45 protein-coding genes and 1 pseudogene (1 of these 46 running past the window's edge) are annotated in these 57671 nt (G+C 57.8%); 26 read left to right on the top strand and 20 right to left on the bottom strand.

The features are described from left to right. The 5 genes in view from menD to menE are tightly spaced (at most 14 nt apart) and all read left to right on the top strand, a layout consistent with a single transcriptional unit that may run on beyond the window. A protein-coding gene (menD, locus tag FQK12_RS26025) for a 2-succinyl-5-enolpyruvyl-6-hydroxy-3-cyclohexene-1-carboxylic-acid synthase (RefSeq protein ID WP_014230241.1) crosses the window boundary here: on the top strand, window positions 1–1049 show its 3' portion. Its footprint begins 622 nt before the window's first position; the window shows 1049 of its 1671 coding nt (coding positions 623–1671); the start codon falls outside the window, past its left edge; its stop codon occupies window positions 1047–1049. Then, window positions 1046–1804: a 2-succinyl-6-hydroxy-2,4-cyclohexadiene-1-carboxylate synthase gene (gene menH / locus FQK12_RS26020; protein ID WP_014230240.1), complete on the top strand. Its 759-nt coding sequence runs from the start codon at window positions 1046–1048 to the stop codon at window positions 1802–1804. The genes menD and menH overlap by 4 nt, the downstream gene beginning before the upstream one ends. 14 nt (window positions 1805–1818) lie before the next feature. Continuing rightward, window positions 1819–2676 (top strand): 1,4-dihydroxy-2-naphthoyl-CoA synthase, encoded by an 858-nt coding sequence (gene menB / locus FQK12_RS26015; RefSeq protein WP_004123101.1) that lies wholly within the window; start codon window positions 1819–1821, stop codon window positions 2674–2676. Beyond that, complete coding sequence (gene menC, locus FQK12_RS26010) at window positions 2676–3641, top strand: o-succinylbenzoate synthase (protein WP_014230239.1); 966 nt, start codon at window positions 2676–2678, stop codon at window positions 3639–3641. The genes menB and menC overlap by 1 nt, the downstream gene beginning before the upstream one ends. Continuing rightward, window positions 3638–5029 carry an o-succinylbenzoate--CoA ligase gene (menE, locus tag FQK12_RS26005; RefSeq protein WP_014230238.1) on the top strand — a complete coding sequence of 464 codons (1392 nt, stop codon included), beginning with the start codon at window positions 3638–3640 and terminating at the stop codon, window positions 5027–5029. The genes menC and menE overlap by 4 nt, the downstream gene beginning before the upstream one ends. Here menE and FQK12_RS26000 read toward each other — a convergent pair. The 4 genes from FQK12_RS26000 to FQK12_RS25985 form a co-directional block, all read right to left on the bottom strand. Further along, window positions 5006–5629 carry a DUF2238 domain-containing protein gene (locus tag FQK12_RS26000; RefSeq protein WP_014230237.1) on the bottom strand — a complete coding sequence of 208 codons (624 nt, stop codon included), beginning with the start codon at window positions 5627–5629 and terminating at the stop codon, window positions 5006–5008. The genes menE and FQK12_RS26000 overlap by 24 nt on opposite strands. Before the next feature lie 105 nt (window positions 5630–5734). Continuing rightward, entirely contained in the window at window positions 5735–7255 is a 1521-nt protein-coding gene (locus FQK12_RS25995) for a tripartite tricarboxylate transporter permease (protein WP_014230236.1), read from the bottom strand. 11 nt (window positions 7256–7266) lie between these two features. After that, entirely contained in the window at window positions 7267–7698 is a 432-nt protein-coding gene (locus tag FQK12_RS25990) for a tripartite tricarboxylate transporter TctB family protein (protein WP_014230235.1), read from the bottom strand. A 15-nt stretch (window positions 7699–7713) separates the two neighbouring features. Next, a complete protein-coding gene (locus FQK12_RS25985; protein WP_171820362.1) occupies window positions 7714–8688 on the bottom strand; it encodes a Bug family tripartite tricarboxylate transporter substrate binding protein in 975 nt (324 codons plus the stop codon). A 140-nt stretch (window positions 8689–8828) separates the two neighbouring features. On the opposite strand from FQK12_RS25985, the gene tctD reads away from it, so the two are divergent. Both tctD and FQK12_RS25975 read left to right on the top strand, forming a co-directional pair. Continuing rightward, window positions 8829–9503 carry a transcriptional regulator TctD gene (tctD, locus tag FQK12_RS25980; protein WP_014230233.1) on the top strand — a complete coding sequence of 225 codons (675 nt, stop codon included), beginning with the start codon at window positions 8829–8831 and terminating at the stop codon, window positions 9501–9503. After that, a complete protein-coding gene (locus FQK12_RS25975; protein WP_014230232.1) occupies window positions 9490–10905 on the top strand; it encodes a sensor histidine kinase in 1416 nt (471 codons plus the stop codon). The genes tctD and FQK12_RS25975 overlap by 14 nt, the downstream gene beginning before the upstream one ends. Here the strand turns inward: FQK12_RS25975 and nudI are convergent. After that, window positions 10897–11322, bottom strand: a complete 426-nt coding sequence (nudI, locus tag FQK12_RS25970; protein WP_014230231.1) for a nucleoside triphosphatase NudI — start codon at window positions 11320–11322, stop codon at window positions 10897–10899. The two genes, FQK12_RS25975 and nudI, sit on opposite strands and share 9 nt — an antisense overlap. A gap of 137 nt (window positions 11323–11459) precedes the next feature. On the opposite strand from nudI, the gene FQK12_RS25965 reads away from it, so the two are divergent. Then, on the top strand, window positions 11460–12452 hold the full coding sequence (locus tag FQK12_RS25965; RefSeq protein ID WP_014230230.1) for an Rpn family recombination-promoting nuclease/putative transposase: 993 nt from the start codon (window positions 11460–11462) through the stop codon (window positions 12450–12452). A gap of 48 nt (window positions 12453–12500) precedes the next feature. Here the strand turns inward: FQK12_RS25965 and FQK12_RS25960 are convergent, their stop codons facing one another. Continuing rightward, the gene (locus FQK12_RS25960; RefSeq protein ID WP_014230229.1) at window positions 12501–13949 is read right to left on the bottom strand and encodes a catalase; all 1449 of its coding nucleotides are present in this window, start codon (window positions 13947–13949) and stop codon (window positions 12501–12503) included. Window positions 13950–14218: 269 nt separating this feature from the next. On the opposite strand from FQK12_RS25960, the gene FQK12_RS25955 reads away from it, so the two are divergent. From FQK12_RS25955 to yfaU, 6 genes are all read left to right on the top strand, one after another. Continuing rightward, the gene (locus FQK12_RS25955; RefSeq protein ID WP_004123076.1) at window positions 14219–14761 is read left to right on the top strand and encodes a YfaZ family outer membrane protein; all 543 of its coding nucleotides are present in this window, start codon (window positions 14219–14221) and stop codon (window positions 14759–14761) included. Window positions 14762–14857: 96 nt separating this feature from the next. Beyond that, window positions 14858–16054, top strand: a complete 1197-nt coding sequence (locus FQK12_RS25950) for a nicotinamide mononucleotide deamidase-related protein YfaY (protein ID WP_014230228.1) — start codon at window positions 14858–14860, stop codon at window positions 16052–16054. Window positions 16055–16258: 204 nt separating this feature from the next. Further along, a complete protein-coding gene (locus FQK12_RS25945) occupies window positions 16259–17041 on the top strand; it encodes an IclR family transcriptional regulator (RefSeq protein ID WP_004852774.1) in 783 nt (260 codons plus the stop codon). Between the two features lie 13 nt (window positions 17042–17054). After that, window positions 17055–18260 carry an L-rhamnonate dehydratase gene (gene rhmD, locus FQK12_RS25940; protein WP_014230227.1) on the top strand — a complete coding sequence of 402 codons (1206 nt, stop codon included), beginning with the start codon at window positions 17055–17057 and terminating at the stop codon, window positions 18258–18260. 52 nt (window positions 18261–18312) lie between these two features. Then, complete coding sequence (locus FQK12_RS25935; RefSeq protein WP_004852770.1) at window positions 18313–19602, top strand: MFS transporter; 1290 nt, start codon at window positions 18313–18315, stop codon at window positions 19600–19602. Window positions 19603–19616: 14 nt separating this feature from the next. Next, entirely contained in the window at window positions 19617–20420 is an 804-nt protein-coding gene (yfaU, locus tag FQK12_RS25930; RefSeq protein WP_014230226.1) for a 2-keto-3-deoxy-L-rhamnonate aldolase, read from the top strand. 22 nt (window positions 20421–20442) lie between these two features. Here yfaU and glpC read toward each other — a convergent pair whose 3' ends face one another. The 3 genes from glpC to glpA are packed head-to-tail and all read right to left on the bottom strand — an operon-like array spanning window position 20443 to window position 24489. Next, on the bottom strand, window positions 20443–21621 hold the full coding sequence (gene glpC / locus FQK12_RS25925; RefSeq protein ID WP_014230225.1) for an anaerobic glycerol-3-phosphate dehydrogenase subunit GlpC: 1179 nt from the start codon (window positions 21619–21621) through the stop codon (window positions 20443–20445). Continuing rightward, window positions 21618–22877 (bottom strand): glycerol-3-phosphate dehydrogenase subunit GlpB, encoded by a 1260-nt coding sequence (gene glpB / locus FQK12_RS25920; RefSeq protein ID WP_014230224.1) that lies wholly within the window; start codon window positions 22875–22877, stop codon window positions 21618–21620. The genes glpC and glpB overlap by 4 nt, the downstream gene beginning before the upstream one ends. Then, the gene (glpA, locus tag FQK12_RS25915) at window positions 22867–24489 is read right to left on the bottom strand and encodes an anaerobic glycerol-3-phosphate dehydrogenase subunit A (protein WP_014230223.1); all 1623 of its coding nucleotides are present in this window, start codon (window positions 24487–24489) and stop codon (window positions 22867–22869) included. The genes glpB and glpA overlap by 11 nt, the downstream gene beginning before the upstream one ends. Before the next feature lie 271 nt (window positions 24490–24760). On the opposite strand from glpA, the gene glpT reads away from it, so the two are divergent. Beyond that, window positions 24761–26107, top strand: coding sequence for a glycerol-3-phosphate transporter (gene glpT / locus FQK12_RS25910; RefSeq protein ID WP_014230222.1), 1347 nt, complete (start codon window positions 24761–24763; stop codon window positions 26105–26107). A 9-nt stretch (window positions 26108–26116) separates the two neighbouring features. After that, on the top strand, window positions 26117–27184 hold the full coding sequence (gene glpQ / locus FQK12_RS25905) for a glycerophosphodiester phosphodiesterase (RefSeq protein WP_014230221.1): 1068 nt from the start codon (window positions 26117–26119) through the stop codon (window positions 27182–27184). A gap of 4 nt (window positions 27185–27188) precedes the next feature. On the opposite strand, the gene FQK12_RS25900 is transcribed toward glpQ, so the two are convergent. From FQK12_RS25900 to ubiG, 6 genes are all read right to left on the bottom strand, one after another. Next, window positions 27189–28145 carry a LysR family transcriptional regulator gene (locus FQK12_RS25900; protein WP_014230220.1) on the bottom strand — a complete coding sequence of 319 codons (957 nt, stop codon included), beginning with the start codon at window positions 28143–28145 and terminating at the stop codon, window positions 27189–27191. A gap of 44 nt (window positions 28146–28189) precedes the next feature. Then, window positions 28190–29734 carry a GMC family oxidoreductase gene (locus FQK12_RS25895; RefSeq protein WP_014230219.1) on the bottom strand — a complete coding sequence of 515 codons (1545 nt, stop codon included), beginning with the start codon at window positions 29732–29734 and terminating at the stop codon, window positions 28190–28192. Between the two features lie 192 nt (window positions 29735–29926). Then, window positions 29927–30181 (bottom strand): class I ribonucleotide reductase maintenance protein YfaE, encoded by a 255-nt coding sequence (gene yfaE / locus FQK12_RS25890; protein ID WP_004104002.1) that lies wholly within the window; start codon window positions 30179–30181, stop codon window positions 29927–29929. After that, window positions 30181–31311: a class Ia ribonucleoside-diphosphate reductase subunit beta gene (nrdB, locus tag FQK12_RS25885; protein WP_004852757.1), complete on the bottom strand. Its 1131-nt coding sequence runs from the start codon at window positions 31309–31311 to the stop codon at window positions 30181–30183. Before nrdB ends, yfaE begins: the two co-directional genes overlap by 1 nt. A 103-nt stretch (window positions 31312–31414) precedes the next feature. Continuing rightward, a complete protein-coding gene (nrdA, locus tag FQK12_RS25880) occupies window positions 31415–33700 on the bottom strand; it encodes a class 1a ribonucleoside-diphosphate reductase subunit alpha (protein WP_014230218.1) in 2286 nt (761 codons plus the stop codon). 344 nt (window positions 33701–34044) lie between these two features. Beyond that, complete coding sequence (ubiG, locus tag FQK12_RS25875) at window positions 34045–34773, bottom strand: bifunctional 2-polyprenyl-6-hydroxyphenol methylase/3-demethylubiquinol 3-O-methyltransferase UbiG (protein ID WP_014230217.1); 729 nt, start codon at window positions 34771–34773, stop codon at window positions 34045–34047. 185 nt (window positions 34774–34958) lie between these two features. Between ubiG and gyrA the strand changes: the two genes are divergently transcribed. Both gyrA and rcsC read left to right on the top strand, forming a co-directional pair. Next, window positions 34959–37592: a DNA topoisomerase (ATP-hydrolyzing) subunit A gene (gyrA, locus tag FQK12_RS25870; RefSeq protein WP_004852752.1), complete on the top strand. Its 2634-nt coding sequence runs from the start codon at window positions 34959–34961 to the stop codon at window positions 37590–37592. A 130-nt stretch (window positions 37593–37722) separates the two neighbouring features. Then, complete coding sequence (gene rcsC / locus FQK12_RS25865) at window positions 37723–40569, top strand: two-component system sensor histidine kinase RcsC (RefSeq protein ID WP_014230216.1); 2847 nt, start codon at window positions 37723–37725, stop codon at window positions 40567–40569. A gap of 44 nt (window positions 40570–40613) precedes the next feature. Here rcsC and rcsB read toward each other — a convergent pair whose 3' ends face one another. Together rcsB and rcsD are read right to left on the bottom strand one after the other, a co-directional pair. Continuing rightward, window positions 40614–41264, bottom strand: a complete 651-nt coding sequence (rcsB, locus tag FQK12_RS25860; protein WP_004103995.1) for a response regulator transcription factor RcsB — start codon at window positions 41262–41264, stop codon at window positions 40614–40616. Between the two features lie 16 nt (window positions 41265–41280). After that, window positions 41281–43941 carry a phosphotransferase RcsD gene (rcsD, locus tag FQK12_RS25855; protein WP_014230215.1) on the bottom strand — a complete coding sequence of 887 codons (2661 nt, stop codon included), beginning with the start codon at window positions 43939–43941 and terminating at the stop codon, window positions 41281–41283. A 771-nt stretch (window positions 43942–44712) separates the two neighbouring features. Between rcsD and FQK12_RS25845 the strand changes: the two genes are divergently transcribed. The 6 genes from FQK12_RS25845 to mgtE all read left to right on the top strand — a co-directional run bounded on the left by FQK12_RS25845 (window position 44713) and on the right by mgtE (window position 52098). Then, window positions 44713–45831: a porin OmpC gene (locus FQK12_RS25845; protein ID WP_014230214.1), complete on the top strand. Its 1119-nt coding sequence runs from the start codon at window positions 44713–44715 to the stop codon at window positions 45829–45831. Between the two features lie 102 nt (window positions 45832–45933). Beyond that, window positions 45934–46986: an FAD:protein FMN transferase ApbE gene (gene apbE / locus FQK12_RS25840; RefSeq protein WP_014230213.1), complete on the top strand. Its 1053-nt coding sequence runs from the start codon at window positions 45934–45936 to the stop codon at window positions 46984–46986. Between the two features lie 72 nt (window positions 46987–47058). After that, window positions 47059–48123 (top strand): bifunctional DNA-binding transcriptional regulator/O6-methylguanine-DNA methyltransferase Ada, encoded by a 1065-nt coding sequence (ada, locus tag FQK12_RS25835; protein WP_014230212.1) that lies wholly within the window; start codon window positions 47059–47061, stop codon window positions 48121–48123. Next, window positions 48123–48773, top strand: coding sequence for a DNA oxidative demethylase AlkB (gene alkB, locus FQK12_RS25830; protein ID WP_014230211.1), 651 nt, complete (start codon window positions 48123–48125; stop codon window positions 48771–48773). The genes ada and alkB overlap by 1 nt, the downstream gene beginning before the upstream one ends. Before the next feature lie 76 nt (window positions 48774–48849). Continuing rightward, window positions 48850–50493: a multidrug ABC transporter permease/ATP-binding protein gene (locus tag FQK12_RS25825; RefSeq protein WP_014230210.1), complete on the top strand. Its 1644-nt coding sequence runs from the start codon at window positions 48850–48852 to the stop codon at window positions 50491–50493. A gap of 168 nt (window positions 50494–50661) precedes the next feature. After that, a complete protein-coding gene (gene mgtE / locus FQK12_RS25820; protein WP_014230209.1) occupies window positions 50662–52098 on the top strand; it encodes a magnesium transporter in 1437 nt (478 codons plus the stop codon). Here the strand turns inward: mgtE and FQK12_RS25815 are convergent. Further along, the gene (locus FQK12_RS25815) at window positions 52061–53308 is read right to left on the bottom strand and encodes a SulP family inorganic anion transporter (RefSeq protein ID WP_014230208.1); all 1248 of its coding nucleotides are present in this window, start codon (window positions 53306–53308) and stop codon (window positions 52061–52063) included. The two genes, mgtE and FQK12_RS25815, sit on opposite strands and share 38 nt — an antisense overlap. A gap of 279 nt (window positions 53309–53587) precedes the next feature. Here FQK12_RS25815 and mqo point away from each other — a divergent pair, with 279 nt between their 5' ends. Then, on the top strand, window positions 53588–55222 hold the full coding sequence (gene mqo / locus FQK12_RS25810) for a malate dehydrogenase (quinone) (protein WP_014230207.1): 1635 nt from the start codon (window positions 53588–53590) through the stop codon (window positions 55220–55222). A gap of 44 nt (window positions 55223–55266) precedes the next feature. Here mqo and eco read toward each other — a convergent pair whose 3' ends face one another. Both eco and FQK12_RS25800 read right to left on the bottom strand, forming a co-directional pair. After that, window positions 55267–55758: a serine protease inhibitor ecotin gene (gene eco / locus FQK12_RS25805; protein ID WP_014230206.1), complete on the bottom strand. Its 492-nt coding sequence runs from the start codon at window positions 55756–55758 to the stop codon at window positions 55267–55269. 202 nt (window positions 55759–55960) lie between these two features. Beyond that, window positions 55961–57067, bottom strand: coding sequence for an AI-2E family transporter (locus FQK12_RS25800; protein WP_009653963.1), 1107 nt, complete (start codon window positions 57065–57067; stop codon window positions 55961–55963). Between the two features lie 342 nt (window positions 57068–57409). Between FQK12_RS25800 and FQK12_RS27515 the strand changes: the two are divergent. Continuing rightward, window positions 57410–57671 (top strand): annotated as a pseudogene (locus FQK12_RS27515) (hypothetical protein); the annotation flags it as partial.

Raw genomic sequence — 57671 nt, 5'->3', positions numbered from 1 at the left:
GTGAAAAGCAGCGCGACTGGTTTTTCTGGCGGCAGAAACGCGGCGTGGTGGTCGCCGGACGGATGAGCGCGGAAGAGGGCGTCAAGGTGGCCGAGTGGGCGAAAACCCTCGGCTGGCCGCTGATTGGCGATGTGCTCTCGCAAACCGGGCAGCCGCTCCCCTGCGCCGACCTGTGGCTGGGCAACGGCAAGGCGGTCAGTGAACTGGCGCAGGCGCAAATCGTTGTTCAACTGGGCAGCAGCCTGACCAGCAAACGCGTTTTGCAGTGGCAGGCCACCTGCGAACCCGAAGAGTACTGGCTGGTGGATAATTTGCCGGGGCGACTGGATCCCGCCCAGCATCGCGGTCGCCGGCTGGTGTGCGCCATCGACCGCTGGCTTGAACAGCATCCGGCGGAAAAACGACAGCCGTGGCCCACCGTCATTCCCGAGCTTTCGCGCCAGGCATGGCAGGCGGCGGTCGCCAGCAGCGAGGATTTCGGCGAAGCCCAGCTGGCGCAGCGAATCCGGCGCTATCTGCCGGAACAGGGCCAGCTGTTTGTCGGCAACAGCCTGGTGGTGCGCTTAATTGACGCGCTGTCGCAGCTACCGGTAGGTTACCCGGTCTACAGCAATCGCGGGGCCAGCGGAATAGACGGCCTGCTGGCGACGGCGGCCGGGGTACAGCGCGCCAGCGCGCGTCCGACGCTGGCTATCGTCGGCGATCTTTCGGCGCTTTACGATCTCAACTCGCTGGCCCTGCTGCATCAGGCCTCCGCGCCGCTGGTGCTGATTGTCGTCAACAATAACGGCGGGCAGATTTTTTCCCTGCTGCCCACGCCGCAGGAGCAGCGCAGCCAGTTCTATCTGATGCCGCAGAATATCCATTTCGCGCACGCGGCGGCGATGTTCAATCTGACTTACCATCGCCCTGCGGACTGGAATGAGCTGGAGCAGGCGCTGGACGTTGCCTGGCGAGGACCCGGCGCGACGTTGATTGAACTGGCGGTTAATGAAACCGACGGTACGCAAACGCTTCAGCAGCTGCTGGCGCAGGTGAGTCAGCTATGACGCTGCACGCGGTGGCTGAAAGCGGCCTGCCGGGCTATCCCTGGCTGGTCTTTTTGCACGGTTTTGCCGGGGATAGTCATGAGTGGCGCACGGTGGGGCAGGCGTTTGGCGCGTATCCGCGTCTCTATATTGACCTGCCTGGCCACGGCGGATCGGCGCATATCGCCGTAAACCATTTTGCCGATGTCAGCGAGTTGATTAAGAATACGCTTAATAGTTACAACATACTTAAGTACTGGCTGGTGGGATACTCCCTCGGCGGACGGGTGGCGATGTTCTATGTCAGCCAGCCGCGCGAAGGGCTCTGCGGGCTGGTCGTCGAGGGGGGGCATCCGGGCCTGGGGGATGATAACCAGCGTAGGCTGCGCCGGCGCAGCGATGCCGCCTGGGCTGAACGCTTTCGCCGCGAGCCGCTGACCCAGGTCTTTGCCGACTGGTATCAGCAGCCGGTCTTCGCTTCCCTGGACGCAGCGCAGCGGGCGGCGCTGGTTGCGCTACGCAGCCGCAATAACGGCGGAGCGTTGGCGGCGATGCTGCAGGCCAGCTCGCTGGCGGAACAACCCGATCTGCGCGCGTCGTTACGGGCGCGCGATTTCCCTTTTCATTATCTTTGCGGAGAACGCGACGGCAAGTTTCGCGCCATCGCGGGTGAACTCTCCGCCACCGCGCACGTGATTAATCATGCCGGACACAACGCGCATCGGGAAAACCCCGATGCTGTCGTGGCTTGTCTGGCGCAGTTTTTAGCGAGTTAACCGAAGGACACTTTATGATCTCTCTTGATGAAGCCATGCTTTACGCCCCGATTGAATGGCAGGACTGCTCCGAAGGCTACACCGACATTCGTTACCAAAAATCGGCGGACGGGATTGCCAAAATTACTATCAACCGCCCGCAGGTACGCAACGCTTTCCGCCCGCTGACCGTCAAAGAGATGATTCAGGCGCTGGCGGATGCCCGCTATGACGACAATATTGGCGTCATCGTTCTGACCGGTGAAGGCGATAAAGCGTTTTGCGCCGGCGGCGATCAGAAAGTCCGCGGCGACTACGGCGGCTACCAGGATGATTCCGGCGTTCATCACCTCAACGTTCTCGATTTTCAGCGCCAGATCCGCACTTGCCCGAAACCGGTGGTGGCGATGGTGGCGGGGTACTCCATCGGCGGCGGCCACGTCCTGCATATGATGTGCGATCTGACTATCGCGGCGGAAAACGCCATCTTCGGCCAGACCGGCCCGAAAGTCGGCTCTTTCGACGGCGGCTGGGGCGCCTCCTATATGGCGCGCATCGTCGGGCAGAAAAAAGCCCGTGAGATCTGGTTCCTGTGCCGCCAGTACGACGCGCAGCAGGCGCTGGATATGGGGCTGGTGAATACGGTGGTGCCGCTGGCGGACCTGGAAAAAGAGACCGTGCGCTGGTGCCGGGAAATGCTGCAGAACAGCCCGATGGCGCTGCGCTGCCTGAAGGCGGCGCTGAACGCCGACTGCGACGGCCAGGCGGGACTGCAGGAGCTGGCGGGTAACGCCACCATGCTGTTTTACATGACCGAAGAGGGTCAGGAAGGGCGCAACGCTTTCAATCAGAAGCGCCAGCCGGACTTCAGCAAATTTAAACGGAATCCGTAATGCGGCAGGCGCAGGTCTACCGCTGGCAGCTACCGATGGACGCGGGAGTGGTGCTGCGTGAACGGCGGTTAAAAACCCGCGATGGTTTGCTTCTGCGCCTGCGCGACGGCGAGCGCGAAGGCTGGGGGGAAATATCTCCCCTGCCCGGATTCAGCCTGGAAACGCTGGATGAGGCGCAGGCTGCGCTGCTGGCGTGGGCGAGCGCCTGGCGCGATGGCGAAGAGGGCGCGTTGCCAACGCCGCCGTCGGCGGCTTTCGGGGCGAGCTGCGCACTGGCGGAACTGTGCGGCGAGCTGCCGCAGGCGGCGGACTATCGTGCGGCGCCGCTCTGCGCCGGCGATCCGGACGAGCTGTTCGCCAGGCTTTCGCTGATGCCCGGCGAAAAAGTCGCCAAGGTCAAAGTCGGCCTGTATGAGGCGGTGCGCGACGGCATGGTGGTCAACCTGCTGCTGGAGGCGATTCCCGATCTGACGCTACGCCTCGACGCTAATCGCGCCTGGACGCCGCTGAAAGCGCAGCAGTTTGCCAAATACGTGAATCCACACTATCGCAGCCGCATCGCCTTTCTCGAAGAACCCTGTAAAAACCGCGATGATTCGCGCGCTTTTGCCCAACAAACGGGTATCGCTATCGCCTGGGATGAGAGCCTGCGCGAGGCGGACTTTACCTTTTCCGCCGAGCCGGGGCTGCGGGCGGTGGTGATTAAACCGACGTTGACCGGCAGTCTGCAAAAAGTGCGGCAGCAGGTGGCGCAGGCGCATGCCCTGGGGCTGACGGCGGTCATCAGTTCCGCCATTGAGTCGAGCCTTGGCCTGACGCAGCTGGCGCGAATCGCCGCCTGGCTGACCCCGGACACGATCCCCGGTCTGGACACGCTGAGCCTGATGCGTGCCCAGCTGGTGCGCCGTTGGCCGGAAAGCGAGCTGCCGTGTCTGCACGTTGATGAGCTGGAGCCGCTGCTGTGACCTTTAGCGACTGGCCCTGGCGCCACTGGCGGCGGCTGCGAGAAGAGGCTCAGGCGCTGCGCCTGAACGAGCGGCGGCTAAGCTGGCGGGAACTGTGCGCGCAAATTGATGCGCTGGCGGGGGGATTCCACGCCCAGGGCGTTCGCGACGGCGATGGCGTGCTGCTTCGCGCTTACAACCAGCCCGATGCTCTGCTGGCGTGGCTGGCCCTCCTGCAGTGTGGCGCGCGCGTCCTGCCGCTGAATCCGCAGCTGCCTGCTCCTCTGTTGGCGGAACTGCTGCCGTCTCTGGGACTGCGCCACGCGCTGGTGCTAAACGGCGGCGACCTTCCGGTGGCGCTTAATCCATTAGCGTTGCGCGCCGGCGACGGCGTGCACGCGGTCGCCTGGCGAGAAGATCGTATCGCGTCCATGACACCAACCTCGGGGTCGACGGGACTACCGAAAGCGGCGGTGCACGCTTTTCGCGCCCATCTTGCCAGCGCAGAGGGCGTGCTGGCGATGATACCCTTTGCGCCGCAGGACGACTGGCTGCTGTCGCTACCGCTGTTTCACGTTTCCGGCCAGGGGATTCTCTGGCGCTGGTTGTTAGCTGGCGCAGGCCTGACGGTACGCGACAAGCAGCCGCTGGAACAGGCGTTACGCGGCTGTACCCATGCCTCTCTGGTGCCGACCCAGCTCTGGCGCCTGCTCAGCGGCGACGCCGAGGTGTCGTTGAAAGCGGTTCTGCTCGGCGGCGCGGCGATCCCGGTGGCGCTAACCGAGCAGGCCGGTAAGCGCGGTATTCGCTGCTGGTGCGGCTACGGCCTCACCGAGTTTGCCTCCACGGTATGCGCCAAGGAGGCGGACGGCCTGGCGGATGTCGGGCAGCCGCTGCCGGGGCGCGAAGTGCGGATTGTCGATGGTGAAGTGTGGCTGCGGTCGGACAGCATCGCCGCAGGCTACTGGCGCGATGGGCAAATTGTCCCCCTCGCTAATGCCGACGGCTGGTTCGCCACTCGCGATCGGGGCCGGCTGGAGCACGGCAGGCTGACTATCCTCGGACGAGTGGACAACCTCTTTTTTAGCGGCGGAGAAGGTATTCAGCCGGAAGAAGTGGAGCGGGTGATTGGCGCTCATCCGTGGATTACGCAAGTTTTCATCGTGCCGCAGGATGATGCGGAGTTTGGCCAGCGGCCGGTGGCGGTGGTGGAGTGCGGCGAGAATGACGACCCGTCCGCGCTGGCGGGCTGGTGCGCCGATAAGCTGGCGCGGTTTCAGCAGCCGGTGCGCTGGCTGCGGCTGCCTGAATCGCTGAAAACCGGCGGAATTAAAATTTCCCGCCGGGCGCTACGTGACTGGGTCAACCAGCAGGCGATGCCCGACTCAGACGCGCTGGACGGTCAGTAGCTGCTTCGTATGCCAGCGGCCCAGCGCTAAAACGGTGGTCAGCGCGCCGAGCAGGGCGCAAAACATATCCGACTGGGTATCCCAGGGATCGCCCTGGGTGCCGAGAAACTCATCCGCGCCCTGTCCCAGCGCCAGCGCCGCCCACCATTCGATCAGTTCATAGACGGCGCTAATCGCCAGCGCAATACAGCAGACCAGGAAACCGAGCATTTTACGCCCGTGAACGTAGCCGCCGCGCAGCAGAATCTCCCGCGCCGCCAGCGCCGGCACCAGCCCCTGGAAAAAGTGCCCCAGCTTGTCATAGGGGTTACGGCTCAGTCCCAGCCACGCCTGTACGTCAAAGCCGATGGGCACTTTCGCGTAGGTGTACATACCGCCGACCATCAAAATGATGGCATGGAAGAAAATCAGCGTGTAAAGCAGCGGCGTCAGCGGATAGCGCGAGCGCGTGGCCAGCAAAAGCGGAACGATGATAATCACCGGCGTCACTTCCATCAGCCAGGTGAGCTTATCCCCTGCGCTGATACCGGTGTAAACAAGCATCAGGGCCAGCGCCAACGCGGCGAATGTTAACCCCGAACGGGATGCGGCGACGGTCATAACGGATCACCAGAAAGTTAAAACGATAACTATCAGGCAGATGTGGTGGAAATTCAACGTATACCGTCATTGGCGGCGCTGAGCGACCGCCAATGACGTTGAGCATCAGGAAGAGGGCAGGTCGCCCTGCGTATTAAGCTGGCGCTTCCGCCAGTACCGCAGCAGCGGGGGGACAACAATCACCGCGATGGCCAGAAACAGAAGCGTTTTCGTTACGCCGCTTTGCCACAGAATCGCCACGTTGCCGTTGCTGATGGACAGCGCGCGGCGCAGGTTCTGCTCCAGCATCTCTCCCAGCACAAACCCTAAGATCAGCGGCGACATCGGGAAGTGCATCTTACGCATAATGTAGCCCAGCACGCCCAGCCCAACCATCAACAGCAGGTCGAAGGTGGTGCTGTGCACCGCGTAGACGCCGACCGCGGACACGGCGGCGATGGCCGGGGCCAGAAACCATAGCGGAATCGTCAGCATGCGGGTGAACAGGCCGATCAGCGGAATGTTCATAATCAGCAGCATCACGTTGGCGATGAGCAGCGCGGCAATTAACCCCCAGACGATATCCGGCTGTTCGGTAAACATTGCCGGTCCCGGCGTGATGTTGTAGAGGGTGAGGGCGCCCATCATCACCGCGGTAGTCCCGGAGCCGGGAACGCCGAGCGTGAGCATCGGAATAAACGAGCCGCAGGCGGAGGCGTTATTCGCCGCTTCCGGCGCCGCGACGCCGCGAATATCGCCCTTCCCGAAGGTAGCGCTATTGCCGCTGAGCTTTTTCTCGGTCATATAGGTGATGGCGCTGGCAATGGTCGCCCCTGCGCCCGGCAGAATGCCGACAAAGAAACCCACCACCGATGAGCGCAGGGTCGCGCCCACGCACTGGCCCGCCTCTTTGGCGTTAAACAGCATGCGTCCGGTTTTCCGTACCAGCTTCTGTCCGCCGCTGGTGCTCTCCAGCATCAGCAAAATCTCCGAAACCGAAAAGAGACCAATCACCACCACGATAAACTGCACGCCGTCGGAAAGATGAACGCTGTCGAACGTGAAGCGGTACACGCCGGTATTGGCATCAACGCCCACCGTCGCCAGCCCCAAACCGATTAGCGCGGCGAGAAACGACTTCAGCGGATTTTCCGCCATCATGCTGCCAAGGCAGGCGATGGCAAAAATCATCAGGGCGAAATATTCCGCCGGGCCGAACGCCAGCGACCACTGCGCCAGCACCGGGGCGAACAGGATGATCCCGCCGATAGCGATCGTTGAACCAACAAAGGAGCTCACGGCAGAGATCGACAGCGCTACGCCGCCGCGTCCCTGCTGCGCCATCGGATAACCGTCGAGAGCGGTCATAATGGCGGCGGCATCGCCGGGTACGTTAAGCAGGATAGACGAAATGCGCCCGCCGTATTCACAACCAATATAGACCGTAGCCAGCAGGATTAGCGCTGATTCCGCGGGCAGGTGCAGAGCAAAGGCCAGCGGCAGTAAGATCGCGACACCGTTAATCGGGCCCAGACCCGGCAGGAGACCGACGATAGTACCAACAAAGCAGCCAATTAGCGCGATGGTCAGGTTGCCCGGCGTCATGGCAACGGCGAAGCCCTGCGATAAATAAATCCAGATATCCATAACCTTCTCCGTTAACTCAACCAAACGCCGAGCGGCAGGGTGACATCAAGCAGGGCGTCAAAGACGTACCACAGCGCGATGCCCATCGCGACGCCGGCTACCCCGGCGGCGGGCAGGGTGGCGCCAAACAGCAGGCCAAACACGGCGGTCAGCAGCGCGGTGGCCAGAGGAAAACCCAGCCATTCAAAACCCCACGCATAGATCCCCAGCGCAACCACCATGGTTAATAGACGTTGTAAAATCCGGCGCCCGGGCCACGTGATGGCGTCGGGCCGACGCAGAAGCAGCAAGACAGAGCACGCCAGCATCAGGCCGATAATGCCGACCGGGAAAGGGCGTGGGCCGACGGGTTCATAGGCGTATTCGCTGTGAATTTGCCAGGCGATAAACATTCCACCCGCGCAGAGCAGCAGCCACACTCCGGCAAAAATACGATCGCTCATCGCAACCTCCGTAAATTATTTGGCCAGGCCAAAGGATTTCGCCTGCAGGCGATACGCTTCCACCTGTTGTTTAACGTAGGCGTCCAGTTCCTTACCGTTCATATTGAATTCGAACAGGCCGCGCAGCTCGCGCTGCTTTTTGAACGCGTCGGTCTGCTGCAATTTCGTGAACTCATCCACCCACCACTGATAGTCGGCGTCGCTGACTTTCGGACCCACGAAGAAGCCGCGAATAATCGGCCAGACCAGGTCATAGCCCTGCTCTTTGGCGGTGGGGACATCGGCGAGGGCACCCGGCAGCCTTTCGTTAGCGAACACCGCCAGCACGCGGATTTTATTGCCCTGGAGATAAGGCACCATTTCGCTGAGATCGCCGGAGACCGCCTGTACGTGATTGCCCAGCAGCGCGGTGACCGGTTCGCCGCCGCCCTCAAACGCCACGTAGCGCATTTTGTGCGGATCGACGTTGGCTTTTTGCGCCAGCAGCGCTGCTTTCATCCAGTCCTGGCTACCAATGGAGGCGCCGGCGCCGATGACGATACTGGCGGGATTTTTTTCCATCGCCGCCATAAACGACGGCAGGTCTTTCCACGGCGAGTCGGCGCGGACTGCGATCATGCCGTAATCGGTGCCGACGCTGGCCAGCCAGCGCACATCATCCACGCCGTAGCGGCCAAACTTGCCCTGCGCCAGGTTGAGCAGCGAGCCGCCGGAGAAGGCAACTACGGTACCGGGTTCGCCGGGGCGCTGGGCGACGATCGCGTTGTAGGCCACAGCGCCTACGCCGCCGGGCATGTAGGTGACGCGCATCGGTTTTTCGATGGCGCCGGTTTCCATCAGGCTGACCTGGATCAGCTTGCAGGTGAGGTCGAAGCCGCCGCCGGGCTTGGCGGGCGCGATACATTCGGTACGGGAAGGCGCCTCGGCGGCCAGGGCAGAGGCGGTTAAAAGGCATAATGCAATGGCGCCAGCACGGCGCAGGAATGGCATATTCATAAGCTTCCTCAGTCAGATACAGGAGACGTTTTTTTAATTATGTGAACCGGCATGTGGCTATTCGGTTGCGTGATTGTTAAAACAATTACCTTTCATTTCCCTTTCAATGCGGCAGCAACTTTTCAGGATGTGATATGCGTCTCTTACTGGCAGAAGATAACCGTGAGCTGGCTCACTGGCTGGAGAAAGCGCTGGTGCAGGGCGGGTTTGCCGTGGACTGCGTATTGGATGGTCGCGCGGCCGATCATCTGCTGCAAAGCGAAAAATATGCGCTGGCGGTGCTGGATATTGGCATGCCGGGACTGGACGGTCTGGAGGTGGTGCAGCGCCTGCGAAAGCGCGGGCAGACCCTTCCCGTCTTGCTACTCACCGCCCGCAGCGCGGTGGCGGATCGGGTTAAAGGGCTGAACGTCGGCGCCGATGACTATTTGCCGAAGCCTTTTGAGCTTGAAGAGCTGGATGCGAGGCTGCGCGCGCTGCTGCGGCGTAGCGAAGGCCAGGTGCATGAGGTTCAGCAGATCGGCGCGCTGGAATATCGCGATGAAGGCTATTTTTTACTCTGCGGACAAACGCTGTCGTTGACGCCGCGCGAGCAGGCGCTGCTGACGGTGCTGATGTTTCGCCGTACGCGGCCGGTGTCGCGCCAGCAGCTGTTTGAACAGGTTTTCAGCCTGAACGATGACGTCAGCCCGGAAAGCATTGAGCTGTATATCCATCGTCTGCGTAAGAAACTTCAGGAGAGCAACGTGCGTATCGTGACCCTGCGTGGCCTGGGCTACGTGCTGGAGCTCGCTCATGAGGTGGGGTAAACCGCAGTCGTTATTCGCTCAACTGTTGCTGTTTCTCGGCCTGCCGCTGGTTTTGCTATGGGGGCTGTCGGCGTTCAATAGCTACGTCAGCGCTCTGCAGGCGGCAACCCAGGCTTACGATCGCACGCTGCTTTCATCCGCCCGCACGGTGGCGGAACGCCTGGTGGTTCGCCGCGGTAGGCTGGAGGTGAATGTCCCCTGGGTGGTTCTGGACAGCTTCGAGCTGAATATGAACGATCGGCTGTACTATAAGGTGCTCGATCCCGAGAAGCGGGTGATTTCCGGTTTTGACGACCTGCCATCGATGCCGCCATCGACCTCTCGAACCGAGCTCTATCCGGCGCTGGCGTGGTTTTATCATACTGAATATCGCGGTCAGGCCATTCGCGTGGCGCGCCTGCTGCAGCCGGTTAACGAAGGCGGCGTTGTCGGCATGGCGGAAATCTACATCGCCGAAACGCTGCAGTCGCGGCGCTGGCTGGCGGGACAGCTGCTGTTTTCATCATGGATCTCGCAGGGGCTATTAGTGCTGTTGACGCTGGTGCTCACCGGCTGGCTGCTGCGCCGCGTGCTGCGGCCGATGCGCCGGCTTTCGGCGCTCATGGTGCGGCGCGAACCCGGCCTGCTGACGCCGCTGCCGGAGCTGCTGCCGTGGTCGGAAACCCGTCTGCTGATCGTGGCCTTTAACCGCTATATCGACCGGTTACGGGTGATGATCTCCCGCCAGGAGCGCTTTAGCGCCGACGCGTCGCATCAGCTCAAAACGCCTTTAGCGGTGTTGAAAACGCAGGCCTCAGTGGCGCTGGCGAGCGGCGATCCCCGGCTATGGCGAGAGAGCCTGGAGGCGATGAGCGGCACGCTTGACAGTACGATTCTGCTTACCGAACGCCTGCTGCAGCTGGCTACCATCAAACGGAAAGAGCAGGGCGAGCACGCGTTCCCGCCGGTGGACCTGCATGAGATCGTCCACAACAGCTGCTTTTCGCGTCTTCAGCAGGCGCGGAGCAAGGCTATCGATCTCGGCTATGAGGGGGAACCCTCGACGGTGACCATTGCCGGCGATGGTGTGCTGTTGAGCGAGCTGTGCGCGAATCTGCTGGATAACGCGATTCGCTATACGCCGCAGGGCGGTATCGTCACGGTCAGCCTGCATCGTGACGGAGAGGCGGTGCTGCTGGAGGTCGAAGACAGCGGGCCCGGGATCGATGATGCGCAGATTCAGCAGGCGCTCATGCCGTTCCATCGTCTGGAAAACGTGGGTGACAACCCCGGCGCCGGGCTCGGACTGGCGCTGGTCAGCGATATTGCGCGCCTGCACCGCAGCCATCCGCAGCTGCTGCGTAGCGAAACGCTGGGCGGGCTGAAGGTCAGGCTGCGCTTTTTGCGCGCTTGTTCAGAGTAGGCCTTTCAGGGTGAGCGTCCTGCGGGTCGCCGCGTTCAAATCATAGTGGGGAAGATCTTCTGCCTTCACCCAGGCGTAGTCCTGAAACTCCTCGTTGATCGTCACTTCGCGATTGGCGCTGATGCAGTCGAAGATCAGGTAAATCATATAAATCTCTTCCCGGCGGCCATCGGCGTAGGTTTTAACCCGGATATCGTCGCTAAAGGTCCACGGCGTAATCTGGGTCAGCTGCAGTTTTTCGCCCAGCTCCTCGCGAATTTCTCGCCGCAGCGCCTCTTCAATGCGCTCGCCTGGCTCAACGCCGCCGCCGGAGAGCGCCCACTGGCCGGGAAATACGCCGCGATCGTCGGCCATTTTGCACAGCAGATAGTGGCCTTCATGTTGAATGAGCGGGCAGACGATAGTCCTTTGACGCATGATTTCTCCTTACTGATGACAGGGATAAATAACGGGAAGGCCCAGTTTGCGAGCCGCCTCGGCAAACCGCAAGCGAAAACGCGCGGCGAACGCGTGCGGTGGTAGGGTGAGCGTAGGTTAACGGGTCAGGGGCCATCATGGAACAGATAGCAAGCCACTCACCGCACGATGCGGTGTTTAAACACCTTTTGTCCCAACGGGCAACGGCGCGCGATTTTTTGTCTATTCATTTGCCGAAGCATTGGCGGGAACAGTGCGATCTGCGAACGCTGCAGCTGGAATCCGGCAGTTTTATTGAAGAGGACCTACGCGCAAGCCATTCGGATATTCTTTATTCGTTAAAAACCCAGCACGGAGAGGGGTACATCTACATTCTTATAGAGCATCAAAGCTCTCCCTACAGGCATATGGCGTTTCGCCTGATGCGATACGCCATCGCGGCCATGCAGCGCCACCTTGATAAAGGGCATCATCAGCTGCCGCTGGTTATTCCTCTACTATTTTATCACGGCAGGATCGCTCCTTACCCGTACTCGACGCGCTGGCTGGATGATTTCCCTCAGCCAGAGGTGGCCGAGCGGCTGTATAGCCAGCGTTTTCCACTGATAGACGTCACGGTGATTCCTGACGATCGGCTTGTGCAGCACCGCCGTGTCGCTATGCTGGAACTGCTGCAAAAACATATCCGCCAGCGGGATTTGATGGACATTTCTGAGCAACTGGTCAGGATATTATCCTTGGGATACACTACGCGTCGGCAGTTTAAAACTTTGCTGAATTATATGCTTCAGGCGGGCAACGCCGCCGATCCGGTGGCCTTTTTACGCAAGCTCGCGCAAAAGACGCCACTCAAGCCGCATAAGGAGACGCTGATGAATATTGCTCATTTTCTGGAAGAGCGTGGCCGTAAAGAGGGGGTCCTTCAGGGAATGAAGGCGGGGATAGAAAAAGGTTTACGAAAGGGTCGACAGGAAGGCCGGAATGAAGGCCGACAAGAAGGCCGGCATCAAGGACAGCAGGAGGCGACGCAACGCATTGCTCAGGCGATGCTGGATGATGGGCTTGAGCCCTCTCAGGTCGCAAAGCTAACCGGTTTGTCGCTGCGGCGGCTCGCTAAGCTTCGGCACTAAGCGCGTTTAAAAACCGTAAAATGGCAGCCGCAAGGGCTGCCATCAGCATTACTCTCCGTGCTTTAAGGCTTTCAGCGCCGCAGCCACGCCCGCGCCGTAGTCGGGGTGGACTTCACTGAACAGGCCAATTTGTCGCTGCTGAATAAACTCAGGGATATCCCGCATATCATTGGCGATACGCTGGAACATACGCTGATGTTCATCTTCGCTTAACAGCTCAAACAGCCTGCGCGGCTGGCTGAAGTAGTCGTTATCTTCCCGATGATTCCAGTGGGCCGCCGCGCCTTCAAGGCTTAAAGGCGGCTCGCTAAAGTCCGGCTGTTCCTGAAACGCGCCAAAGCTGTTGGGTTCATAGGTGACGCCGTTACCGCTATTGCCGTCAACGCGCATCGCGCCGTCGCGGTGGTAGTTATGGAACGGGCAGCGCGGCGCATTGACCGGAATTTGATGATGGTTGACGCCCAGACGATAGCGCTGGGTATCGCCGTAGGAGAACAGCCGTCCCTGCAGCATGCGATCCGGAGAGAAGCCGATCCCGGGCACCACGTTGGCCGGATTCATCGCGACCTGCTCAACTTCTGCGAAGTAGTTGTCCGGGTTGCGGTTGAGCTCCAGCACGCCGACTTCCATCAGCGGATAATCAGCGTGCGGCCAGATTTTGGTCAGATCGAAGGGGTTATAAGGGACCCGGCTGGCGTCCGCTTCCGGCATGATCTGCACGTAGAAGGTCCAGCGCGGGAAATCGCCTTTTTCAATCGACTCATAGAGATCGCGCTGCGAACTCTCGCGGTCCTCTGCCACCAGTCGTTTCGCTTCATCATCCATCAGGTTGGCGATCCCCTGCTGGGATTTGAAGTGGAATTTCACCCAAAAACGTTCGTTATCGGCATTAATAAAGCTGAACGCGTGGCTGCCGAAACCGTGCATATGGCGATAGGAACGCGGAAGGCCGCGGTCGCTGAAATCAATCGTTAACTGATGCAGCGTTTCCGGCAGCAGGGAGAAAAAGTCCCATTTCCAGGTGGGGTTACGCAGGTTGGTGCGCGGGTCGCGCTTCACGACGTGGTTAAGGTCGGGAAACTTCAGCGGGTCGCGAAGGTAGAAAATGGGCGTATTGTTGCCCACCAGATCCCAGTTGCCTTCTTCGGTATAAAACTTGATCGAGAAACCGCGAATATCGCGCTCGGCGTCAGCGGCGCCGCGTTCTCCGGCGACGGTTGAGAAGCGCAGGAACAGATCGGTGGTTTTACCGATTTCGGCAAACAGTTTTGCGCGGGTATAGCGGGTGATATCGCGGGTAATGGTCAGTTTACCGTAAGCGCCGGAGCCTTTAGCGTGCATTCGGCGTTCCGGGATAACCTCACGGTCGAAGTGGGCCAGTTTTTCCAGAAACCAGACATCCTGCAGCAGCATCGGGCCGCGCGGGCCTGCGGTGACGACATTGTTATTATCGACAACCGGGGCGCCGGCGGCGGTGGTTAATCCTTTTTTGCTCATCTTTATCTCCTGACAAAGTTTTATGTAACTTATTCATCTCTTTGCGACGACGAAATAAGCTGGAGCCTATTTGTATAATAAAGGCTGAGACCCAGCAATTTGACCCTGACTATTGAATTGATATCTGAGACCGTTAACAAGGCTCCCGAAGCAACTGGTTACAATCACGCGGTAAAAGCGCGCTATAACGCATTGATTCCTTAAAACGGAGCAGTACAATTTCGCGGTTTTTTGGGATTTTCTTATTATTATTTTCTGGATAGATAAAAATGAAAAAAAGCATATTTATGGCCCTGGCCGGCATGATGTTCGTCTCGACGGCGGCAAATGCGATCAGCGTCAGCGGGCAGGCCGGCGAGCACTACACTAACCTTGGCGTCGGATTCGGTACGGAATCGACCGGCCTGGCGGTAACCGGCAACTGGCTGCACAATGATGACGACGGCGATGCGGCGGGGCTGGGATTGGGCCTGAACATTCCCCTGGGGCCATTCCTGGCCACCGTGGGCGGAAAAGGCGTTTACACCAACCCGAACAATGGCGATGAGGGCTACGCGGCGGCGGTTGGCGGCGGTCTGCAGTGGAAAATCGGCGACAGCTTCCGCCTGTTCGGCGAATACTATTACTCTCCCGATTCACTCTCCAGCGGTATCGACAGCTATCAGGAAGCCAATGCCGGCGCGCGCTTTACCATTATGCGCCCTCTGAGCATCGAAGCCGGTTACCGCTACCTTAACCTGGCGGGTAAAGACGGCAACCGCGATAACGCGGTCGCGGACGGTCCGTACGTCGGCGTCAACGCCAGCTTCTAATCTCTCCGGCGCGGTATTCCGCCGCGCCTGATTTTCAGGCTTTTTCACCAGCCGCTTTGCGATATAGTATTTCTACTTATCAGGCTGGAGTTCACAATGTTAAACGTGGAAATGCTGTCCACCGGCGATGAAGTGCTGCATGGGCAAATCATCGACACCAATGCCGCGTGGCTGGCGGATTTCTTTTTTAATCAAGGATTACCCTTAACGCGTCGCCATACCGTGGGTGACGACCTCGACTCCCTGGTGGCGATTTTACGCGAGCGCAGCGAACACGCTGACGTGCTGATCGTTAACGGCGGCCTGGGGCCGACCAGCGACGATTTGAGCGCGCTGGCCGCGGCGACGGCCAAAGGCGAAGGGTTAATTCTGCACGAAGATTGGCTGGAAACCATGACCCGTTTCTTTGCCGAGCGCGGAAGACCCATGGCCGCCAGCAATCGTAAACAGGCGGAAATTCCGCAAAGCGCCGAGATGATCAACAACCCGGTCGGGACCGCCTGCGGTTTTGCCGTGCAGCTAAACCGCTGCCTGATGTTTTTCACTCCCGGCGTGCCTTCCGAATTTAAGGTGATGGTTGAACAGGAAATCTTACCGCGCCTGCGCGAACGTTTCCCGCTATCCGCTGCGCCGCTGTGTTTGCGCCTGACCACCTTCGGCCGTTCCGAAAGCGAACTGGCGCAGAGCCTCGACCATCTGCAGCTGCCGCCGGGCGTCGTGATGGGCTATCGCTCCTCGATGCCGATTATCGAACTGAAGCTGACCGGGCCTGCCGAACAGCGCGAGGCGATGCTGGCGCTGTGGCCGGAAGTGCAGAAGGTGGCCGGAGAGAGCATGATTTTCGAAGGTACCGAAGGCCTGCCTGCGCAGATCGCCCGTCGCCTGCAGCAGCGTCAGCTAAGCCTGACGCTGAGCGAGCAGTTTACCGGGGGTCTGCTGGCGCTTCAGCTTTCTCGCGTCAACGCTCCGCTGTTGGCCAGCGAAGTCATTCCGGCGCAGGAGGAGACCCTGGCGCAGTCTGCGCGCTGGGCGGCGGAACGGCGCGAAAAACACTTTGCCGGTCTGGCGCTGGCGGTGAGTGGTCAGGAGAGCGATCACCTGAACTTTGCGCTTTCCACGCCGGACGGCACCCACGCGCTGCGGGTGAAATTCACCACCAACCGCCACAGCCTCCAGGTGCGTCAGGAAGTGTGCGCGATGATGGCCCTCAACATGCTGCGCCGCTGGCTGAACGGCCAGCCGGTGGCCGGTGAACACGGCTGGATTAACGTCGTCGAATCTCTCTCAGCGTAAACCCACCTCCGCGTCGGGAGCCCCTCCCGGCGCGCGATGAGTCCAGCCTGTTGTACTTGCTTTAAAAAATTCTGTGTACTATCTCGCATTTTTCTCCCTCTGAACATCCACCCGGCTGGAATAGCGTCGTCATTTGAAGTCGCTCACAATTTACACGCCCGACAACCGCAACACTGATTCCAGTATTCAGGATTGGAGTCCAGTATGTTGGAATCAAGCAAAGTCCCGGCGCTGACCCGCGCCATTGATATTCTCAATCTGATCGCCCGCATCGGCCCCTGCAGCGCGGCGACCATTATTGACGAACTGGGTATTCCGAAAAGCACCGCCTATCTGCTGCTGGGAGAGCTGAAAAAACAGCGCTTCCTCAGCATGGATAATCAGGATAACTACTGCCTGTGGACCAAGCTGGTTGAGCTGGCCGGGCAGGCGCTGAGCAAAATGGACCTGCGCGAACTGGCGCGCCCGCGCCTGACGCAGCTGATGGATCAGTGCGGGCTGCTCTGCCACCTGGGCATCATCGACAGCGGCAACGCCTACTACATTCTGAAGATTGAATCCCCGGCCACCATCAGCGTGCGTTCGCATGAAGGTAAGAGCCTGTCGTTATATCGTTCCGGCATTGGTAAATGCCTGCTGGCCTGGCAGCCCGAGCGGGTTCAGGAGTCGATTATCAGCGAGCTGCAGTGGGAGCGGGCGACGCCAACCACCATCACCAGCGCCCAACAGCTTCGCGATGAACTGGGCCGTATTCGCGCCCGCGGCTGGAGCTTCGATAACGGCGAAGACTATCCCGACGTTCGCTGCGTGGCGGCGCCGGTTTTTAATGCCAATAACGAGCTGACCGCCGCCATTTCCGTGGTGGGTACCCGTCTGCAAATCAATGAAGACAATCGCGATTACCTCGCCGGTAGGGCGATTGCCTGCGCCAAAGATATTTCCCGTCTGCTGGGGTGGAAAAGCCCCTTCGAACAACAAGCCTCATAATAAGGAGAAGATCATGACCCTACCGAAAATTAAACACGTCCGCGCCTGGTTTATTGGCGGTGCTACCGCAGAGAAAGGCGCTGGCGGCGGCGATTATCATGACCAGGGGGCAAATCACTGGATTGACGATCATATCGCCACGCCTATGAGCAAATATAAACAGTATGAACAGTCCCGCCAGTCGTTTGGCATCAACGTTCTCGGCACGCTGATCGTTGAGGCCGAAGCCGAAAACGGGCAGACCGGCTTTGCGGTATCGACCGCCGGCGAGATGGGCTGCTTTATCGTGGAAAAACACCTCAACCGCTTTATCGAAGGCAAATGCGTCAGCGATATCAAACTGATCCATGACCAGATGCTCAACGCCACCCTGTACTACTCCGGATCCGGCGGCCTGGTGATGAATACGATTTCCTGCGTCGACCTGGCGCTGTGGGATCTGTTCGGCAAAGTGGTTGGGCTGCCGGTTTACAAACTGCTGGGCGGCGCGGTGCGCGATGAAATTCAGTTCTACGCCACCGGGGCGCGTCCGGACCTGGCGAAAGAGATGGGCTTTATTGGCGGCAAAATGCCGACCCACTGGGGGCCGCACGATGGCGACGCGGGGATCCGCAAAGATGCTGCGATGGTGGCCGATATGCGCGAAAAGTGCGGCCCGGACTTCTGGCTGATGCTGGACTGCTGGATGAGCCAGGACGTTAACTACGCCACTAAACTGGCCCACGCCTGCGCGCCCTCTAACCTTAAGTGGATCGAGGAGTGCCTGCCGCCGCAGCAGTATGAAGGCTATCGCGAGCTTAAACGTAATGCGCCAGCCGGCATGATGGTCACCAGCGGCGAGCACCACGGTACGCTGCAATCCTTCCGCACGCTGTCGGAAACCGGCATCGATATTATGCAGCCTGACGTGGGCTGGTGCGGCGGCCTGACCACGCTGGTGGAGATTGCGGCGATCGCCAAATCGCGCGGCCAGCTGGTGGTGCCGCACGGCTCGTCGGTCTATTCGCACCATGCGGTCATTACCTTTACCAACACGCCTTTCAGCGAGTTCCTGATGACCAGCCCCGACTGCTCAACGATGCGTCCGCAGTTTGACCCGATTCTGGTTGATGAGCCGGTACCGGTGAACGGGCGCATTCATAAAACCGTGCTGGACAAACCGGGCTTCGGCGTGGAGCTGAACCGCGACTGTAATCTGAAACGTCCTTATAGCCACTGATCCCGTCGTGCCGCACAGCGCAGATGTGCGGCCTATTGTTGAGGATATTACGATGAGCAACGCCTTGCTTGAGAGCGTGGTGAAGAAAAACCGCGCCCGTTTGATCCCCTTTATGCTGGCGCTGTACGTGCTGGCGTTTCTTGACCGTTCGAATATCGGCTTTGCCAAAGAGACCTATCAGCTGGATACCGGCCTGAGCAACGAAGCCTATGCGCTGGGAGCGGGGATTTTCTTTGTGGTCTACGCCTTTCTCGGGGTGCCCGCTAACCTGCTGATGCGCAAATTCGGCGCAAGAAAGTGGATCGGCTGCACCACCTTGCTGTGGGGGCTTCTCTCCGCGGCGATGGCGTGGGCGGATACCGAAGCGAAGTTTCTGCTGGTGCGCACCCTGCTGGGCGCCGCGGAAGCGGGTTTTTTCCCGGGCATGATCTACCTGACGTCCCAGTGGTTTCCGCAGCAGAACCGCGCCAGCATTATGGGGCTGTTTTATATGGGCGCGCCGCTGGCGCTGACCCTCGGGTCGCCGCTCTCTGGCGCGCTGCTGGAAATGCATGGTTTTATGGGGCATCCCGGCTGGTTCTGGATGTTTATCATTGAGGGGCTGCTGGCGGTCGGCGCGGGGTTCTTCACCTTCTTCTGGCTCGACGATACGCCGCAAAAGGCGCGCTTCCTGAGCGCTGCCGAAAAACAGGCGTTAATCAGCGAGCTGGCCAGCGAAGAGCAGAAAAAGGTGACCTCGCGTTTGTCCGATGCGCTGCGTAACGGCCGCGTCTGGCAGCTGGCGATTATCTATCTCACCATTCAGGTGGCGGTTTACGGCCTGATCTTCTTCCTGCCAACCCAGGTTGCCGCGCTGCTCGGCACCAAGGTGGGGTTCGTGGCGTCGGTGGTGACCGCGATCCCGTGGGTGGCGGCGCTGTTCGGTACCTGGCTGATTCCGCGCTACTCCGACCGCACCGGCGAGCGGCGTAATGTGGCGGCATTCACCCTGCTGGCGGCGGCAATTGGCATTGCGGTCTCCGGGCTGGTGTCGCCGGTGCTGGCGATTATCGCGCTGTGCGTTGCCGCCGTCGGCGTCATTGCCGTGCAGCCGGTCTTCTGGACCATGCCGACGCAGCTGTTGTCCGGTACGGCGCTGGCCGCTGGCATCGGCTTTGTGAACCTGTTCGGCGCTATCGGCGGGTTTCTGGCGCCCATTATCCGCGTCCAGGCTGAAACCATGTTCGCCAGTGATTCTGCCGGATTAGTGACGCTCGCCTGCGTGGCGATTGTCGGGGTGGTTATTATCTTTTCACTGCGCGTGAACCGCGCCGTGCCGCAGGCTGGCAGCGTACAGCATTAATGTAAGGGAGAACTATGAACGCAATTTTATCGAACCCATTTAAAGCGGGATTATTACAAGGGGAAGCGCAAATTGGCCTGTGGCTGAGCTCGACCTCTTCTTATATGGCTGAGATTGCCGCCACCTCGGGTTACGACTGGCTGCTGATTGACGGCGAACATGCGCCCAATACCATCCAGGATCTTTATCATCAGCTGCAGGCCATTGCGCCCTACGCCAGCCAGCCGGTCATTCGCCCGGTAGAGGGCAATCGCAGCCTGATTAAACAGGTGCTGGATATCGGCGCCAGAACGCTGCTGATCCCCATGGTCGATACCGCCGAACAGGCGCGGGAGATTGTCTCGGCTACCCGCTACCCGCCGCTGGGTACCCGCGGGGTGGGGGCCGGAGTGGCCCGCGCCGCGCGCTGGGGACGGGTCGAAAACTATATGGCGCAGGCCAACGATGCGCTGTGCCTGTTGATTCAGGTAGAGAGTAAAACGGCCCTCGATAATCTGGATGCGATCCTTGAAGTGGAGGGCATTGACGGCGTGTTTATCGGCCCGGCGGACCTGTCAGCCTCGCTGGGCTACCCGGATAACGCCGGTCATCCTGAAGTGCAGCGGGTTATTGAACAGAGCATCCGCCGCATTCGCGCGGCGGGTAAGGCGGCCGGATTCCTTGCCGTCGATCCGGAGATGGCGCACAAAGCGCTGGCGTGGGGGGCGAATTTTGTTGCCGTTGGCGTCGATACCAACCTTTACACCAGCGCGCTGGATAAACGGCTGGCGATGTTCAAGCCGATAGCCGAACAGGCGGAGGGAAAGGGGAGCTACTAGCCCCCCGGTGCTGGCGCTGGCGTCAGGCCAGCGCCTGTGCCAGCAGGGTGATGGGGTGTTCGCAGCGTTTGCTGGTGGACATCTCTATCTGCCATTTGCAGGTTTCACAGTCGGTCACCACCAGATCCGCGCCGCTCTCCTCAATTTGCCGGAACAGCGGCGCGCCCATCGCCTGCGATGAGTCGTAGTTCTCCGCCTTGAAACCGTATGTGCCGGCAATACCGCAGCATTGCGAGTCGAGTACCTCCAGCTGCAAGCCGGGGATCAGCCGCAATAGCTCAAGGGTATACAGCGACCAGCCCATTTTTTCCATATGGCAGGGCGTGTGATAGACCACCTTCAGCGGCAGCGTTTTTAGCTTCAGAGGTCGCCCATTATCCAGCTGACGCCAGAGCCAGCGAGTCGCCAGCTCAATCCGGTCGCGGATATCGTGATTATCGATATCAAGGAGATGCGGATATTCATCGCGCAGCGTAAAGGTGCAGGTCGATGAAGTCGCAATAATGGGCAGACTATTTTCCCGCATCGCGATGACGTTGCTCAGCGCCTGCTTGCGCGCTTTCGCAAAAAAACCGTTGGCAATCAGCGGTACGCCGCAGCATTTCTCTTTGCTCAATAACTGCACCCCGATGCCCATGGCGTTGAACACGCGGATAAGATCTTTGCCCAGCTGCGGATTGTTGTAGTTCACATAGCAGCCGTGAAAAAACGCCACCTGCTCGGCGTACTGCCCCTGCCGGGCGGCCAGCTGACGATACGCGCGGCGAAAGGTACCAAAGCCATATTTCGGCAGCGTGCGGCGGTGATCGATTTTAAGCGCGGCATCAAGGATTTGGCGTACCGGCCTCAGCCCGGTGGCGGCGTTGACCAGCGGGGCAAACGGCGTGGAGAGGGTGCCCATCAGGTCGGTATGGCTGAGGATCGCATCGCGCAGCGTGGGCTTTTGCCGACCGTGCTCCATGCGCGCTCGCTGGATAATATCGCCAATTTTGACGTCCGAAGGGCAGGCAACTTCGCAGCGTTTACAGTTGATGCAGTATTTCAATGCCTCGTCGTAGAGCGCGCCGTCTTTCAGGCGCAGGCGTTCGCCGTCCGGCCCGGCCTGTTTTGGCCCCGGATAGCGCGGATTAACCCGGCTGACCGGGCAGGCGGTGGTGCAAACGGTGCATTTTATACAGTGTTCAAAGCGCGTATCGTTCATGATTCACCTCCGGCAAGCTCGCCGATTAACCCAGCAGCATGCAGCGCGGTCACCGCGCAAACGCCGCCGCCGCATCCCAGCGCGATGGCGTCAAAACCACCGAGGATCGCGCCTACGGCGAACAGATTTTCCAGCGTCTGCCCCTGAAGCTGCGGGCGCAGATCCGCATCGGTTTTCAGGCCGAAACGCTGCCAGGGCTGAGAGGCAAAAAAGTCCTGCTGATACCAGCGCTCGCGCGGCAGCGTCTGCTGCAGGTCAAGGCCGAGGATCGGCTCGCGCACGCCGCTGCGCTCGGCGACCAGCCCGTTGCTGAAAAAGCTGCCGCTGGCCAGCACCGCGAAGCGCGGGCGCAGCGGGATATCGCCGTGATTGCGCGTCCAGATCGCGTTAACGCTACCGTTGCGGTGGCTGATATCGATGACTTCATCCCCGGTCAGCCAGGTCCCGCCGCTGCGGATAAATTGCCGCTGCAGCTGGGCGTGCAGGCGCATCCCCGGCACCGACGGCGGCAGCGTAGGCAGCAGGCGCAGCGGGCAGGGCAGGCGCTGCTGCAGCCACTGGTACAGGCGATCGTCGGCGAGGCCAAAGCAGGCGGGCATAATCAGTAAATTATGCCGCTGCGCCAGCGGGCGCAGCGCCGCCAGCAGGGCCGGCCAGTGCGCTTCATCGTCCAGCCGGCGGGCAATATTGGCGGCACGAAATTCGGATGGGCTATCGCGCAGCACATCGAGGAGAGGTAAATCTATCTCATGGGCTTCGGCGGTCACGCCGTGCTGGTTCAGAGAGGCGGCGGCAAGATGCGGCTGGAAGTCGCCGAATCCGCTGATGCCGACCACGCCGACGCCGCTGGCGGGCAGCGGCGCGCTGGCGATTTCCTGCGGAGATAGCCAGGCCGCGCGTAAGGTTCCCAGCGGCGTCACGCGCAGATGCGGCTGGCTGGCGTCGCCCTGCATGGCGATACCGCAGTCGGCAAACAGCGCCTGACTCTGGCGGGCGTAATCCATCACCCGTTCGGCGCCGAGCCTGGCATAGGGATGTTCGGGAAGCTGGCGGGCCAGCTGGCCGATGCCGTGAGCGACATCGGTGACGGTGTCGCCATTCGGCAGCGTGGTAAGCAAATCCAGCGAGGCGGAAGAGAAGTGCAGGGCGCTTTGGCCGCGGCTGATAATCACGCTGCGCAGGCCGCGCTGGTTGAGCGCCAGCCCGCAGAGCAGTCCGGCGAGGCCGCCGCCGATGATGGCGCAATCAAACTTCATCCTGATGCTCCTTTTGTAATCCGCACAGGCCGAGATAGACCCAGCGGGTGAACTCGCTTTCGCGCAGCGCGTCCCCCCAGGCCACCGGCTGGACGCCTTTCCAGCGTTCGTTCAAAAATTGAGACAGCTGGGTAAGGGATCGTGCGGAAGTGGTGACGTTAAAACGCGCGAGCAGCCCGGCGGCGCGGCAGGCGCACAGTTCGCCCTGACAGGTTCCCATGCCGACGCGGGTGCGGCGGCGCAGGTCGAGCAGGTTTTTCACCGCCAGGTTTTCGACCGCGTACTGAACCTCGCCGGCGGTCACCGCCTCGCATTCGCAGACCAGGCTGCGGTGCTGGCGGCTATCGCCAAGCCAGGCCGGGGTGCGATCGCCGTGGCGATAGATGGCCGACCCGCGCAGCGACGCAGGTAAAGAGATGATTTTGCGTAGCGTGGCTTCCGCCGGCTCCTGCGAGCCCGGCAGCGGCGTATCGGCGGTCGTACAGGGGACGGTATTTCCGAGCTTGCGGCAGAGCGCATCCGTGGCCCACTCCGCCATCAGACGATAGGTCATCAGCTTACCGCCGGTGATGGTGATAAAGCCCTCCAGTCCGTCGCGCCGGGCGTGGTCGAGCAGCACAATACCGCGACTGACGCTGCGCCCGCTGGGATCGTCATCGCTGGCGACCAGCGGACGTATGCCGGAGTAGGCGCGCAGTACCCGCGTCCGCCCCATGATCGGCGCCAGCTTTTCCCCTTCGCGCAGCAGCGTTTCGACCTCCTCGGCCGTTACCCGGTTGTCGTCAATTTCGTCATAGGGAATATGCATCGAAGTAGTGCCAATCAGCGAAATAGTATCGCCGGGCACCAGGATATCGGCGTCAGCCGGTTTGCGGCAGCGGTTGATAACCTGACGGTTAATGCGATGGTCGAGGATTAACAGCGATCCTTTTGCCGGAAACATCGCGATGCGCAGGTCGGCATACTCTGCGATGCGCTGCCCCCAGATCCCGGCGGCGTTGACCACCACCTGCGCGCGCAGCGTGCGCGATTCACGGAGCTGATGGTTGTAGATCGTGACGCCATGGACGCGATCGCCCTGACGCAGCAGGCCGGTGACTTCGCAGCCGGTGAGGATAGCGGCGCCATGTTCGCGGGCATCGAGCATATTTGCGGCGGTGAGGCGGAAAGGATCGACGGTGCCGTCGGGGACCTGCACCGCGCCGAGCAGCGCCGGGTTAACCGCAGGCTCAATGCGCAGCGCCTCGGCGGGCGTCAGAGGCTGGGCCTCAATACCCGCCTGCTGGCAGGCGGTGATAAAGGTGTGCTGATACGCCGGATCGTCTTCCGGCAAGGTAATAAACAGGCCGCTGGTGGGCTCAATGCAGTGCCGGGCGATGCGGCGTAAGATGCGGTTTTCGCTGATACACTCCCGCGCCGATTCGCTATCGGTTACCGCATAGCGCGCGCCGCTGTGCAGCAGGCCGTGGTTGCGGCCGGTCGCCCCGGTGGCGATATCGTAGCGCTCAACCAGCGCCGCCTTCAGCCCGCGCAGCGCGCAGTCGCGCGCGATCCCGGCGCCGGTGGCGCCGCCGCCAATAATAATGACGTCATATTCACGACTATCGGCCATCTCCCTGTCCTCTGTGTTCGTTTTACATCATTTAGCCATATCGACCGCGTTTAATGTTTGATTTCGAGCATATTTGCGCGTAATTCGAGCGTTTGTTGTGACTTTATGCGCATATTGGAAAGTTCTGTCATATTTCTGTAACAAAGTGTGCGACATTTCACAGTATTAGATTTACGCTTTGCCTACTATCGCGACCAAATCAGAAGTCAGTGAATAAATTACGTTTTTTTGCGACGACGTCAGAAGAACAGCAATGGCCACGGAGGCTGATATGTTAAGTATATTTAAACCCGCAGCGCATAAAGCGCGTTTGCCAACGGCGGAAATCGATCCGCTATATCGTCGATTACGCTGGCAGATCTTTATCGGTATCTTCTTCGGATATGCCGCTTACTATCTGGTTCGTAAGAACTTTGCTTTGGCGATGCCCTATCTTATTGAGCAGGGGTTCTCCCGCGGCGATCTCGGCTTTGCGCTTTCCGGTATCTCTATCGCCTACGGATTTTCGAAATTCATCATGGGTTCGGTTTCTGACCGTTCGAATCCGCGCATTTTTTTACCGGCAGGCCTGATCCTTGCCGCGCTGGTGATGCTGGTGATGGGCTTCGTCCCCTGGGCGACCTCCAGCATTATGGTGATGTTCGTCCTGCTGTTCCTGTGCGGCTGGTTCCAGGGGATGGGCTGGCCGCCGTGCGGACGTACGATGGTGCACTGGTGGTCGCAGAAAGAGCGCGGCGGTATTGTTTCGGTATGGAACTGCGCGCACAACGTCGGCGGCGGGATCCCGCCGCTGCTGTTTCTGCTGGGGATGGCGTGGTTTAACGACTGGCACGCGGCGCTGTATATGCCGGCTTTCGGCGCGATCCTGCTGGCGATTTTCGCCTTCGCGATGATGCGCGATACTCCGCAGTCCTGCGGCCTGCCGCCGATCGAAGAGTACAAAAACGATTATCCTGACGACTACAGCGAGAAGCACGAAGAAGAGCTGACCGCAAAGCAGATCTTTATGCAGTACATCCTGCCGAACAAGCTGCTGTGGTACATCGCTATCGCGAACGTGTTTGTTTATCTGCTGCGCTACGGCATTCTTGACTGGTCGCCGACCTACCTGAAAGAGGTTAAGCACTTCGCGCTGGATAAATCGTCCTGGGCCTACTTTCTTTATGAATACGCGGGGATCCCGGGCACCCTGCTGTGCGGCTGGATGTCGGATAAAGTGTTTAAAGGCAACCGCGGCGCGACCGGCGTCTTCTTTATGACCCTGGTCACCATCGCCACCGTCGTCTACTGGCTGAACCCGCCGGGTAACCCGGGCGTGGATATGGCCTGCATGATCATCATCGGCTTCCTGATTTACGGTCCGGTGATGCTGATTGGCCTGCATGCGCTGGAGCTGGCGCCGAAAAAAGCCGCCGGCACCGCCGCGGGCTTCACCGGCCTGTTTGGCTATCTCGGCGGCTCCGTGGCCGCGAGCGCCATCGTTGGCTATACCGTCGATTTCTTCGGCTGGGACGGCGGCTTTATGGTAATGATCGGCGGCAGCGTGCTGGCGGTCCTGCTGCTGATTATCGTGATGCTGGGCGAACGACGCCATCACCAACAGATGAAACAAGCTTAAGGAGCGGCGATGAAAAGCACATTAACCACCCTGATGAGCGGAATGCTGCTGGCTGCGACGGCGCTCTCTTTCAGCGCCGTCGCGGGGGAGAAAATCGTTATCGCCCACCGCGGCGCCAGCGGCTATCTGCCGGAACATACCCTGCCGGCGAAAGCGATGGCCTACGCGCAGGGGGCGGACTACCTCGAGCAAGACCTGGTGATGACTAAAGACGACCGGCTGGTGGTGCTGCATGACCACTATCTGGATCGGGTGACCGACGTGGCCCAGCGTTTCCCGCAGCGGGCGCGTCAAGATGGCCGCTTCTACGCCATCGACTTTACCCTCGCCGAGATAAAGTCGCTGAAGTTTACCGAAGGGTTTGAGCCGAAAGATGGCAAGAACGTGCAAACTTATCCGGGCCGTTTCCCGATGGGTAAATCTGATTTCCGTATTCATACCTTTGAAGAGGAGATTGAGTTTGTGCAGGGGCTGAACCATTCGACCGGCAAAAACATCGGCATCTACCCGGAGATCAAAGCGCCGTGGTTCCACCATCAGGAAGGCAAGGATATTGCCGCCAGCACGCTGAACGTGCTGAAGAAATATGGCTACACCGGCAAGCAGGATAAGGTTTATCTGCAGTGCTTTGACGCCAACGAGCTCAAGCGCATCAAGCAGGAGCTGGAGCCGAAAATGGGGATGGATCTCAATCTGGTGCAGCTTATCGCCTATACCGACTGGAATGAGACCCAGCAGCGGCAGGCCGACGGCAAGTGGGTGAACTACAGCTATGACTGGATGTTCAAACCGGGGGCGATGGCGCAGATCGCGCAGTACGCTGACGGCATTGGCCCGGACTACCATATGCTGGTGGCGGAAGGCTCGACGCCGGGTCACGTGAAGCTGACGGCGATGGTGAAAGAAGCCCATGCCAGCAAGCTGCAGGTGCATCCGTATACGGTCCGCGCGGATCAGCTGCCAGCGTATGCAGCGGACGTGGAGCAGCTTTACGACGTCCTGTATAACCAGGCGGACGTGGACGGGTTGTTTACGGATTTCCCGGATAAGGCGGTGAAGTTCCTCAATAAAAAGTAAGCCATTAATCAGGGGCGCTTGCGCCCCTGTTGCAGAGGGGCAGCAGCCCGGCCAGTCGTAGCTGTTTTTCCCACTCTGGCTCTGGCCCCAGCTTTTCCGCAACCTCGTTGACCAGCGCCTGAATCACTGGCGAGGCGCGACGCGTCTGGCGATACAGCGCCACAATGTTGCCACCCTCCGGCTGCCAGTCGGGTAAAATAATTTTTAGCTCTCCCCGCACGATCGCTTCAGCGCCTAAAAATAGCGGCATGACCACAATCCCAAGCCCCATTCTGGCGGCCTCCAGCAGGCTGAAGGCGTTATCCGAACGCAGACGATTTTTGACCCGCCAGGTCTGGCGCTGCCCGTTATGCAGCAACTGCCAGCAGCCCCCCGGCGCGCGATGGGTATATAGCAGCCCGTCATGCTGCTCCAGTTCAACAGGATGCAAAGGCGTGCCCCGTTGCGACAGATAGTCCGGGCTGGCGCAGAGCCAGGTCAGGTTGCGCGCCAGCGTTCGGGCGATGAGCGTTGAGTCCGGGACGAGGCCGAGGCGGATGGCGATATCAAAGTCGGGCTGGTGCATATTGATCTGCCGGTCCTCCGTCGCGATATCGAGAGACAACCCCGGATGGTCGCGGATAAAACCGGCCAGAATTGTCGATAGATGAGTGGTCATAAACGTATGCGAGGTGGCAATCCGCAGCCCGCCCCGAAGCTCGCTGCGTGACGGGGCCACCGCCTCTTCTGCCAGCGTGACTTCGTCAAGCAGCCGTACGCACTCCTGATAAAATAGCAGGCCCGCCTCCGTGAGGCTAAGCCGTGGCCCGCGCTCCAGTAAGCTGGCGCCAAGCCGTTTCTCCAGCATCTTGACGCGCTGGCTGACTACCGATTTTGATGTCCCCAATTTTGCCGCCGCGCCGACAAAGCTCAGAGACTCAACAACCGAAATAAACGTGCTCATTTCCACGAACTTGTTCACACAGGCGCTCCTTTTTCGGGTCTTGCGGTTGACTATGCCTCGTTCTATGCGCCAGAAAAACGGCTGGCGAGATATTCTGCCGCCATGATCGCATCCGGATTGGTCGCCTGAGAGGGAACGTCCGGGAACAGCGAGGCATCGACGACAAACAGCCCGGCAATACCGAAAACTTTCCCGCAGGCGTCCACGACGGCGATGGGATCGCTTTCGTTCCCCATTGGCGCAGTCGCGCTGAGGTGCAGGTTACTTTTCACCGTCTTACGCTGTTCTTCTGCTATCTGCTGGTCTGTTTCTGCCAGTGTACCGCCTTTTACCATCGGGACTTCGCCAATCACCAGCGCCTGTAGCGGACCTTCCTGCACCAGCGCCCGGGATAATTTCACCGCTTCGACCATTCGCGTGACGTCGCGCTCGTCACCCAGTAAATTGAGATCGATACGGGGGCCGAGCAGCGGGTTGCGGCTCGCCAAAGTCAGACGCCCGCGGGCAAAGGGGCGCGCCACGGTGAAAAAGAGCTGGAAACCCGCACCATGTGGAAATAGTTCAGGATCGACGAAGTGGTTATTGCTGATATAGAGATCCAGTTCGTTGGCTGCCGCCAGCGAAGATTGCGTCCAGAGCGTTGTGCCTATAGGGGGATAACTGGCATGCTTAGCGGACGTTGCCAGCATGATCCCGTTCACGGGTTGTTCCTGCAAGTTGCGCCCAACGGGGAGATCCTGTTTCACCGTGATCTCCAGATGGCGTAAATCGTCCGCAGGGCCAATGCCGGAGCGCAACAGAATCGCTGGCGTACCGGCCGCGCCGGCGCACAGGAATACGTTGTCGGTAGCGATCTGTGTTCCGTCCGCCAGCTGTATGCCGTTCACGCGCGAACCTTCAATCAACGCTTTATCCACGACCGTCATGCCGACAATCGACAGATTCTTGCGCGCGCGAACGTCTGCCGTCAGGTAGACCATGGCGGTATTTTGCCGGATGCCGTTGACAACATTGACCGGGTAGACCGCGACGCCGTGCTGCTGCGCGCCGTTGATATCGTCAACGGCGGCGAAGCCGTGAGCGCGGCAAGCATGATAAAACGCCTGGCTTGCCGGGCTGAGCGTTTCCAGCGCCGGTAACCGCACCGGAACCGGGCCGTGGCGACCATGCCAGCGATCGTCGCCATAGTCGGCGTTTTCAAGCCGTTTGAACCAGGGTAAAACCTTATCGAACGACCAGTCGCTCAGGCCGCGCTTGACCCAACGGTCAAAATCAGATTTGGGGGCGCGAACAAACGCGCCGGCATTGATCGTTGACCCGCCGCCAAGTACTTTTGCCCGCAGATGACCGGCCGTGTGATCGGTTCCCGTTGCTACCCCGCGCTCCCAGACGTAATCGCCGCCACCAACAGAGTGGCTGTGCGCCAGCTCGTCCGGCCAGGCATCAGGGGCGAAAACGGGGCCACCTTCCAGCAGCGCTACCTGGCAATCGGGGTTCTCACTCAGACGTGCGGCGAGTACCGCACCCGCCGAACCTCCACCGACCACGATGACGTCGTATGCTTTTTTCAGTCCGTTGGCGCAGTTTTCCTCTTTGACGGAAGCCATTTTTTATCTCCTCATGAATGTCGTGACGCAGAGCATCAGCCAGCGTTGCTGCGATCATTGCTGATGGCTTTATCCGGTGGCTTATACAGGTAGAGTAGGCGGAGTGGGGGGAGGTGAACAGGGATAGGAAGACGAACCCAGGGTTCGTAAAAAACGAACCCTATAAAGAATGGGAATGCGTTTCAGGCTGGCTTACATTTCGATTTCGATATCGCCTTTTGCCCGGCAGCAGCAGGGCAAAATCTCTCCCGGCTGGACAAACGCCAGCGGCTCGGTGAGCCAGTCAACCTGACCGGAAACCAGACGCAGACGACACGATCCGCAGTATCCTTCGCGGCACTGATACTCCACGTCGATATTGTGCGATTCCAGGGCCGCCAGCAGGGAGGGATGTTCATCCTGACACTCAAGGCGAGTGTCAGAAATCTTCAAGAAAATGCGTTTCATCAGAGCTGGAAGTTGCTCAGATCGTCAGCGTCGACTTCGGAATCGATCTGCCCGACCAGATAAGAGCTGACTTCCACTTCCTGCGGCGCGACCTGCACGTTATCGGACACCAGCCAGGTGTTGATCCACGGGATCGGGTTGGAGCGGGTCTGGAACGGCAGATCGAGACCTACCGCCTGCATGCGGATGTTGGTAATGTACTCAACGTACTGGCAGAGAATATCTTTGTTCAGGCCGATCATCGAACCGTCGCGGAACAGATAATCCGCCCACTCTTTTTCCTGCTGCGCCGCCTGCACGAACAGGTCGTAGCACGCCTGTTTGCACTCTTCGGCGATTGAAGCCATCTCCGGATCGTCGACGCCGGAACGCAGCAGATTCAGCATGTGCTGAGTGCCGGTCAGGTGCAGCGCTTCGTCGCGAGCGATCAGGCGGATAATCTTGGCGTTACCTTCCATCAGCTTGCGCTCGGCAAAGGCGAAAGAGCAGGCGAAGCTGACGTAAAAACGGATGGCTTCCAGCGCATTCACGCTCATCAGGCACAGGTAGAGTTTCTTTTTCAGCTCGCGCAGGTTCACGGTAATGGTTTTACCGTTCACGCTGTGGGTGCCTTCGCCCAGCAGATGCCAGTAGCTGGTCAGCTCAATCAATTCATCGTAATAGCTGGAAATGCCTTCCGCGCGTTTCTGAATCTGCTCGTTGGTGACGATATCGTCAAATACCATCGCCGGATCGTTAACGATATTGCGGATGATATGGGTGTAGGAGCGCGAATGGATGGTCTCCGAGAACGCCCAGGTTTCCACCCAGGTTTCCAGCTCCGGAATTGAAATCAGCGGCAGCAGGGCGACGTTCGGGCTGCGGCCCTGGATGGAGTCCAGCAGCGTCTGATATTTCAGGTTGCTGATAAAAATGTGTTTTTCGTGTTCCGGCAGCGCCTGATAGTCGATACGGTCGCGGGAAACGTCAACTTCTTCCGGACGCCAGAAGAAGGAGAGCTGCTTTTCAATCAGCTTTTCGAAGATGTCATATTTTTGCTGATCGTAGCGGGCGACGTTCACCGGCTGACCGAAGAACATCGGCTCTTTGAGCTGGTCATTTTTCGTCTGTGAAAAGGTGGTGTATGCCATGAGTGGGGATCCTGTCCTGGAATTATACGCCGGGCGGCGCTTCGCTAACCCGACCTACATTAGACCGTAGGCCCGGCAGGCAACGCGCCGCCGGGCAATATTATCAAATCTTACATGCGCCGCTTTCGCAGCCGTCGTCCTGGATGGACGGCGCCAGGTCATCCTGGGCATCTTCCGCGCCATCGCGCGTGTTGTGATAGTACAGCGTTTTGACGCCGAACTTATAGGCATTGAGCAAGTCTTTCAGCAACTGCTGCATCGGCACTTTGCCAGACGGGAAGCGCGTCGGATCGTAGTTGGTGTTAGCAGAAATCGACTGGTCGATAAACTTCTGCATAATACCGACCAGCTGCAAGTAACCGTCGTTGTTCGGCATTTCCCACAGCAGCTCGTAGCCGTTCTGCAGTTTTTCGTAATCCGGCACCACCTGGCGCAGGATACCGTCTTTCGACGCTTTGATGCTGACGTGACCGCGCGGCGGCTCAATGCCGTTGGTGGCGTTGGAGATCTGCGAAGAGGTCTCGGACGGCATCAGCGCGGAGAGCGTGGAGTTACGCAGACCGTGCGTTTTGATCGACTCGCGAAGCTGCTCCCAGTCGTAATGCAGGGATTCGCTGACGATAGCGTCCAGGTCTTTTTTGTAGGTATCGATCGGCAGAATGCCTTTCGCATAGGTGGTTTCGTTAAACCACGGGCACGCGCCTTGCTCGATAGCCAGCTCGTTAGAGGCTTTCAGCAGGTAGTACTGAATCGCTTCGAACGTTTTATGCGTCAGGTTGTTAGCGCTGCCGTCAGAGTAGCGTTTACCGTGTTTCGCCAGATAGTAGGCAAAGTTAATCACCCCAATACCCAGCGTACGACGGCCCATCGCGCCGCGTTTGGCCGCCGGGATCGGGTAGTCCTGGTAATCCAGCAGGGCATCCAGCGCGCGAACGGCCAGCACCGCCAGCTCTTCCAGCTCATCAAGGCTATCGATAACGCCGAGGTTGAAAGCGGACAGGGTACACAGCGCAATTTCACCGTTTTCGTCGTTCACATCTTCCAGCGGCTTGGTTGGCAGGGCGATTTCCAGGCACAGGTTGGACTGGCGCACCGGCGCGACAACCGGGTTAAACGGGCTGTGGGTGTTGCAGTGGTCCACGTTCTGGATGTAGATACGGCCGGTGGAGGCGCGTTCCTGCATCATCAGCGAGAACAGTTCTACCGCTTTAATGCGCTGCTTGCGGATGCTGTCGTCCTGCTCGTATTGGGTGTACAGGCGCTCGAACTCGTCCTGGTCGGCGAAGAACGCATCGTACAGGCCCGGGACGTCGGACGGGCTGAACAGGGTGATATCGCCGCCTTTCAGCAGACGGGTGTACATCAGCTTGTTGATCTGTACGCCGTAGTCCATGTGACGAACGCGGTTGGCGTCGGTACCGCGGTTGTTTTTCAGCACCAGCAGGCTTTCGACTTCCAGATGCCACATCGGGTAGAAGAGGGTCGCCGCACCGCCGCGGACGCCGCCCTGGGAGCAGGATTTCACCGCCGTCTGGAAGTGCTTATAGAACGGGATACAGCCGGTATGGAAAGCTTCACCGCCGCGAATCGGGCTACCCAGCGCGCGGATGCGGCCGGCGTTGATGCCGATACCGGCGCGCTGAGAGACGTATTTCACAATGGCGCTGGAGGTGGCGTTAATAGAATCCAGGCTGTCGCCGCACTCGATCAGTACGCAGGAGCTGAACTGACGGGTCGGGGTACGCACGCCGGACATAATCGGCGTCGGCAGCGAGATTTTGAACGTCGACACCGCGTCATAGAAACGCTTGATGTAGTTCAGACGCGTCTCGCGCGGGTAGTTGGAGAACAGGCAGGCGGCAACCAGAATGTACAGGAACTGGGCGCTTTCATAGATCTCACCGGTGACGCGGTTCTGCACCAGATATTTGCCTTCGAGCTGCTTAACCGCAGCGTAGGAGAAGGTCATATCGCGCTCGTGCTCGATGAACGAGTCCATCTGCTTGAACTCTTCTTCCGTGTAGTCTTCCAGCAGATGAGTATCGTATTTGCCGTTTTTCACCATTTTCGACACGTGGTCGAACAGCGCTGGCGGCTCAAACTGGCCGTAGGCTTTTTTACGCAGGTGGAAAATCGCCAGACGGGCGGCGAGATACTGGTAATCCGGCGCCTCGCGGGAGATAAGGTCCGCGGCGGCTTTGATAATGGTTTCGTGAATGTCGGCGGTTTTGATGCCGTCATAGAACTGAATGTGGGAACGCAGTTCTACCTGGGAGATGGATACGTTATTCAGCCCTTCTGCCGCCCAATCCAGCACGCGGTGGATTTTATCGAGATTGATGCGCTCGGTGCTACCGTCACGCTTTGTCACCAGCAGACTCTGATTCATGTGGATTATACCTGTCCGTGAAAGAAAATATCCCCCACTTATCCACAGAACGCCGTTGTGACTAACTCTGTGGATAAATACTATATGTAGGGGGTGGTCGATAAAAGAAACGCTATATGGTGAGTATTCTAGTAAGGATTCTTTTGAGTACAAGAGTTGATTTTGACGTTAAATTGAGGTTGCGGAAGGGTAATAATCGCCAAGTCCACGCCACATAAGGCCTGGAGAAGATGTCAATAAATCAGAAAAAAAAATGAAAATTTGATCGAGTGCTGATTTCTTCATCGGAAGAAAAAATCACGCGGCTTGATGCCGCGCAATCATCATAGGAAATACAGCTGACGTTATGCTTTTTTCGCCGTTGTATGCAACATATAGTTAACATCCACCCCTGGCGCCAGCTTGAAGGTATTGGTCAACGGATTGTAATGAAGACCGGTAATATGCTGCTCTTTCAGAATTGTCTCATCTACCCAGCCGATCAGCTCCGCGGGCTTGATGAATTTCTTCACGTCGTGGGTTCCCTTCGGCACCATTTTCATGATGTATTCGGCGCCGACGACCGCCATCAGCCACGCTTTACCGTTGCGGTTAATGGTTGAGAAGAACACCTGACCGCCAGGTTTGACCAGCCGCGCGCACGCGTGGACGACCGACTGCGGATCCGGGACGTGCTCCAGCATCTCCATGCAGGTAACGACGTCGTACTCTCCGGCGTGCTTCGCCGCGTGCTCTTCAACGGTTTCCTGGACATATTCGACCTGAATGCCGCTCTCCAGGGCGTGCAGTTTCGCCACCTGTAGCGGTTCGAAGCCCATATCCAGACCGGTCACCGCTGCGCCTTCCCGGGCCATGCTTTCCGCCAGGATGCCGCCGCCGCAGCCGACATCAAGTACTTTTTTGCCAAACAGGCCGCCGGAGCGCTCCGCGATATAGCCGAGGCGTAGAGGATTGATGCGATGTAACGGCTTGAATTCGCCCTCTAAATCCCACCAGCGCGAGGCGACGGCTTCAAATTTAGCGATTTCATTATGATCAACATTGTGGGCCACCGACGGTTTTTCGGCATTCATGGGCGCTTTTACTCCTGTTCAGTTCAGACCCGCGAGTATATCAGGCCTCAGGGATGAATAAACCGTCTATCCCTGTCGCCTTTCGCCGCGCGAAAATCATTGGGTATAGGTTTACCCGTATCACCGCGGCTGTGTTATAATTTGCGACCTTTGAATCCGGGATACAGTAGAGGGATAGCGGTTAGATGAGCGACCTTGCGAGAGAAATTACACCGGTCAACATTGAGGAAGAGCTGAAGAGCTCCTATCTGGATTATGCGATGTCGGTCATTGTTGGCCGTGCGCTGCCGGATGTCCGAGATGGCCTGAAGCCGGTACACCGTCGCGTACTATACGCCATGAACGTATTGGGCAATGACTGGAACAAAGCCTATAAAAAATCTGCCCGTGTCGTTGGTGACGTAATCGGTAAATACCACCCTCATGGTGATACTGCCGTGTATGACACCATTGTACGTATGGCGCAGCCATTCTCCCTGCGCTATATGCTGGTAGATGGCCAGGGTAACTTTGGTTCGGTCGACGGCGACTCCGCCGCAGCGATGCGTTATACGGAAATCCGTATGTCGAAGATCGCCCATGAGCTGATGGCCGACCTCGAAAAAGAGACGGTGGATTTCGTCGATAACTATGACGGCACGGAAAAGATCCCTGACGTTATGCCGACCAAAATCCCGAACCTGTTAGTCAACGGTTCGTCAGGTATCGCGGTAGGTATGGCGACCAATATTCCGCCGCACAACCTCACCGAAGTGATCAACGGCTGTCTGGCCTACGTTGAAAATGAAGACATCAGCATTGAAGGGCTGATGGAACACATCCCAGGTCCGGACTTCCCGACCGCCGCGATCATCAACGGTCGCCGCGGCATTGAAGAGGCCTATCGTACCGGTCGCGGTAAAGTGTACATTCGCGCGCGCGCGGAAGTGGAAGCTGACGCGAAAACCGGCCGCGAAACCATCATCGTGCATGAAATTCCGTATCAGGTGAACAAAGCGCGCCTGATTGAGAAAATCGCCGAGCTGGTCAAAGACAAACGCGTCGAAGGCATCAGCGCGCTGCGCGACGAGTCCGATAAAGACGGTATGCGCATCGTGATTGAAGTGAAGCGCGATGCGGTGGGTGAGGTGGTGCTGAACAACCTCTATTCGCAGACCCAGCTCCAGGTCTCCTTCGGTATTAACATGGTTGCTCTGCACCATGGTCAGCCGAAGATCATGAACCTGAAAGAAATTATTGCCGCGTTCGTGCGCCATCGCCGCGAAGTGGTGACCCGTCGTACGATTTTTGAACTGCGTAAAGCCCGCGATCGCGCGCACATCCTCGAAGCGCTGGCGATTGCCCTGGCCAACATCGATCCGATTATCGAACTGATTCGCCGCGCGCCGACCCCGGCGGAAGCGAAGGCTGCCTTAATCGCCCGTTCATGGGATCTGGGCAACGTTTCCGCGATGCTGGAACGCGCCGGCGATGACGCCGCCCGTCCGGAATGGCTGGAGCCCGAGTTCGGCGTACGCGACGGCCAGTACTACCTGACTGAACAGCAGGCGCAGGCGATTCTGGATCTGCGTTTGCAGAAGCTGACCGGCCTTGAGCATGAAAAACTGCTCGATGAATACAAAGAGCTGCTGGAACAGATCGCGGAACTGCTGCACATTCTGGGCAGCGCCGATCGCCTGATGGAAGTTATCCGCGAAGAGCTGGAGCTGGTCCGTGAACAGTTCGGCGACGCGCGTCGTACCGAGATCACCGCGAACAGCGCGGATATCAACATTGAAGACCTGATCAACCAGGAAGATGTTGTCGTGACCCTTTCGCATCAGGGCTACGTGAAGTATCAGCCGCTGACCGACTACGAAGCCCAGCGTCGTGGCGGTAAAGGTAAATCTGCGGCGCGTATCAAAGAAGAAGACTTCATCGACCGCCTGCTGGTGGCCAACACCCACGATACGATCCTCTGCTTCTCCAGCCGCGGTCGTCTCTACTGGATGAAGGTTTATCAGCTGCCGGAAGCCAGCCGCGGCGCGCGCGGCCGTCCGATCGTCAACCTGCTGCCGCTGGAAGCCAACGAGCGTATTACCGCGATCCTGCCGGTCCGCGAATACGAAGAGGGCGTGAACGTCTTTATGGCGACCGCCAGCGGTACCGTGAAGAAAACGGCGCTGACTGAATTCAGCCGTCCGCGTTCCGCCGGTATTATCGCGGTTAACCTCAACGAAGGCGACGAGCTGATTGGCGTCGATCTGACCTCCGGTCAGGACGAAGTCATGCTGTTCTCCGCCGCCGGTAAAGTGGTGCGCTTTAAAGAGGACGCCGTCCGCGCGATGGGCCGTACCGCCACAGGCGTGCGCGGCATCAAGCTGGCCGGCGAGGACAAAGTGGTTTCTCTGATCGTTCCGCGCGGTGAAGGTGCGATCCTGACCGTTACGCAGAATGGCTACGGTAAACGTACCGCAGCTGAAGAGTATCCTACTAAGTCGCGTGCGACCCAGGGCGTTATCTCAATCAAAGTGACCGAACGCAACGGTTCCGTTGTGGGCGCGGTGCAGGTTGATGACTGCGACCAGATTATGATGATCACCGACGCGGGCACGCTGGTACGAACCCGCGTATCTGAAGTGAGCATTGTCGGTCGTAACACTCAGGGCGTGATCCTGATTCGTACTGCGGAAGATGAAAACGTGGTCGGCCTGCAGCGCGTGGCTGAGCCGGTTGATGACGAAGAGCTGGATGCCATCGACGGCAGCGCGGCGGAAGGCGACGAAGATATCGCGCCGGAAGCGGATACTGACGATGACATCGCCGAAGACGAAGAGTAATTCTCTGCGGTAATTGTCTGAAAGGGTCGGGGCTCTCCCCGGCCCTTTTTGTTTTCCCGTTGCGGGACCGTTGTTTTATCGTTACCTTAACGCCATTCTGTTGAGCCCCTGACGGCCGAGCATCGCCACATTGAAATATCTAGCTTCTTTCCATAACACGTTAAAGGTTTCACGCTATCTGTTCAGAGCGCTGGCGATACTGCTGTGGGTGCTGGTCGCTTTTGTTTCGGTGTTTTACATCGTCAATGCGTTGCACGATCGCGAATCGGAAATTCGCCAGGAATTTAACCTCAATGCCGATCAGGCGCAGCGCTACATACAGCGTACGGCCGATGTGATCAAAGAGCTGAAATACGTTGCCGGCAACCGGCCGATGGACGGTAGCGAAGGCGGCGATACGCCGGTGCAGCGCGGTGATATTACGATCCCTGATTTTGAACCGCTCTACCCGGATTCCGACTGCGCGCTGATGAGTACGACCTGGCGTAACTCGCTGCAGTCACTGGCGTGGTTTATGCGCTACTGGCGCGACAATTTCTCAACGGCCTACGACCTCAATCGTATTTTTATGATTGGTAGCGACAATCTGTGTATGGCCAACTTCGGCCTGCGCGATATTCCGCTGGAGCGGGACCAGGCGTTAAAAGTGCTGCATCAGCGCATTGAGCAGTATCGCGACGCGCCGCAAAACGAGCGCGGTAACAATCTGTTCTGGATAAGCCAGGGCGTGCGTCCGGGCGTTGGCTATTTCTATGCGCTGACCCCAATCTATGTGGCGAATCGCCTGCAGGCCATGCTTGGCGTAGAGCAAACCATCCGCATGGAAAGCTTCTTTACCCCAGGCAGTTTGCCGATGAACGTGACGATTCTCGACGATAGCGGACAGACGCTGATCTCGCTTGCCGGGTCGGATAGCAATATTAAACCGGATGCGAAGTGGATGCAGGAGCGTCTGTGGTTCGGCTATACCGCCGGTTTTCGCGAGCTGGCGATGAAAAAAAGCCTGCCGCCGTCATCGTTGAGCATTGTCTATTCGGTGCCGGTGGATCAGGTACTGGAACGCATCCGGATGCTGATACTGAACGCCGTGGTGCTCAATCTGCTTACCGGCGGGCTCCTTTTTGCGCTTGCCCGCATGTATGAACGGCGGATTTTTATTCCGGCTGAAAACGACGCCCAGCGCCTCGAAGAGCACGAGCAGTTCAACCGAAAAATCGTTGCCTCCGCGCCGGTGGGGATCTGTATTTTACGTACGATCGACGGCACCAATATCCTGAGTAACGAGCTGGCGCATAACTATCTCAATATGCTAACCCATGAGGATCGGCAGCGGCTGACGCAAATTATCTGCGGCCAGCAGGTGAACTTCGTCGATGTGCTGACCAGCAACAATACCAATCTGCAAATCAGCTTTGTCCACTCGCGCTACCGTAACGAGAACGTGGCGATTTGCGTGCTGGTGGATGTCTCTGCGCGCGTCAAAATGGAAGAGTCGCTGCAGGAGATGGCCCAGGCCGCCGAGCAGGCCAGCCAGTCGAAATCGATGTTCCTTGCCACCGTCAGCCACGAACTGCGAACGCCGCTGTACGGGATTATCGGTAACCTCGATTTATTGCAGACCAAAGAGCTACCGAAGGGCGTCGATCGTCTGGTGACGGCGATGAACAACTCTTCCAGCCTGCTGCTGAAAATTATTAGCGACATCCTCGATTTCTCGAAAATTGAGTCCGAACAGCTCAAAATTGAGCCGCGGGAGTTTTCGCCGCGCGAGGTCATGAACCATATTTCCGCCAACTATCTGCCGCTGGTGGTGCGGAAACATCTCGGGCTGTACTGCTTTATTGAACCTGACGTACCGCAGCTGATGTCCGGCGATCCGATGCGCCTGCAGCAGGTTATTTCAAACCTGCTGAGTAACGCGATTAAGTTTACCGATACCGGCTGCATTATCCTGCACGTAGAGCGGGCGGAGGATTATCTGCGCATCAGCGTACGCGATACCGGGGAAGGGATCCCGGCGAAAGAGGTCGTACGCCTGTTTGACCCGTTCTTCCAGGTGGGGACCGGCGTGCAGCGCAATTTCCAGGGGACCGGACTCGGTCTGGCGATTTGTGAAAAGCTTATCAGCATGATGGATGGCGATATTGCCGTTGAAACCGAGCCTGGTATGGGCAGCCGCTTCACTATTCGTATCCCGCTTTATGGCGTACAAAATACGCCGTCGCCGAATATTGATGGCCTGGCGGAAAAATGCTGCTGGCTGGCGATTGATAACAGCTCGCTGGCGCTGTTCGTCGAGCAGTTGCTGAAATACCACGGTATTCCGGTCCGTCATTTTGCCGGGCAAGCGCCGGGCGCGGAGGATATTCTGTTGACCGATAGCGAGACGCGTAACGCCTGGGACGGCTGCGCGATGGTGATCTTCTCTCGTCGGCATATCGGTATTCCGCAGGAGCGGGCGCCCGGCGAGTGGCTGCATAGCGTGGCCACGCCGCACGAGCTGCTGCCGCTGCTGGCCCGCATCTTCCATATTGCCATGGCCAGTACGGAAAACGGCCCTGCGCTATCCGCGGCGGATGCGCAAACCGCCAGCAATGATGACATGATGATTCTGGTGGTGGACGATCATCCGATTAACCGACGTCTGCTGGCCGATCAGCTGGGATCGCTGGGCTATCAGTGCGTGACGGCAAATGACGGGGTCGATGCGCTGAATGTCCTGAGCAAGCAGCATATTGATATCGTGCTCAGCGACGTCAACATGCCGAATATGGATGGTTATCGCCTGACCCAGCGCATTCGCCAGCTAGGGCTTACGCTGCCGGTTATTGGGGTGACCGCCAACGCGCTGGCGGAGGAGAAGCAGCGCTGCCTGGAGTCCGGTATGGACAGCTGCCTTTCAAAACCGGTCACTCTGGATATTATCAAGCAGACGCTGACGGTCTACGCCGCGCGGGTACGTAAGGGCAGGGAATAAAAGATGTTTCCCGGATAGCGCCGCGCTATCCGGGAAGAGAGACGTTAGTCTTTGTCCGTTGAGCTCAGGGAAACGGAAGAGAGGTAGTTGAGCAGGGCGATATCGTTTTCCACGCCGAGCTTCATCATCGCCGATTTTTTCTGGCTACTGATGGTTTTGATACTGCGGTTGAGCTTTTTGGCTATCTCGGTGACCAGGAAGCCTTCGGCGAACAGACGCAGTACTTCACTCTCTTTGGGCGACAAACGTTTGTCGCCGTAACCGCCGGCGCTGATTTTTTCCAGCAGGCGCGAAACGCTTTCCGGGGTGAATTTTTTGCCTTTTTGCAGCGCGGCGAGCGCCTTAGGCAGATCGGTCGGCGCACCCTGTTTCAGGACGATCCCTTCGATGTCCAGATCGAGAACCGCGCTCAGGATCGCCGGGTTGTTGTTCATTGTCAGTACAATGATTGACAGGTCCGGGAAATGACGCTTGATGTATTTAATAAGCGTAATGCCATCGCCGTATTTATCACCGGGCATCGATAAATCGGTAATCAGGACGTGTGCGTCCAGTTTAGGCAGATTGTTAATTAATGCGGTGGAGTCTTCAAACTCGCCAACAACGTTCACCCACTCAATTTGTTCAAGTGACTTACGAATACCGAACAGTACGATCGGATGGTCATCGGCAATAATTACGTTCATATTGTTCATGTATTAGGCTACCTTGCTACAGCAAGCTCTTGACGTAAACGTCAATGTCGCTGATATATTTTTCTATGCCTTGCGCATCTTTTTCACGAATCAGATGCTCAAGCGTTTCACATAACTGCTTGCCGGGTACCAGATTTAGCATAGCAAATGCCCCTTTGAGGCGGTGGGCGGTTTGCGCCAGCGCGGCGAAATCGCCCGTCGCCAGTTCATTATACAGCCTCTTAACATCATCTGGTACCGTGTCAGCAAACAGCGTGTAATAGCCGCTGGCATGCAGTTCGGCGTTACTTTCATTCCCGGGAGAGGATGGCTGCTCCTCTTCCTCAGCAAGCTGCTGCTCAATCAATTGCAGGATAGCTTCCTGCAGCGCAGCGCTGATATTAAAGTTTACGCGGAGCTGACCAGGACCAATCTTATGAACCCGGGCTTCATCATCGCTTAAAAGCAAGCCCGAAGCAGTAAGATTAGACGGATTATCCGTTAAAAAGAGATCATATTGTTGACTTGTGATTCTGTCATCCGGAGTGATGCAGGTAGCTCCCCAGCTCTCCAGCTGACGGGTCACGATACGGCGGACTTCATTGGCGGTCACATCAAGCATGATCACCACTTCATCCAGCAGATGTTCACCCGAATCACTCTCCTCCGCGCTGGCGGCCATTTTTAGATGCAGGGAGTAGCGGGTACCCAGCGATTCGCGCGCTTTGATATTGAGCTGTCCGCCGAGCTTGCGCGTCAGGCGATCGCAGAGCCAGAAGGTGAGGGCGTTGGCTTTGCCGTAAAGGTCTGCCTGCGTATCGTTGAGGAATGGAAAGTGCATATTGTCGATTTCGTTCGCCGAAACCCCGTTGCCGGTATCCAGAATACGGAAGGTCAGACGATCGTCCGCGGATTCATCTTTACTGACTTCCAGGGTTATTTTGCCAATAGGCGTGGTGGTCACCGAGTACTGAATCAGCAGTAAAAGGGTGCGGCGCAGGGCGTCGCGATCGCCGTAGCGCTGCTCATTGGCCGGTAGCGAGTTGTTAATCAGCAGCTGCAGACCTTTACGTTTGATGATGGGCAGGACTTCAGGTACCACTTCATCGATCAATTCCTGAATTGAGAACAGGTCCTGAACGCTCTTCCAGCTATCGCTCTCCAGCAGGTTTGCCAGCTCTATTTCATCAACCAGCTGTACCAGTTCATCGGCATGCTGGGCCAGCCTGCGGCTTTCGGCCATGCCGAGCACAGCAGCTTCTTCCGCCAGCGTTTGCGCCGGCTGTTTCAGCGCCGTGCCGATATGCTGCATAAACGCCGTACGGCCCTGCTGGTTTTTCTCATACAGGCGCTGGGCCTGCTTGAGTTTCTTATTCACCAGCACCTCGCGGTCCTGATCGCGAATAATAAAGATTTGCGTGCGCGGCGACACCTGGCTGCGGAACTGACGGATTTCATACAGTTCATTGTTCACCGTCGCCTGAATCACGCCCTGGTGCTGATCGGCCATGTTGATGATGTTTTGCAGATTCAGATGCGGCAGCAGATGATCGGCAATCGGATTGCTGATCACCGTCCGGTTAGCTTCCTGATCGTGCACCAGCAGCCCCAGCGGCAGCAGAGAAACTATCTCTTCGTGAATGGCGCGCTGGGCGCGTAATTCACTATTGGCGGCCGAGGAAACGGCCGTCCCCACGATGCTTTTGCGGCCGCTGTAGTGACGGAAGGTGGTAAATCCGAACAGCGCCAGCGCCAGCAGGCCAATGTTCAGCAGCAGCGGCAGTAAAATACTCTGCAAGGACTCCAGAATCAGCTCGCTAAAGGGCACCATCCAGACCAGGCGCATACCGGTGGTATTAATCGTGGTGATAATTTCAATCTGCGGGCCGTTAAAGTTAATGCTGACGATGTCGGCGGTTTCTTTATCCGGATTGGCGCTGACGTTCTGCGACGGATCGGGCTCCAGGCGGAAACTCTCCAGCGACATACTGGGAGGGATGAGATCGTTAATGGGCAGATCGAAGGCCACAACGGTCGCCAGGTGGCCGGGCTGGTTAAAGGTGGTGCGTAACGTAAAGTAGTAGCCGTTTTGCCAGGCGAGGTGGCGCAGCGACGAAAACGTCTCGCGTTCATCTAACGTGTTGGCCTGCAGCAGCATTTCTGCCCGTCGTGATTCAACGACGCTGCTGATGGTCGACTCTTTGAAGCTGGAGGAGAGATCTTTTAACGGCAGCGTTGAAACCAGAATCAGGCTGTTATCCAGGCCGTTAAGGTAATACATCGACCAGGGAATAGTCTCGGCGCCCCACAGGATATCGAGATAGTTGGAGATTTTTTGCGTCATTTCCAGCGTTGAGCTGTCATGGGAGCCAAAAATCAGCGCTTCAGTTTTGCGCCGGGGTTTCTCAAGGTAGTAAACGTCCTGCTTTAAACGCGTCTCTTGTAACCCTGTTTCTGCGGCTGAACTGGACGAGGTCGCGGCAATGTTGTCATAGATTTGCCAGGTGGCGTAGCGCCAGGTATCAATGCGTTTATGTAAGTCGTAGCTGACATCGACAACCTGGTAGCTTTTATCTTTTAGCCAGGTGTTAACGGCGCTTTGGATCATGACCCCCATCGTCGCCAGCAGGACGATGACCATGAGAATAAAGAAGCGGGTAATGTTGCCGGGTATCAGGGAAAATTTTTTCGGGGTCATCGTGTGAGAGTACGACTCATCAGTATGTGTAAACGGACTGTTGCACCAAGTTAACCGGGGGCAGCGCAGATGCTATGAACAGTATAAAGGTTAACGTCCAAAATCCATACATCTGAATACTATACAACGACTTTTTTGCCTTGAGATTTATCCCAAACCCGCGCGGCGAGCAAAGATGTACGGCCCGAGTGATTTTGTACAATTATTTACGGATTGACTAACGGAAATAGCACTAAATAACAAGAAATTATATAAACAGCCTTGAGTTTATTCGCAAGCTGTTTGATTAATAACCGTTATTTTTTTCGCCGGTAGCATAGAATAATTAAAGATGTGTAAAGAAGGGTAAAAAAAACCGGATGCGAGGCATCCGGTTGAAATAGGGGTAAACAGACATTCAGAACTGAATGACGGTAATAAATAAAGTTAATGATGATAGCGAGGGTAATTTTAGTCGCAGACGAGAATTTTGTTTTACCATTCAGTGCTATAGATATGTAACCGTGTAACTCATTGACAGGGATTAAAAATTTTTATTTTTTGATTATTAGTGCTTATTTCACTACCCATTTAGGACCGAAAAAAAGTTCCCTCATATTTACAAATTGAAACATCTTGTGGGTATTTTGAAACATCTTAGAAGTTTTAGTATCATATTCTTGTTGGATTATTCCTCGTTTTGCAGCACAATGAAATAGCCGACTGATTAGAAGGGTAATCAGTAAGCAGTGGCAATAATAAAAGGCATATAACAAACAGAGGGTTAATAACATGAAAGTTAAAGTACTGTCCCTCCTGGTACCGGCACTGCTGGTAGCAGGCGCAGCGAATGCGGCTGAAGTCTATAACAAAGATGGCAACAAATTAGATCTGTACGGTAAAATCGACGGTCTGCACTATTTCTCTGACGACAAATCTTCCGATGGCGACCAGACCTACATGCGTCTGGGCATCAAAGGCGAAACTCAGATCAACGACCAGCTGACCGGTTACGGCCAGTGGGAATACAACGTTCAGGCTAACAACACCGAGAGCTCCAGCGATCAGGCGTGGACTCGTCTGGCATTTGCTGGTCTGAAATTCGGCGACGCGGGTTCTTTCGACTACGGTCGTAACTACGGCGTTGTCTACGACGTAACTTCCTGGACTGACGTTCTGCCGGAATTCGGCGGCGACACCTACGGTTCTGACAACTTCCTGCAGTCTCGCGCTAACGGCGTGGCAACCTACCGTAACTCTGACTTCTTCGGTCTGGTTGACGGCCTGAACTTTGCTCTGCAGTATCAGGGTAAAAACGGCAGCGTAAGCGGCGAAGGTACTTCCCCGACCAACAACGGTCGTGGCGCTCTGAAACAGAACGGCGACGGTTACGGCACCTCTCTGACCTATGATATCTACGACGGTATCAGCGCTGGTTTCGCGTACTCTCACTCCAAACGTAATGGCGATCAGAATAACCTGTCCAAAGGTCGTGGTGACAACGCTGAAACCTACACCGGTGGCCTGAAATATGACGCCAACAACATCTACCTGGCGACTCAGTACACCCAGACCTATAATGCTACTCGTTTCAGCGGTAGCGGTGATTCTGACTCCATCAGCGGTTTTGCTAACAAAGCGCAGAACTTCGAAGTGGTTGCTCAGTACCAGTTCGACTTCGGTCTGCGTCCGTCCGTGGCTTACCTGCAGTCCAAAGGTAAAGACATCGAAGGTTTCGGCGATCAGGATCTGCTGAAATATGTTGATGTAGGCGCGACCTACTACTTCAACAAAAACATGTCCACCTACGTTGACTACAAAATCAACCTGCTGGACGACAACGAGTTTACCCGTCGTGCCGGTATCTCTACCGACGACATCGTTGCACTGGGCCTGGTTTACCAGTTCTAAGCACGCTGAAGTTTGAAAAAAGGCGCCGATGGCGCCTTTTTTTATGCCCGGTTTAACCTTGCTGGTGTACTCTTTGCGCCTTAGCCAGAGGAAGCCAATTTTATGGATATCACTTTTTTCCGCGCCGCCCTGTTCGGCGCCTGCGTATTACTTTCAGGCTGTGATTCAGCCACCACTCCCCAGACGCCAAAATCCGCCGCCACCGTGCTGGAGGGTAAAACCATGGGCACATTCTGGCGGGTTAGCGTCATCAACGTTGATGAGTCGAAGGCCGAGGCGCTGCGCCAGAAAGTTCAGGCTCAGCTGGATGCCGACGATCGTCTGCTTTCCACCTGGAAGAACGATTCAGCGTTGATGCGCTTTAACCATTCGCCGGGCACCTCGCCGTGGCCGGTCAGCGAGGCGATGGCGGATATCGTGACGATGTCGCTGCGCATTGGCGCAAAAACCCATGGCGCCATGGATATCACCGTCGGGCCGCTGGTCAATTTATGGGGCTTTGGCCCGGATAAACAGCCGGTCAAAACGCCGGATGCGCAGCAGATTGCCGCGGCGAAAGCGCGCAGCGGATTACAGCATCTGACGGTGATCAACCAGGCCGGCAAGCAGTTTCTGCAAAAAGATATTCCGGATCTGTTTGTCGATCTCTCTACCGTGGGTGAAGGCTACGCCGCGGATCATCTGGCGCGCCTGATGGAGCAGGAGGGGATCTCGCGCTACCTGGTCTCGGTGGGCGGCGCGCTGGCGAGCCGGGGAATGAATGCGGAAGGGCAGCCGTGGCGGGTGGCGATCCAGAAGCCAACCGATCGCGAAAACGCGGTACAGGCGATCGTTGATATCAACGGCCACGGCATCAGCACCTCCGGCAGCTATCGCAACTACTATGAGCTGGACGGTAAGCGCATCTCGCACGTTATCGATCCGCAAACCGGGCGGCCTATCGATCATAAACTGGTTTCGGTGACCGTTATCGCCCCAACGGCGCTGGAGGCCGACGGCTGGGATACCGGGCTGATGGTGCTGGGGCCGGAAAATGCGCGTGACGTAGTACGCGAACAGGGGCTGGCGGTCTATATGATTATCAAAGAGGGGGACGGGTTTAAAACCTGGATGTCGCCGCAGTTCCGCACTTTCCTCGTTGGCGAGAAAAATTAAAGCGCAAGATTTCGGGTTTTTGATGACGGACTTCGGCCCACACTGAAGATACACTTACAGCAGGAGTCCGTGATGAAAACGATAATGATTGATACCGATGAGCGCCGCTGGCAGGCGGTATGCGAACGCGATGCCAGCGCTGATGGTCAGTTTGTCTTTGCCGTGCTGACCACCGGCGTCTGCTGCCGCCCCTCCTGCCGCTCGCGCCGCGCGCTGCGGGAAAATGTTCGCTTTTATCCTGATGTGGCAACCGCGCAGGCGGAAGGCTTTCGTCCGTGCAAACGCTGCCAGCCGGAAAAAACCGATCCGCAGCAGCAGAAGGTAGAGAAAGTGGCTGCCGCGTGCCGTCTGCTGGAGCAGGAGACGCCGTTAACGCTGGAAGCGCTGGCACGCCAGCTTGCGGTCAGCCCCTTTCATTTTCACCGCCTCTTTAAATCCGTCACCGGAATGACCCCTAAAGCCTGGCAACAGGCGTGGCGAGCTCGCCGTTTACGCGAAGCGCTGGGGCAGGGGGAGAAAATTACCGATGCGGCGCTCTCTGCCGGTTTTCCGGATAGTAGCAGCTACTACCAGCAGGCTGACGCCGCGCTGGGAATGACCGGCCGCCAGTTTCGCCGCGGCGGGGGGGATATTGATATTACCTGGGTATGCGGTGACGGTCCGCTGGGGCGCTGTCTGGTGGCTGAGAGTGAGCGGGGCGTGTGCGCCGTGCTGCCCGGAGAGGACGACGCCTTGCTCTATGCGGAATTAGCCAGCCTGTTCCCCAATGCGCGGCTGCATCCGGGCGACGAGATTTTTCGTCAGCGGGTGGCGCAGGTATTTTCCCATCTTGATGACCACCGGCAGCCGTTTTCCCTGCCGTTGGATCTGCGCGGCACGGCGTTTCAGCTTCAGGTCTGGCAGGCGCTGCGTCAGATCCCGGCGGGGGAGACCCGCAGCTATCGCCAGGTCGCGCAAAGTATTGGCCGCCCCCGCGCGGTGAGGGCGGTGGCAAGCGCCTGCGCTGCGAATAAACTGGCGCTGGTTATTCCCTGTCATCGGGTCGTTCGCGAGGATGGGGCGCTATCCGGCTATCGTTGGGGTACGGCGCGCAAGGCGCTGCTGCTGGCGCGAGAAGCGTCATCCGAGGAGAAATAATGCTCGATCTTTTTGCCGATACGCCGCCCTGGCAGGAGCCGCTGGCTCCGGGGGCGATAATTTTGCGCCGCTACGCCCGAGAGCGCGCGCCGGCGCTTTTGCAGGCAATCAGCGAGATTGCCTGCCGTTCGCCTTTTCGCCAGATGGTCACCCCCGGCGGCTATACCATGTCGGTGGCGATGACCAACTGCGGCGAGCTGGGCTGGACCACCAACCAGCACGGCTATCTTTATGCTGCCGACGATCCGCTGACGGGCAAGCGCTGGCCGCAGATGCCGTCGCTTTTCCGCGAACTGGCCGCAGAAGCGGCGGCGGCGAGCGGCTATGCGCGCTTTACCCCGGATGCGTGTCTTATCAACCGCTATCAGCCGGGAACGAAGCTGTCGCTGCATCAGGATAAAGACGAGCAAAACCTGCGAGCGCCGATTGTTTCCGTCTCTCTGGGGCTTCCGGCGATATTTCAGTTTGGCGGCCTGCGGCGTAACGATCCGCTGCGGCGGGTGCTGCTGGAGCACGGCGACGTGGTGGTCTGGGGCGGCGAATCGCGGCTGTTTTACCACGGTATTCAACCGCTGAAAGAGGGCATCCATCCGGCTACCGGCGGCTGTCGTTACAATCTCACTTTCCGCCTGGCGGGTAATAAAGAATAAAAATAAGAATTATTCTTGCTGTCATCGTCGAGCAGTTTAAACTGCTGGCTGTTTTTGCTTGCCCGGATTACGCGTTATGGAACTTCTTCTTCTTGTCTGGCGCCAGTATCGCTGGCCGTTTATCTCCGTCATTGCCCTGAGCCTGCTGAGCGCGGCGCTGGGTATTGGGCTTATCGCCTTCATTAACCTGCGCCTGATAACCCTTGTCGATACCTCCCTGACGGTCCTGCCGGAGTTTCTCGGGCTGTTATTGCTGTTGATGGCGGTCACCCTCGGCTCGCAGCTGGCGCTGACCACGCTCGGCCACCATTTCGTTTACCGCCTGCGCGGCGAATTTATAAAGCGCATCCTTGATACGCAAATCGAGAAGATCGAGAAAATCGGCAGCGCGTCGCTGCTGGCCGGGCTAACCAGCGATATCCGCAATATCACCATTGCCTTCGTGCGCCTGCCGGAGCTGGTACAGGGGATTATTCTGACCTTTGGCTCCGCCGCTTATCTGGCCTGGCTGTCAGGAAAAATGATGCTGGTTACCGCCCTGTGGCTGGCGTTGACCATCTGGGGCGGATTTATGCTGGTATCGCGGGTTTATAAGCATATGGCGTCGCTGCGCGAAAGCGAAGATAAGCTGTATCACGACTACCAGACGGTGCTCGAAGGTCGCAAAGAGCTCACTCTCAACCGCGAGCGCGCCGAATATGTGTTTACTCAGCTCTATCTGCCGGACGCGCGCGAATACCGGCACCATATTGTTCGCGCCGATACCTTTCATCTGAGCGCGGTCAACTGGTCGAATATTATGATGCTGGGCGCGATTGGCCTGGTCTTCTGGATGGCCAACAGCCTGGGCTGGGCCGATACGGCGGTGGCGGCGACCTACTCGTTGACCCTATTATTCCTGCGCACGCCGCTGCTCTCGGCGGTAGGCGCGCTGCCCACTCTGCTCAGCGCGCAGGTGGCATTCAACAAGCTGAATAAGTTTTCGCTCGCGCCGTACCGCGCTGAGTTCCCGCAGCCGCAGGCGCATCCCCACTGGCAGACGCTCGAGCTGCGCGACATCACCTTCCATTATCCTGACAACAGCTTTGCGGTCGGGCCGATCAACATGACCCTCAAGCGCGGCGAACTGGTCTTTCTCATCGGCGGTAACGGTAGCGGGAAATCGACGCTGGCTATGCTGTTGACCGGTTTGTATCAGCCCCTTTCCGGGCAGATCCTGGTTGACGGGCAGCCGATGGCGGCGGATAAGCCGGAAGATTACCGCAAGCTGTTCTCGGCGGTGTTTACCGACGTCTGGCTGTTTGACAGACTGCTGGGGCCGGAAGGGAAGGCGGCTGACCCGACGCTGGTGGAGAAGTGGCTGGGTTATCTGCAGATGAACCATAAGCTACGGCTCGACGATGGCAAAATCCTCGACCTGAAGCTGTCAAAAGGGCAGAAAAAGCGCGTGGCGCTGCTGCTGGCGTTAGCGGAAGATAGAGATATCATCATGCTGGATGAATGGGCGGCGGATCAGGACCCCCATTTCCGCCGTGAGTTCTATCAGGTGCTGCTGCCGCTGATGAAGGAGATGGGTAAAACCCTCTTTGCTATAAGCCATGACGATCACTACTTTCAGCACGCCGACAGGCTGCTGGAAATGCGCGGCGGTCAGCTTTCTGAGCTGACCGGAAATGAGCGCGAGCTGGCGACCCGCGACGCGGTCGCCCGTACCGCCTGATCGCTTTACGCCGTCCCGGAGGCGCCAGCCGACCTCCGGGCTTCCCGCAGGCTGCTGTTTTTTCCGTCGACTGAATTCATAGCGGTTATTATTTCCGCCTCCTCGCGCTATGCTTAAGGCTTCCGGCCTGCTGGTCTGACAGATATTTTTACAAGGATTGCCTGACCGATGTCCGTTTTGCATAAAAAAAGCGCCAGATTGCGTGACGAAGAGCGCGCCCGCCTCATTTGGCTCCTGAGCACCGATAAAGCCGTCACATCCTCGCTGCTGGGTAAATTAACCCTCGCTGAACGTTACGATGACAGCACGCTTGCCGACGATCTGGCGGAAGTGGAGATGCTGGTTTCCCACCTGCCGCCTCCGGACCTTGCCGATGCGCTCGAAGCGCTGCCTTACGATGCGCGCAACGCGCTCTGGCGGCTGGTCGCTGATGATAAGCGCGGTGAAGTGCTGCTGGAGGCATCGGAAAGCGTCTGGGGCGACCTCATCGAGGAGATGAGCGATCACGACCTGCTGTTCGCGCTGCAAAATCTCGATATTGATGAACAGGTCTACCTGCTGCAGCACCTGCCGCGCGATCTGACCGGACGTTTGCTGGCCACGCTGCCCGCGGATAAGCGCGCGCGTATTCGCCAGATGATGCGCTACGCCGACAATACCGTCGGCGCGATCATGGAGTTTGAAGTCATTACCGTTCGTCCGGAAGCCACTCTCGCGGCGGTACAGCGCTATCTGCGGCGACTAGGGAAAATGCCGGAGAACACCGACAAACTGTTTGTGACCACCCGCAATAAGCTGCTGCTCGGCGAACTCGAGCTGCAAACCATTCTGCTTAACGATGCGCAGAAGCGGGTGGGGGAAGTGATGGAAGGCGATCCGGTGACCTTCCAGCCGCACGAGGACGCGGAAAAAGTCGCGCGTACCTTTGAACGTGATGACTTACTCAGCGCGGCGGTGATTGATGCCGACGGCAAGCTGATGGGGCGCTTAACCATCGATGAGATCGTTGACGTGGTCTACGAGGAGACGGATAACGATCTACGCCGGATGGGCGGCCTGAGCAACGATGACGATGTGTTTGCCCCGGTGAGCAAAGCGGTGAAGACCCGCTGGGCCTGGCTGGCGGTCAATCTGTGCACCGCCTTTATCGCCTCCCGCGTTATCGATGGTTTCGAGCACACCATTTCGCAACTGGTGGCGCTGGCCTCGCTGATGCCGATTGTCGCCGGAATCGGCGGTAACACCGGTAACCAGACGATCACCATGATCGTGCGGGCGATGGCGTTACAGCATATTCAGCCGGGAAGCTTTTCGTTCCTGATCCTGCGTGAGATGGGCGTCGCGCTGATCAATGGGATCGTCTGGGGCGGGATTATGGGGGCGATCACCTGGTGGCTGTACGACGATCCGCAGCTGGGCGGCGTAATGACGCTGGCGATGATGCTCAACCTGTTGATGGCGGCGATGATGGGGGTGATTATCCCGATGGTGATGGTCAAGCTGGGACGCGACCCGGCGGTCGGCTCCAGCGTGATGATTACCGCTATTACCGACACCGGGGGATTCTTTATTTTTCTTGGGCTGGCGACGCTTTTTCTGATGTAGCCTGCGCTTGAGTGCGCAGACGGCGAGGGATCAGGGCCATTGAGAGCAGGCCTGCCAGAACGCCGATTGCCAGATTGCTGGTACCGACGGTCGCGCCGACGGTCACCAGCATCACCAGCGTTTCCGGCCACGGATTGCGCGCCAGCTCCGCCGGACGAATGCTGTGCCAGCTAAAGGTTTTTACCGCCACTATCACCATCACGCCGGCGAGCACGGCCATCGGGATTCTCGCCATCACTTCGCTTAACGCGGTTACCAGCAATAGCAGTACCAGGCCTGCGGCAACGGTCGAGACACGGCTGCGCGCTTTGCCCATTTCAACGTTAACGATGGTCTGACCGATCATCGCACACCCGGCGATGCCGCCGTAAAACCCGGCGAGAATGTTGGCGACGCCCAGACCGGCGCTCTCGCGCGCCTTACTGGAAGGGGTGTGGGTCAAATCGTCTACCAGCTTCGCCGTCAGAAGCGACTCCATCAGGCCGACAAAAGCGATGCTCAGCGCGCAGGGCCAGATGATGCGCAGCGTGGTTAAGTCGAGGGGCACCATCAGGCTGGTTAACCCCGGCAGTCCGCCGCTCATGGAGCCTTCGTCGCCGACGGTCGGCAGCAGCTGGCCGCTGAAAACGGTAAACAGCGTCAGCAGAACGATAGCAATCAGCGGAGAAGGGATCGCTTTAATAAAGCGCGGCGCCCACAGGACAATCAGCAGCGTCAATACGAACAGGCCGATAATCAGCGGCTGCTTGCTCCAGAAATGCGGTACCTGAGCAAAAAAGATGAGAATACCCAGCGCGTTAACAAAACCGGTCATCACCGGCTGCGGGATAAAGCGCATCAGGCGCGCCATGCCGCATAGGCCAAACAAAATTTGAATAACGCCTGCCAGCACGACCGCCGGCAGAATGTAGCCGACGCCGTATTGGTGCACCATGGGCCCGATAACCAGCGCCACCGAGCCGGCGGCCGCGGTGACCATCGCCGGCCGGCCGCCGAGGACCGACATCGCCAGGCACAGTACCACGGAGGCAATCAGGCTAACTTTCGGGTCAACGCCAGCGATGACGGAGAAGGAGATGACTTCGGGGATCAGGGCCAGCGCGGTGAGCACGCCTGCCAGCGTTTCACGCGTCAGCAGCGCGGGCGAGCGCAGTATCTGGCCTAATGCGCCAGCGTGACCAGAGGTAGCGGAATCGGAAACTGGGGGCATAAAAAAAGTTCGCAGAATTTAAAAAATTTTGGCCGGGATCGGTCGCTGCTTACGTGCGGTCGGTCACAAAACCGAGGATAATAGCGCGGATACATCGCTGACACCAGTACAAAATGTGATTTGTGATACACATTTATTAAACATTTTTATAACAGATCTCAAAACTCAACTTAAAATTTAAACAATATTTAAATTTTTTTTCTTCAGTGTTACCTTTGAAGCCGAGAATCGTTTCACCTGCGCTAAATAAAAAAGCGAGTAAAGTAAGGCTCAAATCCGATGAAGAAAAAGATGGCCGTACCCAGCTCACAGGCGGTTGGTTCCAATAACACTCGGACCAACACCCGCCATGAGCAAGAGACGGATGTATTGTTGATTGGCGGCGGCATCATGAGCGCCACGTTGGGAACCTGGCTGCAGGAACTGGAGCCGGACTGGTCTATTACCATGGTCGAGCAGATGTCCAGCGTCGCGGAAGAGAGCTCGAACGGATGGAACAACGCGGGCACCGGCCACGCGGCGCTGATGGAATTGAACTATACGCCGCAAACCGCTAACGGTATCAATATCGATAAAGCGGTTGATATCAACGAATCTTTCCAGATTTCTCGTCAGTTTTGGGCCCACCAGGTGACCCGGGGCATTCTGAAAAAGCCTAAATCCTTTATTAACAGCGTGCCGCACATGAGCTTCGTGTGGGGCGAAGACAACGTGAACTTCCTGCGCGCCCGCTATGCGGCGTTACAACAAAGCGAGCTGTTCCGCGGCATCCGCTACTCTGAAGATCATCAACAAATTAAAGAGTGGGCTCCGCTGGTGATGGAAGGGCGCGATCCGCAGCAGAAGGTGGCCGCGACCCGCTCGGAAGTCGGCACCGACGTGAACTACGGTGAAATTACCCGTCAGCTGATCGCCGGACTGCAATCCCATGATAATTTCTCGCTTCAGCTGGGTACCGTGGTCCGTCGCTTTAAGCGCAACGCCGACAAGAGCTGGAGCGTAACGCTGGCGGATGCGAACAATCGCCACCAGAAACGGGTTATCAGGGCTAAATTTATCTTTATTGGCGCCGGCGGCGCCGCGCTGACCCTGCTGCAGGAAACCGGTATTCCGCAGGCGAAGGAGTACGCGGGCTTTCCGGTCGGCGGTCAGTTCCTGGTTTGTGAGAACCCGGAAGTGGTGACTCACCATCTGGCTAAAGTCTACGGTCAGGCGGAAGTGGGCGCGCCGCCGATGTCGGTTCCGCACATCGACACCCGTATTATCGACGGCAAACGCGTGGTGCTGTTTGGGCCGTTCGCGACCTTCTCAACCCGCTTCCTGAAAAACGGTTCGCTTTGGGATCTGCTGGCCTCCACCAACACGTCGAATATCATGCCGATGCTCAACGTCGGGCTGGATAACTTCGATCTGGTAAAATACCTGATTAGCCAGGTGCTGCAAAAGGACAAAGATCGTCACGCGGCGCTGTGCGAGTACTATCCGGAAGCGCGCAAAGAAGACTGGCGCTTATGGCAGGCCGGCCAGCGCGTGCAGATTATCAAGCGCGACGCGAAGAAGGGCGGCGTTCTGCGCCTGGGAACCGAAGTCGTCAGCGATGATGAAGGCACGGTAGCCGCGCTGTTGGGCGCCTCGCCGGGTGCTTCCACCGCGGCGCCAATCATGCTGCAGCTGATGGAGAAAGTGTTCAAAGAGAAGATCAACTCAGCGGAGTGGCAGGCGAAACTGAAAGCGATTATCCCGAGCTACGGTACGCGTCTGGATGGCAACGCAGCGGAAATTGAAAAGGCGCTGGCGTGGACCAGCGAAGTGCTGGAACTGCGCTATGAGCCGCTTACCGAGGCTGATAACGTTCCGCAGGCGACGCTGAAGCCGCTGCCGGAAGGGAAACCTATCGCTGACATCGCGCTGTAAGCGCTTCTCCGGCGGCGCAGGCCGCCGGATTCACTCTTCAGGCATTAACGCTCAACCGCTACGCCGATGGTTTCGTCCGCTCTCCAGATACGATATTTCACGTCGATATTCGCCGGGGTATAAACCACGATGGGCAGCTTGCTGTTATAGCGCAGCATGCCCGCATCGCCCAGGCCTGCCATCACAAACTGCTTCTCTTTTTTACCATCCGGGCAGGCCATCATGGTTGAGACGGGCGACGTCACTTTATCAAATACGTAGTAGTCGTAGCCCCAGCCTTCCAGGGTTTTGCTTTCCAGCTGGCCGCCAAGGCGGTGGCGATTGCAGTCGACTTCCAGCGTCTGGCCAATCATCAGCTCGACTTTTAATGCGGATTCATCCTGCTGCTGCGGCAGCTGAATCACCTGACGCTTCATCCCTTGTTCCGCCTTTGGAAACGGGGCGATCTTCTCCAGCGGCTGCTCAGCTGCAGCGGCGCTGGTGGACATGCAGGCAACGGCCAGCAGGGAGGCAGCAAACGTAGTGATTTTTTTCACGTGGGTAATCCTTTGTTATCAATCATAAACAGCATAATGTTAGCATTTGTTACGTTGATAGGCAGTGGCGTTTACCAAAATTTTCACAAATACCAGTTATAAATGCTGCTTATGGGCGCGGGGGGAGGGGATTTCATCGCGGTTGAGCAAGGGGCATTCCCCCTGACCTCGCTGTCCCCGCGATGTTGTGCAATACCGCCCGCTACTCCTCGTGATTTTTACCCTCTTCTAAGAAATCCTCATCAAGCTCATCGATGTTTCCGGCGTGATCGCGTCCGGACAGCAGGTTCCAGCAGGCGATAAACAGGGCGGCGATCAGCGGGCCGATAACAAAGCCGTTGATGCCGTAGATTTCCATTCCGCCGATCGTGGTGATCAGGATCAGGTAGTCCGGCATTTTGGTATCTTTACCCACCAGTAAAGGTCGCAGAATATTATCAACCAGGCCTACGATGATCACAAAGAAACCGACGATAAACGCGCCCTGCCAGAGCTGACCGGTCGCGAAGAGATAGATCGCCGCAGGAACCCAGATAATCGCCGAGCCCACCGCCGGGATCAGCGACAGAAACGCCATCAGCGCGCCCCACAGGATGCTGCCATCAATGCCCACGATCCAGAACGCCAGTCCCCCAAGCGCGCCCTGGGCGAGCGCGACCGCCACGGTGCCTTTGACCGTCGCCCTGGCGACGGCGGCAAATTTGGCGAAAAGATGCTGCTTCACGTGATTTGATAGCGGCAGGGATTCCAGAATCAGCCTGACCAGGTAAGGACCATCTTTTAGCAGGAAAAACAGCAGATAAAGCATGATGCCGAAGCTGATGGTAAAACCGAACGTGCCTTTACCAATCAGGAATGCGCTACCGGCCAGGTACTGGCCTCCTTTAAGCGCAACGTCCGAAAGCTGCCGCTGAATCTGTTCCGCGCTATCAAGATTATGCTCTGAGAGGAAGCTCCTTGCCCATTCCGGCAGGTGAGCAAACAGGCTGGCTACCACGGTCGGGAACTGGGTATCGTTATGCTGCAGTTTGGTGTAAACCACGTTGAGCTCGAAGGCCAGCGACGAGAGAATGATCGCCAGCGGGGTAAACACGATCAGACAGATAATCACTATCGTCAGAAACGCCGCCAGGCCGTTACGCTCGCCGAGCCGATCGCGCAGCTTGTTCTTCACCGGGTGGAAGATCACCGCCAGAATGGCCGCCCATAAAATGGCTGAATAATAGGGGGAGAGAACGTCGAAAAAAGCAAGGGTGACGATCAGCACGATCAGGATGAAAAATCCTTTCGTAAGTCCATTAACTCTCATGTAAATCCTTCAGAAAAATGACGTGTACAGTCAAATAATAGAAGTTTTTCCGGGATTTACAATCAGAGTCGCGGTAGCGTTTCGCTTAGAACAGGGTGGAAATATGACATTAAAAAACCCGCAAACTCTGTGAGAGTGCGGGTTCTTAAGGGGTTACCGATTTAATCGGTGAATAATGATGGATATTACATTACCTGGCGTCAAAACAAGGAGAACAACAAGCGCGTCGAAGGTTGTGAAACCGGCGGGTGAAGAGGTTAGTAAATCCGACAAGCAGGGTCGGGCTGAGCGTAATGTACTGCGCCGTGAACAACTTAACGCAAAGACAAATGTCCGGTATATATGCTGGATGAAGGCTATCGCCCAGTACCCGCCGTCAAACAGATTATCTCCTTATCTGGAGAGAAAAAACGCCGTGTTGTCATTCATTCGCCGAATGACTTATGCACTTCGTCCAGGCACAAACCCGATATGGCTGGGCAAAAACTGCAGAAGCTTGCCACATTCCAGCCAGGAGATAATTTTTCTGTCGTCATACAGAGTGACCTCGTCAAACGAAGTGAACGGGGTTTTGTAGGTACTACATCTTCCATGCATCCAGTGG

Source organism: Klebsiella sp. ME-303 (assembly GCF_007910085.1).
Classification (GTDB): Bacteria; Pseudomonadota; Gammaproteobacteria; order Enterobacterales; family Enterobacteriaceae; genus Klebsiella; species Klebsiella michiganensis.
Note: the sequence above shows the minus strand (reverse complement) of the source record. Positions and strands in the feature narration are given on the sequence as shown.

Bases quoted from the DNA above. Each gene is read 5' to 3' on its own strand.
- menH (WP_014230240.1), top strand. From the start codon at position 1,046: ATGACGCTGCACGCGGTGGCTGAAAGCGGCCTGCCGGGCTATCCCTGG.
- menB (WP_004123101.1), top strand. From the start codon at position 1,819: ATGATCTCTCTTGATGAAGCCATGCTTTACGCCCCGATTGAATGGCAG.
- menC (WP_014230239.1), top strand. From the start codon at position 2,676: ATGCGGCAGGCGCAGGTCTACCGCTGGCAGCTACCGATGGACGCGGGA.
- FQK12_RS26000 (WP_014230237.1), bottom strand. From the start codon at position 5,629: ATGACCGTCGCCGCATCCCGTTCGGGGTTAACATTCGCCGCGTTGGCG.
- FQK12_RS25995 (WP_014230236.1), bottom strand. From the start codon at position 7,255: ATGGATATCTGGATTTATTTATCGCAGGGCTTCGCCGTTGCCATGACG.
- FQK12_RS25990 (WP_014230235.1), bottom strand. From the start codon at position 7,698: ATGAGCGATCGTATTTTTGCCGGAGTGTGGCTGCTGCTCTGCGCGGGT.
- FQK12_RS25985 (WP_171820362.1), bottom strand. From the start codon at position 8,688: ATGCCATTCCTGCGCCGTGCTGGCGCCATTGCATTATGCCTTTTAACC.
- tctD (WP_014230233.1), top strand. From the start codon at position 8,829: ATGCGTCTCTTACTGGCAGAAGATAACCGTGAGCTGGCTCACTGGCTG.
- FQK12_RS25975 (WP_014230232.1), top strand. From the start codon at position 9,490: ATGAGGTGGGGTAAACCGCAGTCGTTATTCGCTCAACTGTTGCTGTTT.
- nudI (WP_014230231.1), bottom strand. From the start codon at position 11,322: ATGCGTCAAAGGACTATCGTCTGCCCGCTCATTCAACATGAAGGCCAC.
- FQK12_RS25965 (WP_014230230.1), top strand. From the start codon at position 11,460: ATGGAACAGATAGCAAGCCACTCACCGCACGATGCGGTGTTTAAACAC.
- FQK12_RS25960 (WP_014230229.1), bottom strand. From the start codon at position 13,949: ATGAGCAAAAAAGGATTAACCACCGCCGCCGGCGCCCCGGTTGTCGAT.
- FQK12_RS25955 (WP_004123076.1), top strand. From the start codon at position 14,219: ATGAAAAAAAGCATATTTATGGCCCTGGCCGGCATGATGTTCGTCTCG.
- FQK12_RS25950 (WP_014230228.1), top strand. From the start codon at position 14,858: ATGTTAAACGTGGAAATGCTGTCCACCGGCGATGAAGTGCTGCATGGG.
- FQK12_RS25945 (WP_004852774.1), top strand. From the start codon at position 16,259: ATGTTGGAATCAAGCAAAGTCCCGGCGCTGACCCGCGCCATTGATATT.
- rhmD (WP_014230227.1), top strand. From the start codon at position 17,055: ATGACCCTACCGAAAATTAAACACGTCCGCGCCTGGTTTATTGGCGGT.
- FQK12_RS25935 (WP_004852770.1), top strand. From the start codon at position 18,313: ATGAGCAACGCCTTGCTTGAGAGCGTGGTGAAGAAAAACCGCGCCCGT.
- yfaU (WP_014230226.1), top strand. From the start codon at position 19,617: ATGAACGCAATTTTATCGAACCCATTTAAAGCGGGATTATTACAAGGG.
- glpC (WP_014230225.1), bottom strand. From the start codon at position 21,621: ATGAACGATACGCGCTTTGAACACTGTATAAAATGCACCGTTTGCACC.
- glpB (WP_014230224.1), bottom strand. From the start codon at position 22,877: ATGAAGTTTGATTGCGCCATCATCGGCGGCGGCCTCGCCGGACTGCTC.
- glpA (WP_014230223.1), bottom strand. From the start codon at position 24,489: ATGGCCGATAGTCGTGAATATGACGTCATTATTATTGGCGGCGGCGCC.
- glpT (WP_014230222.1), top strand. From the start codon at position 24,761: ATGTTAAGTATATTTAAACCCGCAGCGCATAAAGCGCGTTTGCCAACG.
- glpQ (WP_014230221.1), top strand. From the start codon at position 26,117: ATGAAAAGCACATTAACCACCCTGATGAGCGGAATGCTGCTGGCTGCG.
- FQK12_RS25895 (WP_014230219.1), bottom strand. From the start codon at position 29,734: ATGGCTTCCGTCAAAGAGGAAAACTGCGCCAACGGACTGAAAAAAGCA.
- yfaE (WP_004104002.1), bottom strand. From the start codon at position 30,181: ATGAAACGCATTTTCTTGAAGATTTCTGACACTCGCCTTGAGTGTCAG.
- nrdB (WP_004852757.1), bottom strand. From the start codon at position 31,311: ATGGCATACACCACCTTTTCACAGACGAAAAATGACCAGCTCAAAGAG.
- nrdA (WP_014230218.1), bottom strand. From the start codon at position 33,700: ATGAATCAGAGTCTGCTGGTGACAAAGCGTGACGGTAGCACCGAGCGC.
- ubiG (WP_014230217.1), bottom strand. From the start codon at position 34,773: ATGAATGCCGAAAAACCGTCGGTGGCCCACAATGTTGATCATAATGAA.
- gyrA (WP_004852752.1), top strand. From the start codon at position 34,959: ATGAGCGACCTTGCGAGAGAAATTACACCGGTCAACATTGAGGAAGAG.
- rcsB (WP_004103995.1), bottom strand. From the start codon at position 41,264: ATGAACAATATGAACGTAATTATTGCCGATGACCATCCGATCGTACTG.
- rcsD (WP_014230215.1), bottom strand. From the start codon at position 43,941: ATGACCCCGAAAAAATTTTCCCTGATACCCGGCAACATTACCCGCTTC.
- FQK12_RS25845 (WP_014230214.1), top strand. From the start codon at position 44,713: ATGAAAGTTAAAGTACTGTCCCTCCTGGTACCGGCACTGCTGGTAGCA.
- apbE (WP_014230213.1), top strand. From the start codon at position 45,934: ATGGATATCACTTTTTTCCGCGCCGCCCTGTTCGGCGCCTGCGTATTA.
- ada (WP_014230212.1), top strand. From the start codon at position 47,059: ATGAAAACGATAATGATTGATACCGATGAGCGCCGCTGGCAGGCGGTA.
- alkB (WP_014230211.1), top strand. From the start codon at position 48,123: ATGCTCGATCTTTTTGCCGATACGCCGCCCTGGCAGGAGCCGCTGGCT.
- FQK12_RS25825 (WP_014230210.1), top strand. From the start codon at position 48,850: ATGGAACTTCTTCTTCTTGTCTGGCGCCAGTATCGCTGGCCGTTTATC.
- mgtE (WP_014230209.1), top strand. From the start codon at position 50,662: ATGTCCGTTTTGCATAAAAAAAGCGCCAGATTGCGTGACGAAGAGCGC.
- FQK12_RS25815 (WP_014230208.1), bottom strand. From the start codon at position 53,308: ATGCCCCCAGTTTCCGATTCCGCTACCTCTGGTCACGCTGGCGCATTA.
- mqo (WP_014230207.1), top strand. From the start codon at position 53,588: ATGAAGAAAAAGATGGCCGTACCCAGCTCACAGGCGGTTGGTTCCAAT.
- FQK12_RS25800 (WP_009653963.1), bottom strand. From the start codon at position 57,067: ATGAGAGTTAATGGACTTACGAAAGGATTTTTCATCCTGATCGTGCTG.